General features: G+C 62.4%; 34 protein-coding genes, 1 pseudogene and 1 riboswitch (1 of these 36 only partly in view). Of the genes and pseudogenes, 18 read left to right on the top strand and 17 right to left on the bottom strand.

Annotation, left to right across the window (positions count from 1 at the left end; all coding sequences use genetic code 11):
• From DC522_RS35350 to chrA, 4 genes are all read left to right on the top strand, one after another.
• A partial coding sequence (locus DC522_RS35350; protein ID WP_205769475.1) for a hypothetical protein occupies positions 1-215 on the top strand: 215 nt, incomplete at its 5' end.
• Between the two features lie 460 nt (positions 216-675).
• Complete coding sequence (locus tag DC522_RS02795) at positions 676-1,440, top strand: TIGR00730 family Rossman fold protein (RefSeq protein WP_116527154.1); 765 nt, start codon at positions 676-678, stop codon at positions 1,438-1,440.
• Between the two features lie 143 nt (positions 1,441-1,583).
• Complete coding sequence (locus tag DC522_RS02790; protein ID WP_116527190.1) at positions 1,584-2,408, top strand: sulfurtransferase/chromate resistance protein; 825 nt, start codon at positions 1,584-1,586, stop codon at positions 2,406-2,408.
• Position 2,409: 1 nt separating this feature from the next.
• On the top strand, positions 2,410-3,810 hold the full coding sequence (gene chrA / locus DC522_RS02785; RefSeq protein WP_245443925.1) for a chromate efflux transporter: 1,401 nt from the start codon (positions 2,410-2,412) through the stop codon (positions 3,808-3,810).
• 43 nt (positions 3,811-3,853) lie between these two features.
• Here chrA and DC522_RS02780 read toward each other — a convergent pair whose 3' ends face one another.
• From DC522_RS02780 to DC522_RS02765, 5 genes and pseudogenes are all read right to left on the bottom strand, one after another.
• Positions 3,854-4,633, bottom strand: a complete 780-nt coding sequence (locus tag DC522_RS02780) for an SDR family oxidoreductase (RefSeq protein WP_116527153.1) — start codon at positions 4,631-4,633, stop codon at positions 3,854-3,856.
• Between the two features lie 17 nt (positions 4,634-4,650).
• Positions 4,651-5,577: a dihydrodipicolinate synthase family protein gene (locus tag DC522_RS02775; protein WP_116527152.1), complete on the bottom strand. Its 927-nt coding sequence runs from the start codon at positions 5,575-5,577 to the stop codon at positions 4,651-4,653.
• A gap of 139 nt (positions 5,578-5,716) precedes the next feature.
• Positions 5,717-5,884: pseudogene (locus tag DC522_RS34580) on the bottom strand (plasmid stabilization protein); the annotation flags it as partial.
• 112 nt (positions 5,885-5,996) lie between these two features.
• Entirely contained in the window at positions 5,997-8,783 is a 2,787-nt protein-coding gene (gene ppc / locus DC522_RS02770) for a phosphoenolpyruvate carboxylase (RefSeq protein ID WP_116527151.1), read from the bottom strand.
• A 74-nt stretch (positions 8,784-8,857) separates the two neighbouring features.
• A complete protein-coding gene (locus tag DC522_RS02765) occupies positions 8,858-10,174 on the bottom strand; it encodes an Hsp70 family protein (protein WP_116527150.1) in 1,317 nt (438 codons plus the stop codon).
• A 196-nt stretch (positions 10,175-10,370) separates the two neighbouring features.
• On the opposite strand from DC522_RS02765, the gene DC522_RS02760 reads away from it, so the two are divergent.
• Positions 10,371-12,725, top strand: coding sequence for a Tex family protein (locus DC522_RS02760; protein WP_116527149.1), 2,355 nt, complete (start codon positions 10,371-10,373; stop codon positions 12,723-12,725).
• Between the two features lie 121 nt (positions 12,726-12,846).
• Here DC522_RS02760 and solA read toward each other — a convergent pair whose 3' ends face one another.
• Positions 12,847-14,025 carry an N-methyl-L-tryptophan oxidase gene (gene solA, locus DC522_RS02755; protein ID WP_116527188.1) on the bottom strand — a complete coding sequence of 393 codons (1,179 nt, stop codon included), beginning with the start codon at positions 14,023-14,025 and terminating at the stop codon, positions 12,847-12,849.
• Positions 14,026-14,158: 133 nt separating this feature from the next.
• Positions 14,159-14,265: riboswitch (TPP riboswitch) on the top strand.
• 68 nt (positions 14,266-14,333) lie between these two features.
• On the opposite strand from solA, the gene thiB reads away from it, so the two are divergent.
• From thiB to nagA, 7 genes are all read left to right on the top strand, one after another.
• The gene (gene thiB / locus DC522_RS02750) at positions 14,334-15,338 is read left to right on the top strand and encodes a thiamine ABC transporter substrate binding subunit (protein WP_116527148.1); all 1,005 of its coding nucleotides are present in this window, start codon (positions 14,334-14,336) and stop codon (positions 15,336-15,338) included.
• Positions 15,339-15,347: 9 nt separating this feature from the next.
• Positions 15,348-16,922, top strand: coding sequence for an ABC transporter permease subunit (locus tag DC522_RS02745; protein WP_165820024.1), 1,575 nt, complete (start codon positions 15,348-15,350; stop codon positions 16,920-16,922).
• Positions 16,909-17,610 carry an ATP-binding cassette domain-containing protein gene (locus DC522_RS02740; RefSeq protein ID WP_116527146.1) on the top strand — a complete coding sequence of 234 codons (702 nt, stop codon included), beginning with the start codon at positions 16,909-16,911 and terminating at the stop codon, positions 17,608-17,610. The genes DC522_RS02745 and DC522_RS02740 overlap by 14 nt, the downstream gene beginning before the upstream one ends.
• A gap of 229 nt (positions 17,611-17,839) precedes the next feature.
• Entirely contained in the window at positions 17,840-18,721 is an 882-nt protein-coding gene (locus DC522_RS02735; protein WP_116527145.1) for a BadF/BadG/BcrA/BcrD ATPase family protein, read from the top strand.
• On the top strand, positions 18,718-19,500 hold the full coding sequence (locus DC522_RS02730) for a GntR family transcriptional regulator (RefSeq protein WP_116527144.1): 783 nt from the start codon (positions 18,718-18,720) through the stop codon (positions 19,498-19,500). The genes DC522_RS02735 and DC522_RS02730 overlap by 4 nt, the downstream gene beginning before the upstream one ends.
• Positions 19,487-20,536, top strand: a complete 1,050-nt coding sequence (locus DC522_RS02725) for an SIS domain-containing protein (RefSeq protein ID WP_116527143.1) — start codon at positions 19,487-19,489, stop codon at positions 20,534-20,536. The genes DC522_RS02730 and DC522_RS02725 overlap by 14 nt, the downstream gene beginning before the upstream one ends.
• A complete protein-coding gene (nagA, locus tag DC522_RS02720) occupies positions 20,536-21,672 on the top strand; it encodes an N-acetylglucosamine-6-phosphate deacetylase (RefSeq protein ID WP_116527142.1) in 1,137 nt (378 codons plus the stop codon). Before DC522_RS02725 ends, nagA begins: the two co-directional genes overlap by 1 nt.
• On the opposite strand, the gene DC522_RS02715 is transcribed toward nagA, so the two are convergent.
• From DC522_RS02715 to DC522_RS02700, 4 genes are all read right to left on the bottom strand, one after another.
• On the bottom strand, positions 21,669-22,067 hold the full coding sequence (locus DC522_RS02715) for a GNAT family N-acetyltransferase (protein WP_165820023.1): 399 nt from the start codon (positions 22,065-22,067) through the stop codon (positions 21,669-21,671). The two genes, nagA and DC522_RS02715, sit on opposite strands and share 4 nt — an antisense overlap.
• A 44-nt stretch (positions 22,068-22,111) precedes the next feature.
• Positions 22,112-22,936 (bottom strand): ABC transporter permease, encoded by an 825-nt coding sequence (locus DC522_RS02710; protein WP_205769474.1) that lies wholly within the window; start codon positions 22,934-22,936, stop codon positions 22,112-22,114.
• 3 nt (positions 22,937-22,939) lie between these two features.
• A complete protein-coding gene (locus DC522_RS02705) occupies positions 22,940-23,887 on the bottom strand; it encodes an ABC transporter permease (protein WP_116527140.1) in 948 nt (315 codons plus the stop codon).
• Between the two features lie 67 nt (positions 23,888-23,954).
• Positions 23,955-25,454 carry an ABC transporter substrate-binding protein gene (locus DC522_RS02700; RefSeq protein WP_116527139.1) on the bottom strand — a complete coding sequence of 500 codons (1,500 nt, stop codon included), beginning with the start codon at positions 25,452-25,454 and terminating at the stop codon, positions 23,955-23,957.
• Between the two features lie 141 nt (positions 25,455-25,595).
• Between DC522_RS02700 and DC522_RS02695 the strand changes: the two genes are divergently transcribed.
• The 6 genes from DC522_RS02695 (at position 25,596) to DC522_RS02670 (ending at position 32,470) form a co-directional block, all read left to right on the top strand.
• On the top strand, positions 25,596-26,693 hold the full coding sequence (locus tag DC522_RS02695; protein WP_116527138.1) for an anhydro-N-acetylmuramic acid kinase: 1,098 nt from the start codon (positions 25,596-25,598) through the stop codon (positions 26,691-26,693).
• Between the two features lie 3 nt (positions 26,694-26,696).
• Positions 26,697-27,722 (top strand): serine hydrolase, encoded by a 1,026-nt coding sequence (locus tag DC522_RS02690; RefSeq protein ID WP_116527137.1) that lies wholly within the window; start codon positions 26,697-26,699, stop codon positions 27,720-27,722.
• 102 nt (positions 27,723-27,824) lie between these two features.
• Positions 27,825-28,718, top strand: a complete 894-nt coding sequence (locus DC522_RS02685; protein WP_116527186.1) for an N-acetylmuramic acid 6-phosphate etherase — start codon at positions 27,825-27,827, stop codon at positions 28,716-28,718.
• Between the two features lie 44 nt (positions 28,719-28,762).
• Positions 28,763-29,671, top strand: a complete 909-nt coding sequence (locus DC522_RS02680; RefSeq protein WP_116527136.1) for an N-acetylglucosamine kinase — start codon at positions 28,763-28,765, stop codon at positions 29,669-29,671.
• A gap of 280 nt (positions 29,672-29,951) precedes the next feature.
• The gene (locus DC522_RS02675) at positions 29,952-30,854 is read left to right on the top strand and encodes a sugar kinase (RefSeq protein ID WP_116527135.1); all 903 of its coding nucleotides are present in this window, start codon (positions 29,952-29,954) and stop codon (positions 30,852-30,854) included.
• 146 nt (positions 30,855-31,000) lie between these two features.
• Complete coding sequence (locus DC522_RS02670; RefSeq protein ID WP_116527134.1) at positions 31,001-32,470, top strand: PAS domain-containing protein; 1,470 nt, start codon at positions 31,001-31,003, stop codon at positions 32,468-32,470.
• Between the two features lie 399 nt (positions 32,471-32,869).
• Here DC522_RS02670 and DC522_RS02665 read toward each other — a convergent pair whose 3' ends face one another.
• From DC522_RS02665 to DC522_RS02635, 7 genes are all read right to left on the bottom strand, one after another.
• Positions 32,870-34,453: a peptide chain release factor 3 gene (locus tag DC522_RS02665; protein ID WP_116527133.1), complete on the bottom strand. Its 1,584-nt coding sequence runs from the start codon at positions 34,451-34,453 to the stop codon at positions 32,870-32,872.
• A gap of 386 nt (positions 34,454-34,839) precedes the next feature.
• The gene (locus tag DC522_RS02660) at positions 34,840-35,955 is read right to left on the bottom strand and encodes a succinylglutamate desuccinylase/aspartoacylase family protein (protein WP_116527132.1); all 1,116 of its coding nucleotides are present in this window, start codon (positions 35,953-35,955) and stop codon (positions 34,840-34,842) included.
• 71 nt (positions 35,956-36,026) lie between these two features.
• Positions 36,027-36,959: an ROK family protein gene (locus tag DC522_RS02655; protein WP_371678729.1), complete on the bottom strand. Its 933-nt coding sequence runs from the start codon at positions 36,957-36,959 to the stop codon at positions 36,027-36,029.
• A gap of 107 nt (positions 36,960-37,066) precedes the next feature.
• Positions 37,067-38,878, bottom strand: coding sequence for a glycoside hydrolase family 15 protein (locus DC522_RS02650; RefSeq protein ID WP_116527185.1), 1,812 nt, complete (start codon positions 38,876-38,878; stop codon positions 37,067-37,069).
• A gap of 4 nt (positions 38,879-38,882) precedes the next feature.
• A complete protein-coding gene (gene otsB, locus DC522_RS02645; RefSeq protein ID WP_116527184.1) occupies positions 38,883-39,623 on the bottom strand; it encodes a trehalose-phosphatase in 741 nt (246 codons plus the stop codon).
• A gap of 22 nt (positions 39,624-39,645) precedes the next feature.
• On the bottom strand, positions 39,646-41,880 hold the full coding sequence (locus tag DC522_RS02640) for a trehalose-6-phosphate synthase (protein WP_116527130.1): 2,235 nt from the start codon (positions 41,878-41,880) through the stop codon (positions 39,646-39,648).
• Between the two features lie 342 nt (positions 41,881-42,222).
• Positions 42,223-42,241, bottom strand: partial view of an HlyD family type I secretion periplasmic adaptor subunit gene (locus DC522_RS02635; RefSeq protein WP_116527129.1) — the end only. 1,304 nt of this gene lie beyond the right edge of the window; 19 of the gene's 1,323 nt are visible here — the last part of the coding sequence; its start codon lies off the right edge, out of view; the stop codon is at positions 42,223-42,225.

The raw sequence follows: 42,241 nt of genomic DNA, 5'->3' as shown, positions 1-42,241 counted from the left end.
AATACTCCCTCCTCCCGAACAGCCACGACACACGGACCCAGGCCGGGGCGCCAAACACGACCCGCCAAGGCTCCCCGACAACCATCAACCGGCAGGACATCCGCGGCACTCATCGAAGACAGGTGTTTCACAGGCAGGCGCTCCCTCAGGTTCTCAAGGGCGCTATCGCCCTTCTTCGCCGTGAATATAGCGACCTTGACGATAGAGCCCAGTGATAAAAGAGCGGATGCTGCGCAATGGAATGCAACTCGGAACAAAGGCCGGTGATCCCCCGTTCCGAACCGGAGCATTTCCATGACCGGGGATCCGGTCATGTCCGACACACCCAACCCAACGCCGCAACCTGATGTGCCCAACCCGGCACCCCAGCCCATGCGTCGGACCCCGGCCCTCCTGGCTTTCCGAGCCCCAGTGAGCCCATCGGCCTCCCGCCCGAGACGGCGAGCGAGGCGCCCAGCCCCGGTGAACCTGTGGGAATTCCTCCATCCGGCCCCCAGGAGCTCCCGACCGGTCCGTTAGAGCAATTTTTCGGTGAAGTGGCTCCGGTTCACCGTCAAAAAATCCGGCCCGGCAAACAAGAGAGCTGATTCCATGTCAATGGAAACAGCTCTAGGCTCTTAACCGCCAGCTTAAGATATGCTTTTACGCAGGGCAGGATCACAGGAGCTCCTGCCCATGGACAACGAAAAGCCGTCGAACGCGGCGCAAATGGCCTCCCCCTCCTACCGCTTGGCCGCCTTTGACCAAGATTTCCTGCTGGGCGATTCCATGCGGGGCGTCCGCTTCCAACTGGAATACGCCAAGGCCGAGGAGGAGCTGCGCATCTGGGGCGTTCGCTCGACCATCGTCGTGTTCGGAAGCGCGCGCGTTCGCGAGGACGGTCCAGGGCGGCATCCTTACTGGTATGGAGAGGCCCGGGCCTTCGGAGCCATCGCCTCACAGCGCGGCGGCGCATTGACATCCAGCGGCGGGCTTCGTGACAACGTTATCGCAACGGGCGGCGGACCAGGCATCATGGAGGCCGCCAATCGCGGCGCTTTCGACGTTGGGGCACCTTCCATCGGTTTCAATATCACCCTGCCGCACGAACAGGAGCCCAACCCTTACTCGACGCCGGATCTGACCTTCCGCTTCCACTACTTCGCCATGCGCAAGATGCATCTCGCAATGCGCGCCAATGCGCTGGTGGTGTTCCCAGGCGGGTTCGGAACGCTCGACGAACTTTTCGAGATCCTCACCCTTCGCCAGACCGGCAAGCATCCGGCTCTTCCCATCGTCCTCTTCGACAAGGCCTATTGGCGATCCATCATCAAATTCGATGCTCTGCTGGAGCACGGCATGGTGAGCGAGCACGATCGCAAACTCGTTCATTTTGCAGAAAGCGCAGAGGAGACCTGGGCAACCCTGGTTGAGAACGGGCTCCTCGTTCCTGCTGGCTGAACCGATCCGGCTGGGCCCGTTCATCTATCCTGAATTGACAAAGCCTGCACGATTCGTATGTAATATGTCACATGGGGATTGCGATCTCCCCACGAGGCGACATGCCCAAGCATCGCATCCGCAACAAACCCAACGGATGCATTATGTCGTCAATCAACACCATTTCCATCGATAAGCTCGCTCGTCTGATCGGCACGCCCAAGTGCCCGGCCATCATCGACGTTCGAACCGACGATGATTACGAAACCAACCCCCGCCTGATCCCAGGATCGGTTCGCCGGCCTTATGCGGAGGTGACCGCTTGGGCGCAGGAATTCACAGGGCGAAATGCCATTGTGGTGTGCCAGAAGGGCCTCAAACTCGGCCAAGGCGTTGCCGCTTGGCTACGCCACTTTGGTATACCTACCGATTCGCTTGAGGGCGGCACCGTCGCATGGGCACAGGCCGGTTTGCCAATGGTCCCCGAAGCCAAGCTGCCGTCTCGAAATCCGCAGGGCCAAACCGTCTGGGTGACGCGGTCGCGACCCAAGATCGACCGGATCGCCTGTCCATGGCTGATCCGGCGCTTCGTCGATCCCCGGGCCGTTTTCCTGTTTGTCACGCCATCGGAAGTCGAGGGTGTTGCCAAGCACTTTGGAGCGGTTCCCTTCGATATCGAAGGCGAGGACGTTTTCTGGAGCCATCGTGGCGAACTCTGCACTTTTGACGTCATGGTCGAGGAGTTCGGGCTCGGGACGGAGCCCCTGAAACGGCTTGCACTGATTGTCAGAGGAGCCGACACGGCACGGCTCGATCTCGCACCGGAAGCTCCCGGCTTGCTCGCCGCTTCCCTTGGTCTTTCCCGCATGTATTCGGACGACTTGGCCCAACTCGAAGCAGGGCTCGCGCTCTACGACGCATTCTATCGCTGGTGCAGGGATGCGACGGACGAAACCCACAACTGGCCCTCAAAGAAGGCGGGAGCATGAGATGAACGAGGCCATGCAAACCTTGGACAGACGCGATATCCAGATCCGGCCCGGTCACGGCGTCTCCATAGGCGACGCCTTTCAGGTCTGGCTGCGCGTTGCAGCCCTCAGCTTCGGCGGGCCTGCGGGGCAGATCGCGGTGATGCACCGCATCCTCGTCGAGGAGAAACGCTGGATATCGGAGGAGCGCTTTCTGCACGCGCTCAATTATTGCATGCTTCTGCCCGGCCCCGAGGCGCAGCAGCTTGCGACCTATATCGGCTGGCTCATGCACCGCACCCTCGGCGGCCTGATGGCCGGCGGATTGTTCATCCTGCCGGGCATCATCGCCATTATGGGCCTCAGCTGGATCTACGCGCTTTATGGCAATGTCGGCTTCGTTGCGGCCCTGTTTTTCGGGTTGAAGGCGGCCGTTCTCGCCATTGTCCTGGAAGCCGTGATGCGCATCGGAAAGCGCGCGCTGAAGAACAGCATCATGATCGGGCTTGCCGCTGCGGCCTTTGTCGCGATCTTCTTTCTCGGCGTGCCCTTTCCGGTCATTATTCTCGCCGCTGCCCTCGTCGGATTTTTCGGCGCGAGAGCTGGTCTGCCCCAGTTCATAGCGGCCAACAATGGCGCAAGCAAAACAACCGAATCCGCTGATTTGCTCGGCGACGATCTCCCTGACCATGCGCGCCCGGACAACTGGCGAAGCCTGCGTGTATCCGCTCTATGGCTCGCGCTCTGGCTGGTGCCGGTCTTTGCGCTCCTGCTCACACTCGGCGCAGACAATGTCTTCAGCCAGATCGCCCTGTTCTTCTCAAAGATGGCGATGGTGACGTTCGGCGGCGCTTATGCGGTATTGGCTTATGTCGCTCAGCAGGCTGTCGAGACTTATGGCTGGCTGAAACCCGGTGAGATGCTCGATGGCCTCGGCATGGCTGAAACGACGCCCGGGCCGCTGATCATGGTGCTGCAATTCGTAGGCTTCGTGGCGGCGTTCCGCGATCCAGGCACACTCCATCCGCTCATCGCCGGAACGCTTGGCGGACTGCTCACCACCTGGGTGACCTTCACGCCCTGTTTCCTCTGGATCTTCCTCGGCGCGCCCTATATCGAGGTGCTGCGTGGCAACCGCGCTTTGAGCGGCGCACTCTCGGCCATCACGGCGGCGGTTGTCGGAGTCATCCTCAATCTTGCGATCTGGTTCGGCATCCACACGATCTTTCGTGAGGTTCATGCCTTTGCATGGGGTCCTGTCGCCCTTGATGTGCCAGTGTGGGAGAGCGTGAACATCTGGGCGCTCCTGCTCGCGGCAGCTGCAATCGTCGCCATGTTCCGCTTCAAGATCGGCATGCTGCCGACTCTGGCTGCCACATCTGCAGCCGGCATTGCTCTTTACGCAGCCGGAGCGATTTCCTGACGGCGAAGAGAGAGGCAGGATGCTGCCTCTCCCGTTAGACAAATTACGTCACCGACGAAATCTGTCCGCCATCGACGCGCAGGATTGATCCGGTGATGAACGAGGCCTTCTCACTGGCAAGGAACACGGCAGCCGCCGCAAACTCCTCGATCTCGCCATAGCGGCCCGCCGGAATACCAGCACGCGCGGCTGCAGCCACGTCCTCCACAGAGCGGCCCGTGCGTTCGGCATTCGCCGCATCGAGCTGCTTCAGGCGATCGGTTGTGATGCGACCCGGCGCGATGGCATTGACAGTCACGCCGGAGGCCGCAACTTCGCTCGACAGCGTCTTGCCCCAGCCCACGAGAGCCGGCCGGATAGCATTGGAGATGGCAAGGTTCGGGATCGGCTGAATGACGCCCGACGAGATCACCGAAATGATACGTCCGAACTTGCGCTCGATCATGCCCGGCAGCAATTGGTCCGCGATGCGCACGAGATTGACGAACATCGCATCGAACGACTGCCGCCATTGATCGGAGGACACGCCCTGCGCCTTGCCGGGGGGCGGACCACCACTGTTGAGCACGAGAATGTCGACGCCGCCGAAAGCAGCCGTAACATCCTTGGCAAGAGCATCGACCTGATCGACCTTGCCCGTGTCGCAAATGAAGGGCAGCACATCGCGGCCGATCTTGTCGGCGGCGGCCTTCGAGCCTTCCATGGTGCGGCTTGCGATGGCGACGCGCGCGCCCTCTTCCGCCAGCCCTTGAGCGATGCCGAAGCCTAGCCCCTTGCTCGCGCCGAGAACGAGCGCGCGCTTTCCGTCCAACCCTGTCTTCATGCTTTTCAGGCTCCTTGTCATTCCGAGCGCTCGATGCGCTGCATCAGCCAATCGATTTCCGAAATCGTCTCCGGGCTCAGCTTCGGCCCAGGCTTGCGCAGCGTGTCGTGCGCGATGATTCCGCGTTTCTTCAGGACGTATTTGCGAACGGCAAGACCCACACCGGGCTGCGTCTCATAGCGCACCAGCGGCAGGTGGCGATCGAAGAGGTCGTGCGCCTCCTTGCGCTTGCCCTGTTTGATCAGGTTGACGACGCCCACGAGCATCTCCGGATAGGCATAGCCCGTCATCGCGCCGTCGGCACCACGCTCCATCTCGAAGGGAAGGAACAGGCCGCCATTGCCGCAGAGAATCGAGACGCGGCGCACCTCACCCTTGTCGCTCGCGCGGCGCAGGGTCGTGATCTTATCGAGGCCCGGCCAATCCTCGTGCTTGAGCATGACGCAGGACGGGTTCTGCTCGATGATGCGCATGATCACCTTCGGCGTCATGACCACGTTCGTGGTGAGCGGGTAATCCTGGATCACGAAAGGCACATCGGCACCGATCGCCTCCACCGCATCGGCGTAATAGGTGACGATCTGATCGTCGGTCTTGAGCGTCGAAGGCGGCGCGATCATCACGCCTGCGGCCCCCGCATCCATGGCCTTGGCGGAGAGCGCCGACATGGCAGCAAAGCCTGCGGCCGACACCCCGACGATGACCGGAACGCGTCCAGCCACGGCTTTCATGACCTGACGAACGAAGGCCTGCGACTCGTCAGCCGCGAGCTTCGGCGCCTCGCCCATGATGCCGAGGATCGTGAGGCCCGTGGCGCCGGCCTTGAGATACGCCTCGACCATGCGGTCCGTGGAGGCCACATCCAGTCGCCCATCGCCCTCAAAAGGCGTGGGACAGATAACATAGACGCCGGCGGCAGAGCTCGTGAGCAAAGTTTCCTCCATGGAAGGGTTTTGTACCTGCCCTTTCCATACACGGCCCCGCCGCCGAATGCACCGGTCATATGGGCCAATTACCCTCATACCGGTGCATGGAAGGCATGTAGAGAATCTGGGGCCTCAGGCGCCGCCGACCCGCCTAGTGCCGTCCGGAGCCGCTCTTCTTGCCACCGCCCTCCTGTTTGTTGACGGTTGCCCAGGCACGCCGCTCGGCTTCCTTCTCCGAGACGCCACGGCTCTCGTAGGATTCCTCGATATGCTCGGCCTTGCGCTTCTGCTTGTCGGTGTAAGCCGACTTGTCACCACGGGGCATGGTTCTCTCCTATGGTTAGAACCGCCAAGCCTGAGCCCGCCTCCGAAAGGCTGGTCCAGGCTCATCCGATTTTCAACCAAAGGGGCCGGGCCGGGGTTCCGGCCTGCGCCCGTCAGCCGCTGTTGCGCAGGCCTGCTGCGATGCCGTTGATGGAAAGGTGAATGCCCTGAACCACCTGCTCGTCGGCATCACCGGAACGGTGACGCTTCAGCAGCTCGATCTGCAGATGGTTCAGCGGGTCGAGATAAGGGAAGCGGTTGCGGATGGAGCGTGCGAGCAGCGGGTTCCTGTCGAGCAGAGATTGCTGCTCCATGATGGCCAACAGCGTCTTGATTGAATCCTCCCACTCGCGTCTCACGCGCGGGAAGATGGCTTCGCGCAGGGCCTCATCCTCCACGAGCTTGGAATAGCGCGAGGCAATGGCGATGTTGCTCTTGGCGAGCACCATGTCCATGTTCGACAAGAGCGCCTGGAAGAAGGGCCACTCGCGATACATCTCCTGCAGCAGCGCAAGGCCTGTATCCGGGTGCTTCTCCAGGAAGGCATCGACGGCGGAGCCGAAGCCGTACCAGCCCGGCAGCATGAGGCGGCACTGCGCCCAGCCGAACACCCAGGGAATGGCGCGCAGGTCCTCAATGCGGCGTGAATTCGTACGAGAGGCCGGGCGACTGCCGATGTTGAGATGGGCGATCTCGCCGATCACCGTCGATTCCCAGAAGTAGCGCTCGAAGCCCTCTGTTTCGTAGACGAGGGCGCGATAGGCCTTGTAGGCGCTCTCGGAGAGTTCCTCCATCGCCTTGAGATACTCGTCGCGCGGCGCAAATTGACCTGAATGAAGCAGAGAGGCTTCCAGAGTCGCAGCCGCAAGGATTTCCAGATTGCGCCGTCCAAGATCGGGGTTCGAGTATTTGCCCGCGATCACCTCGCCCTGTTCGGTAATGCGGATCGCACCCTGCACGGCCCCACCCGGCTGCGCGAGTATCGCCTGATAGCTTGGGCCGCCGCCACGACCCACGGAGCCGCCGCGCCCGTGGAAGAGACGAAGTGCAACGCCGTGGCGCCTGAACACATCAACGAGTTCAGTCTCAGCCTTGTAGAGCTCCCAGCCAGACGTAAGATAGCCCCCATCCTTGTTGCTGTCGGAATAGCCGAGCATCACCTCCTGAGCCTGACCGCGGCTGCGCAGGAAGCGCATGTAGTCGGGCAGCGCGAAGAGATCGTCCATGACGCGGCTGCAGTTCCGCAGATCCGCGATGGTCTCGAAGAGCGGGATGATGTTGACAGCCATCTCCCCTTCGCGCGAACGCAGAAGACCTGCCTCCTTCAGAAGAAGCGCGACCTCCAGAATGTCGGACGGATCGCTCGCCTTGGAGATCACATAGTTTGGTACGGCCGCCTGCCCGTAGCGCCGATGCGCTTCAGCCGCCTCATGGACGATGGCGAGTTCCGAGGTCGTTTCCTGCGAGTATTCGAGATAAGGCGAGGTCAGGAGGCGTGGTGTCCTCAGTTCTTCGAGAAGCAGTGCAACACGCTTCTCTTCCGAGAGTGTCTCATAAGCTGTTCCCGGAACGGCTTTCGCGAACAGCTCCGCCACGACTCGCTGATGCACGTCGGAGTTCTGACGAAGATCGAGGCTTGCGAGATGGAAGCCGAAGACATCGACTGCGCGGCGCAAGCGGCGCAGGCGTCCACGCGCGAGTGATCCGGAGCCGTTTGAAAGCAGCGAACGGTGGATCACCGAGAGGTCGCCTAAAAACTCCTCCACGCCGCCATAGGCCGGAGCCTCGCCTACCGCGTGGCGTGCCACATCGCCATGACCGAAGCTGATGGCCGTTGCGGCAAGGCGCGCATACATGCCCGAGATCGCTCGGCGATAGGGCTCGTCCTGCCGGTGAGGTGAGATATCGGGCGAGGCTTTCGCCAGCTCCCGAACCTGCTCGGAGACGTTCACGTAGCGCTCATCGAGCGACAGCTCGCCACCAAGGCAGTGCAGCTCTTCCAGATAAAAGCCGAGGGCGTGCTTGCTCTGCAGGAGAAGCGCCTGCTTGAGCGCATCCGCCGTCACGAAGGGATTGCCGTCGCGGTCACCGCCGATCCAGCTGCCCATGCGCAGAAAGGAGGGGATCTCGACATTCTGCCAGACGGGGTCCGTGGCCGCGAGCTGATCCTCCAGCGAGGCATAGACCCGCGGCAGCTCCTTGAAGAAGGTATAGTCGTAGTAGGAGAGGCCGTTCACGACCTCGTCGATCACCTTCAGGCGGTTGCGACGCAGAATGCTGGTCTGCCACAGAGTCAGAACTGCCCGGCGAATGCCCTCCTCCGTAGCAGCCCTTTCCTCAGGCGTCAGCTCATGGCGGTCGCGCTGGGCAAGGATCTGGGAGATCTCCATCTCACGGTCGATGGTGCTCTTGCGGCGCACCTCGGTCGGATGCGCGGTCAGCACCGGCACGACCAGGGCCGATGCGAAGAAAGCCTGCATCGCGGCCTGGCTGACGCCGGCTTCCTGCGAGAGCTTCAGAGCCCGCGCGAGGGTGCCCTCGCGCGGCTCGGGTGCCGCCATGGCGTGCGCTCCCGCCATGGCATGGGCTCGGGACCGGCGCACATGGTGCTGGTCCTCGGCGATATTCGCCAGATGCGAGAAATAGCTGTAGGCGCGGATGATCTGGTTGGTGCGGCCGCGCGAGAGGCTGTTCAGGATCGTCTCGAGTTCCTTGCGGGCCGCCTCATCCTCATCCCGGTGGAAGCGGATCGAGGTCTGGCGGATGCGCTCCACGATCTCGTAGACCGCCTCGCCTTCCTGCTCGCGGATCGTATCGCCGAGAAGCCGGCCCAGGAGCCGGATATCGTCGCGTAGCGGAAGGTCCTTTTCAGGCGTGACATCGGGATTGATCAAGGACAAGGGACTGGCTCCCGCTCGGACAAATTGTGCGATGCGAGATAATGCCCGATCTCCCTCTGACGGCAAGCATCTTCTTAAATCTCACCTCCAACGGCCCAACGGCCCGGATCCGGGCTCTGGCCGATCAAAGCGAGGCCATAGGCGATGGACTCGAACTGGTCGGCCGAGGTCAGCCTCCCCTCCCCGAAGCGCTCTACGAAGAGGCGGCGGATGGCGGGGACGAAGGAGGTGCCGCCGGTGAGGAATACCTTGTCGATCTCAGAGGCCGAAACGCCGGAATTGGCGAGCGCCTCGTCCACGGTCCCGGCAATACGCCTGACATCCTCCGCTATCCAGCCTTCGAAATCGGCTCGGGTGATGCGCGCCTTGATATCGACGCTCTCTCCTTTGAAGCGGAACTCCGTCTCCTCGTGGCGCGACAGTGCCACCTTCGCGGCGGACACCGCACGGTAAAGGGCAAAGCCCAGATCGTATTCGATGATGTCGATGAACTTTTCCAGCGGCTCGGGCTCGAGCGCCACCTTGGCGAGCTCGCGCAATTCCTTCAAATCGCCGCTGCTCTTCATCATGGCGAGCTGATTCCAGCGCGCGAAATTGGCATAGTAGTGGTTGGGGATCGACAGCGTCTTTCCCATGGAGCGATAGAGCCCACCCTTCCCGAGCTGAGGCGAGACCACATGATCGACAATGCGGTAGTCGAAGGCATCGCCTGCGATGCCGATGCCCGAATGACCCAACGGCTCCGCGCGTAAAACGCCATCCTGGCGCGAGAAGCGCATGATCGAAAAGTCGCTGGTGCCGCCACCGAAATCCGCGACCAGAACGGTCGAGTCGTGATTGAGCTGGCGCGCATAGAAGAAGGCGGCCCCGACCGGCTCATAGACATAGCGCGCGTGATCGGCACCGAGTTTGCCGAAGGCGGCGCGATAGCGTTGCATGGCGAGATCGTCGTCGGGGTTGTAGCCCGCGAACTGCACCGGGCGACCGATGACCACATGGGGCACGCCCCAATCGACCCGCGCGCCGCCATGCCGCACGAGGGTGCGCAGGAACGTGCTCAGCAGATCCTCGAAGCGATACCGGTCGCGGAAGATGCGGGTCTCCTGAAACGTCGCGCTGGCAGCGAAGGTCTTGAAGGACTGGATGAAGCGGTGGGGGTCCAAGCCCTCAAGAAACTGCTCGATGGCCCACGGACCGCCCTCGACCTGCGTGCGCAGGCCATTGCCGTGGCGCTCGTCCCAGAAGCAGAGAGCCGTGACATAGACCTTGAGGCGCTCCCCGCCATGCTCGAAGGTCAGCGCCTCGACATGCCCGCGCGAATCAGCAACCGCGACCACCGTATTGCTGGTGCCGAAATCAATACCGATGGAAAGATCGTGCGAAGCGGACATGGGAGAACCTGGGGAGTTCTGGCTGAAGGGCCGGACGGTCTATACGCCTTGACCTGAAGAGCCAAGTGGTTTTTCAAGGAATCTTTGCCTCACCCCTTCCCATAGGGCAGTGCGACCCCGGGGCTGGGGATAGGCCGTTGACCCGAGGGGCTCGTCCACCGTAGAAGCCGCGCCTAAGCTTGTTGCGGAGAAGTCCATGCTTTCCATCGGTCAGCGCATTGCGAACGAACTCAATGTGCAGGAGTGGCAGGTCAAGGCGGCCGTCGAGTTGCTCGATGGTGGCGCGACCGTGCCCTTCATCGCGCGCTACCGCAAGGAAGTCACTGGAACCCTGGACGACACCCAGCTGCGCACTCTGGAGGAGCGCCTCCGCTACCTGCGCGAGCTGGAAGACCGCCGCAAGACGATTCTCGACAGCATCCGCGAGCAGGGCAAGCTCACCGACGAGCTGGCGCTGCAGATCAACAATGCCGACACGAAGGCGCGCCTCGAAGATCTTTATCTCCCCTACAAGCCCAAGCGCCGCACCAAGGCCCAGATCGCCAAGGAGGCGGGCCTCGAACCGCTCGCGGATCTCATTCTCGCTGAACCGCAGCGCGATCCGAAGGAAGCAGCCGTCGCTTTCGTGAATGCGGAGAAGGAGGTTGCCACACCTGAAGCGGCCCTTGAAGGCGCGCGCGCCATTCTCGTTGAGCGCTTCGCGGAAAACGCGGAGCTGCTGGGCGCGTTGCGCGAGATCTATTGGGAGCGCGGCAGCCTGACGTCCAAGGTCCGGGACGGCAAGCAGACGGACGGCGCGAAGTTCGCCGATTATTTCGATTTTTCGGAGCCTCTCACCAAGCTCCCCTCCCACCGTATTCTCGCGCTCTTCCGCGGAGAGAAGGAAGAGGTCCTCGATCTGCGGATGGAAGAGGACAAGGATGCGGCAGAGCCCGGCTATGTCAGCCGCTACGAGGGCCGTACGGCTCTTGCTTTCGGCATCGCCGATCAGGGCCGCCCCGGCGACAGGTGGCTTCTCGATACCGTGCGCTGGGCTTGGCGCACGAAGCTGCGCTTTTCCATCGAGCTCGACATGAAGATGAAGCTCTGGCAGATCGCCGAGGATGAAGCGGTGAAGGTCTTCGCCGGTAACCTGCGCGATCTTCTGCTCGCGGCTCCCGCCGGCACACGCCCGACGCTCGGGCTCGATCCAGGCTATCGCACGGGCGTGAAGGTCGCCGTGGTAGACGCTACGGGCAAAGTCGTTGCGACCGACACGATCTATCCGCACGAGCCGAGGCGCCAATGGGATGAATCCCTTGCGACGCTCGCGCGCCTGTGCCGCGTACACAAGGTGGAACTGATCGCCATCGGCAATGGCACCGCCTCGCGGGAGACCGACAAGCTGGCGGGCGAGCTGGTGACCAAGCACCCGGACCTGAAGCTCACCAAGATCATGGTTTCGGAAGCAGGCGCTTCCGTCTATTCGGCTTCCGCATATGCCAGCCAGGAACTGCCGGATCTCGATGTCTCCTTGCGCGGTGCAGTCTCCATCGCACGCCGCCTGCAGGATCCCCTGGCGGAGCTGGTGAAGATCGATCCCAAATCCATCGGCGTCGGCCAGTACCAGCACGATCTCGCCGAATACAAACTCTCGCGCTCTCTTGATGCCGTGGTGGAAGATTGCGTGAACGGGGTAGGCGTCGATCTCAACACCGCCTCCGCTCCGCTTCTCTCACGCGTCTCGGGTCTCGGCGAATGGGTGGCGAAGAACATCGTCGAGTACCGCAACGCCAAAGGCCCCTTCAAGACCCGTAAGGCGCTGAGCGATGTACCGGGCCTCGGCCCGAAGACCTTCGAGCAGGCAGCGGGCTTCCTCCGCATTCCGAATGGGGACGATCCGCTCGATGCCTCAGGCGTTCACCCGGAAGCCTATCCCGTCGTGCGTCGCATTCTCGAATCGACGAAGAGCGACATCAAGCTCCTGATCGGCAATGGCGGCGTGCTGAAGAAGCTCAAGCCTGAGAGCTTCACGGACGAGAAGTTCGGCGTGCCGACCGTGAAGGATATCCTCTCCGAGCTCGAAAAGCCGGGCCGCGATCCTCGTCCCGAGTTCAAGACCGCCACCTTCATGGAAGGTGTCGAGAAGATCAGCGATCTGAAGCCCGGCATGATGCTGGAAGGCGTCGTGACGAACGTCGCCGCTTTCGGCGCCTTCGTCGATATCGGCGTTCACCAGGACGGCCTCGTGCATATCTCCGCTCTGTCTGACACCTTCGTGAAAGATCCGCGCGACGTGGTGAAGCCCGGCGACATCGTAAAGGTGAAGGTGCTCGAGGTCGACATTCCGCGCAAGCGCATTTCGCTGACGATGCGCATGAGCGACCCTGCGAAGAAACGTCCGACCGGCCGCTCCGACGAGAACCGTGGCGCTTTCCAGAAGCATCGTTCTCAATCGGAGAAGAAACCGGCGACTTCGGCAGGTTTGGCAGCATCCGGAGGCGCCTTGGCGGATGCGCTGCGCCGTGCCGCACTGGGATCCTCGGGGAAGGACAAGAAGGCGCGGCGCTGATCGTCTCTCAGGAAGAGACGGCGAATATCGTTATCGCATGAGAGCGAGGCTTTCGCCTCTCATGCGAGCTTCGCCCGCGCTGCGTGGGAATCGACGGTTCCTGCGGAAGCCCTCTGGCTTATCAGGTTCCGAACCGTGCGAGACCAAAAGCGGAGATATCAATCGTACTTTTGCCATCGACGACGCATTGCGCAGCGACTTCGCCGATGGCCGCGGAATGCTTGAAGCCGTGTCCCGAACAGGGAGAGACCACGAGGATGCGATCACTTTCGGGATGTCGGTCGATTACGAAGTTGGAATCAGGGGTAACGGTATAAAGACAGGTCACGGCTCGCTGAGCATTGGGCCTCAAGCCCTGGACGCGGCCTGCCAGGTGCCCGCTGCGCATGGCCGCGGATTCTGCGGGAGTGACGGTCCGCTCGATCTCATCGGGATGAACGAACGCATCATATTGCTCACCGGCTGTCTTGATGGCGTTGCTGCCGCTCAAGGATGGGAAACCGTAGAAGAAATCATTGGGGCTTGGTCCATGCGACCAGATGAAGACCGGGCTCTTAGCCCAATGCTCCGCGTAATCGGGATCGACCTCGAACCAGTGCATGACCTGGCGGCTGGGAGCGAGCAACTGCGTGAAAGGGCCTCCCAGCAGCGAGGGCGCCCAGGATCCAGCGGAGATGATCGCCTGTGCGGCCAAAAGCTCACCCTGCTCCGTGACGACCCGCACGCCATCACCATCTGGTGCTACGGAGAGCACGCGCGTTCCAAGTTGCGTCAGGGCTCCGAGACCACGTGCGCGCTCCAACTGGACAGCGACGCAGCGTTCGGGATTGAGATAGCCTCCGCCTGGCTCGAAATAACCGATCTCGTCCTCGCGCGGCGTGAACTGCGGATACCGACGGCGGATCTCCGCCGCATCCAGCATCTCGTGAGGAATGTTGTAGGCTATCGCTGCTTTCTGCGTGCGCGCCAGGAATGCCGCGCGGATCGTGCCGTTGGAAACAGGGTTGGTCGTTTCCACGATCAGGCACCCGTTCTGCGTGAGAAGTCGCTCGCCGGTCTCAGTCTCCAACTCTCTCCAGATCTCATTGGAGCGTAGCGCAAGCGGCACATAGACCTCGCCTTCGCCGATGGCTTGGCGGGTGATCCGCGTCTCGCCATGGGTCGAACCCTGGTCATGAGGCGGAGCGAAGCGATCGATGCCGACAGCCCTCACGCCGCGCTTGGCCAATTGGTAGAGGGCGGCAGAGCCCATGGCACCGAGTCCGATGACGGCAACATCAAAAGATTGGGGGAGGCTCATCGTGCGCAACATCCATAAGGTCTTTCTAATCCAAACAGAATCGAATTCCTGCCGTAAGGGCAACGCGACACAGCCCCAGGTCGGACGACCCAGTCGTCATCTTGTGTCATGCGGCGAACTGCTCTAGAACCCATTTTGTCTCACGGGGAGCCTCATACGAGGCTGAGAGGTGGCTGGGCCGCCGACCCGTCGAACCTGATCCGGGTCATGCCGGCGGAGGGAATGAGCATGCGACATCGCAGAGAAAGCTGTGCCCCGTGCGAGTTGTGCCGCCAACCCGGCTTGCATCATGCATGGGAGCAACCTTGATGTTACGCCGACCTCTTCTCACACTTGCCTCGCTTTGCCTGGCGACAACTGTCGCTTTCGCGCAGAGCAAACCCGTTCTGACGGTCTACACCTACAGCTCGTTTGCCGGAAAGTACGGTCCGGGCAAGACGGTCAAGGAGCGCTTTGAGGCAACCTGCGGCTGCGAGCTCAACTGGGTAACGGCGGAAGACGCGGGCAGCCTTGTCGGACGCCTGCGCCTCGAAGGCAACGACACGAAGGCCGATGTGGTCGTCGGCCTCGACATGAACCTTGCGGCTGAAGCCAAGTCGCTCAACCTCTTTGCGCCGCATGGAGCGGATGTGAAGGACCTGTCCCTTCCGATCTCCTGGAGTGACGACACCTTCATCCCGTTCGACTGGGGCTATTACGCTTTCGTCTACGATGCCAACAAGTTGCCCAATCCGCCCAAGAGCCTGAAAGAGCTTGTCGAGGATCCCAACGGTCCGAAGGTGGTGCTGCAGGATCCGCGCACCAGTGCTCCGGGCCTCGGCTTGCTGCTCTGGGTGCAGAAGGTCTATGGCGACAAGGCAGGCGAGGCCTGGACGCAGTTGAAGCCGCGCATCGTGACCTTCACGAAGGGATGGTCGGAGGCCTATGGTCTGTTCCTGAAAGGCGAAGCGGATATGGTGATGTCCTACACCACGTCGCCGGCCTATCACATCTCCGCAGAGAAGAAGGACAACTACAAGGCGGCAGCCTTCGCCGAGGGACACTACCTGCACGTGGAGCTTGCCGGAATGACGCGCACGTCGAAGCAGCCGGAGCTTGCCAAGAAGTTCATGGCCTTTGTGTTGAGCGAGCCTTTCCAGTCCGCCATGCCCGAAGGCAACTGGATGATGCCGGCCAAGAATCCGGCATCGGGACTGCCGCCCTCCTTCAAAGACCTGGTGCAACCTCAGAAGGCCCTGCTGTTCACGCCTGAGGAAGTACAGCAGAATCGCCGTGCCTTCACCGACACATGGCTCAACGCCACCGCGCGCTGACGCATGATCATGACGGGAAAGCTGCCCCATCCTGGAAGCCTCGTGGCTTTTGCCATCGTGGCCCTGGTTGTGGGCGGCTTCCTTGCTCTTGCGACCGTCGGTGGAGAGAAGCCAGCGCTCTTCTCCATCGGTCCCTATTTGTGGCGCATCCTCGCTTTCTCCATCATCCAGGCCGCTCTTTCCACCATTCTCTCCCTCGCGCTTGGGACGGCCTTGGCGCTCGCGCTGGCACGCCGCCGCTTTCCGGCGCGAGACATGGTTCTGGCGCTCCTGGGCACCACGATGGTGATCCCCACCATCGTCGCCGTCTTTGCGGTCTTCGCCGTCTATGGGCGCAGCGGCTGGATTGCCGATATGTTGTCCTTTCTCGGATGGAAGGACAGCTTCAGCATCTTCGGTTATCCCGGCATCCTCATCGCACATGTTTTTCTGAATGCACCCTTCGTGGCCCGCATTCTTCTCGATTCGCTGAGCCTCGTGCCTGCGGAACATTGGCGTCTTGCGTCGGCTTTCGGGTTCACACCCACACAGATTTTTCGCCATCTCGACTGGCCCGTTCTGCGCGCAGAACTACCCGGTTTGGCAGGGCTCGTGTTCCTGCTGTGCTTCAAGAGCTTCGCCATCGTGCTGGCGCTCGGCGGAGGACCGAGCCGGTCCACTCTCGAGGTTGCCATCTATGAAGCGCTCAAGATCGACCTCGATTTCGGCCGTGCGGCCTGGCTCTCCCTGATCCAGCTGGTCATCTGCCTGACGCTGACCGGTCTTCTCACTTGGGCTCTGAAGAGGCCTCCCACGGCCCACACCATTCGGGGCCTGATCCAGCGTCCCGATGCACGAGACGGACGCCTGAAAATTCTCGATACTGTCGTGCTGTCGGCAGGAACGGTTTTCATCACCCCTCTGGCTCTGAGCCTGCTGAGTGGGCTGAGCCATATAACCGATGTCATCGACGCTGATCTTGTGCAGGCCTTCATGACGAGCATCGTGATTGCGGTCGTTGCTGCAGCGATTGCCTGTATTCTCGCGCTTGCGCTCGCGTCCGCCGCGCGGCGCTGGCGCGTCGTCCTGCGCTCTCCTCGCATCGCCGCTTTCTATGACTTTCTCCCCAATACACTGCTTGCCGTGCCACCTTTCGCGCTGACGGCGGGGCTGTTTCTCATGGCACGGCGCTTTGCCGATCCTTCCTCGATCGGGATCGTTCTTCTGCCGCTCGTCAATGGCCTAGCCGCCATTCCCTTCGCCTATCGCTCTCTCGCCCCTCGCCTTCTGACAGCGGAAGAACGCTACGGCCGCGTGGCGGCTTCGCTCGGCATCACGGGCCTCAATAAACTCACCATCATGGATTGGCCTTTGCTCAAGCGCCCCTTCGGGGCGGCCTTCGCATTGGCCATGGCGCTCTCCTTCGGCGATTTCGGTATTATTGCCCTGTTCGGCGGACAGGAACTCATCACCCTGCCCTATCTTCTGTTCGAGAATCTGGGGGCGTACCGGCTCGAAGAAGCATCGGCCATCGGCCTCTTGATCGTGCTCGTCGCCTTTCTCCTCGCTCATGTTTCAGGTCGCTTGTCCCATGCTGGTGATTGAAAACTGCCGCCTCACTTGGCCGGATTTCACGGCCGACTACACCATGAGCGTGAAGAGCGGCGCGCTCTGCGCCGTCATCGGCCCCTCGGGTGGCGGCAAGACGACCTTGCTGCACATGATCGCAGGCTTTGAGACGCCGGAGAGCGGCACGCTCACCTTCGATGGAGTGAACTTGCTGCCGCTCGAACCGGCGAAGCGGCCCGTCGCCATCGTGTTCCAGGATCACAATCTCTTCCCGCATCTGACAGCTGCGCAGAACGTCGCTCTGGGCATCCGCCCCTCGCTACGCATGTCCAACGATGAGCAAGCGCTCATCGAGGAGATGCTTGAAGCCGTGGGCTTGAAGGGCTTCGGCACGCGAAAGCCCGGCGAGATGTCGGGTGGGCAGCGGCAGCGCGTGGCGCTGGCGCGTGCGCTCGTGTCTGGCCGCCCGCTGATTCTGCTCGACGAACCCTTCAGCAGCCTCGATCCAGGTTTACGCCGAGACATGGTCCAGCTCGTCGGCGAGCTGCGCCGGAAACGCCCCGTCACCATCCTCATGACGATCCACACGCCCGAGGATGTGGCCGACTTGGCCGACCAGATGGTCTTCGTCGCCGATGGCAGGGTGATCGCCTCCGGCAAGCCCTCCGCCATTCTTCACGGCTCCCTCGCTCCAAGGATTGCCGCTGCGGTTTCCAATACCTGAAGCGCACCAGAGGTCTTTTGCTTCAAGTGACCTCATACTGGTATCGCCGGCAAACCAGCTAATATTCTGTGCCAGCATCGTGTTCGTGGTGATGGCGTCACTCCGCCAATCTGCTTAGGACATCGCTGATGAAAGCCTGGGTATGGGTTTGCCACGCCCCTTCACGAACTGGATATTAAGTGGCATTATAAAAGTTCGATAGCTTGCGACCCCGAGAACTCCTTTCCCCATGAGCAACCCTCTTTTCCTCGGCATCGATAGCGGCGGTACGAAATGCCGGGCGCGGCTTCGAGATGCCGATGGTGCCTTGCTGGGAGAAGGCACGGGTGGCCCGTCGAATATTCGCCTCGATCCCGATCTGGTCTGGAACTCCATTCTGACAGCCTGTCGTGAAGCGCTGGCCAAAGCCGGATTGCAGGAGGGCGACCTCAAGACAATACATGCCGGCATGGGGGCAGCCGGCGCAGGGCAAGCGACCGCTGTCGAGCGGCTTCTCTCCCGCCCCAATCCCTTCGCCTCTTTCGCCATCGATACGGATGCGCACACTGCCTGGCTCGGGGCCTTCAATGGGGGCGATGGCGCCATTTTGATCCTGGGCACGGGCTCGTGCGGCTATGGCGGCGTGAACGGGCAATGCCGCTATGTGGGCGGCTGGGGCTTCGAGATTTCCGACGAAGGCAGCGGAGCTTACATCGGACGGGAACTTCTGCGCCGCTGCGTCTGGGCGCATGATGGGCGTGCACCGTCCTCCCCGCTCTCGGATGCGCTGTTGGCCCAGTTCAACGATGATCTCGAGACGCTCGTCGATTGGGTCGGCAGCGCCCGCCCCGGCGATTACGCGCGCTATGCGCCGCTGGTTCTCGAATACGCCAACCGGCGCGATCCATTGGGCATGGCCCTGATGGAGGATGCAGCCGCCGACGCCACGCGCATCGCGACGCGCCTGCTCGAACTCGGCGCGCCGGCTCTGTGCCTGTTCGGCGGCTTGGCGGAGCCTTTAAGGCCCTGGTTGCCGCCGCCGGTTCAACAAACAATTGTGCCGCCTCAGGCGGATGCCCTGGATGGGGCCATTCTTCTGGGGCGGATTGCCTCGTCTCGGAGGCAGCCATGAGTGACCACGCCACTGCAGGTCTTGCTCTTCCGCTGGATGAGTCCAACCCCACACCGCTCTACCTCCAGCTTCAGCAATCCATCGAGGATGCTGTCCGCAAAGGTTCGCTGAAAGCAGACGATGCTCTTCCCGGCGAGCGCGATCTCGCCAAGCAACTCGGCATCTCGCGCGTGACCGTGCGCAAGGCCATTACGGGGCTGGTGAAGAAGGGTGTGCTCGTTCAGCGCTGGGGGTCGGGCACCTTCATTGCGCCGCAGATGCGTCTGGAGCAACCGCTCTCGCGCCTGTCGAGCTTTACGGACGATATGTCCGCGCGTGGCCTGCAATCTTCCGCCGTTCTGTTGAACCGCTCCACCGGTCAAGCCTCGCCTGATGAGCTGATGGCGCTGGGCCTCTCTCCCGGCGAGAGCGTGAGCCGCATCAATCGTTTGCGCATGGCCAACGACATTCCCATGGCCATCGAGCATGCGGTGATCCCGTCTCGCTTCCTGCCGGACCCCAGCCTGGTGAAGCAATCGCTTTACGCCGCGCTGCATGAACAAGGCTATATGCCGACCCGCGCCTTGCAGCGGCTTCATGCGGTGCTGCTGAACGAGGAACAGGCGACCCTGCTCCACGTTCCACCTCAGAGCCCTGCCCTTTACATCGAGCGCCGCTCGTTCACGGCCACGGGCGAAGTCGTCGAGTTCACCTCGTCCTATTACCGGGGCGATGCCTATGATTTCGTGGCCGAGCTGACCATCAGCCCGCCCGAGCGGATGTCGCATGATGATGCCTGATTCGAATTCTTCCATGACCGCCATGCTGAGCGAGGCTCGCGAGGCGCCGCAGGTGGTGGCGCACCTGCTCGCCAGCAACGCGACTCTATGTCGAGATCTCGGTGAGCGCCTTCGCAGATCACCTCCACCGTTCGCCGTCACCTGCGCTCGCGGGAGCTCGGACAATGCGGCAACCTTCGTCAAATACCTGCTCGAGATCCACTCCGGTCTCGTCACCGCTTCCGTCGGCCCCTCCGTGACATCGGTGTATGAGGCTCGCCCTCGCATGCGCGATGCGTTGTTCCTCGCCGTCTCGCAATCGGGCCGCAGCCCGGACATTCTCAACCTTGCACAAGCCGGCCGCGATGATGGTGCATTGACGGTGGCACTCGTCAACGACACGACGTCGCCGCTGGCCTCTACCTGCGAGGTCGTGCTGCCGCTCCATGCAGGGCCAGAAAAGAGTGTTGCGGCGACAAAATCGTTCATCGCAGCGCTCGCCGCAGGCTTTCAGCTGGTGGCGCACTGGTCGCAGGACCAGGACCTGCTTGCAGCCCTCGATACCCTGCCGGATGTCCTTGCCAGGGCTGCTGCCATCGACTGGTCTGCGGCGCTTCCCGAATTGTCTCAGGCGAATAATCTCTTCGTCGTCGGACGCGGCGTCGGCTTCGCTGTGGCACAGGAAGCAGCGCTCAAGCTGAAGGAAACCTCAGGTGTCCACGCGGAGGCCATGAGCGCAGCTGAATTGATGCATGGACCGTGGACCCTGGCGGGCGATCACTTCCCGATCCTTGTCTTGAGCCAGCGCGATGAGACCCTGAGCGGCGTGAATGATCTCGTCACCAAGCTCAACGAGCAGGGCATCCCTGTCGTCGTCGCCGGCGCAGCCGAAGGGCCCGCGACGGTCATGCTGCCCTCGGTCGAGGATGTGCATCCCTATCTTGCTCCGATCGCCATGATCCAGAGCTTCTATCCTCTCGTGAATGCCATTGCCCTGGCGCGCGGCCGCAACCCGGACAACCCGCCGCGCCTGCGCAAAGTGACGGAGACGGTTTGATGCCGATTGCCCTGACAGGTGCCCGCGTCTTCGACGGCACGCATATGCTCGAAGGCCGCGCCGTCGTCATCGAGAACGGCCGCATCATTGCCGTCCCGCAGGAGCGGGATCTTGGCGCAGGGATCCGCCGGCGTGCGGTGGCAGGACTGCTTGCGCCGGGCTTCATCGACGTGCAGGTGAATGGCGGCGGCGGTGTGCTGTTCAACGATATGCGCAATGCGGAGGGTCTCAAGACCATTGCCGCCGCGCATCGCAAATACGGTACCACGGGTCTTCTGCCCACCTTCATCACCGATACGCGCGAGAAGATGGCCGAGGCCGTCGAAGCCATGCGATCAGCGCTCTTCATGCGCATCCCGGGCGTGCTCGGCATTCACCTTGAAGGCCCCTTCATCAGCCCTGAGCGCAAGGGCGTTCACAACGCCAGCTTCATCCGGCCGATGGAGGAGGAAGACCTGGACATCCTGCGCGCTCTGAAGGAGGGCTGCACCCTTGTGACGCTGGCTCCTGAGCGCAACAGCATGGAGTCGATTGCGAAACTGGCTGCAGCCGGCGTCCTCGTCTGTGCAGGCCATACGGCAAGTGATTACGAGACCGTGATGGAAGCCTTCCATCACGGTCTCCGGGGCTTCACGCATCTTTACAATGCCATGCCGCCGCTCGCCGGGCGCGATCCCGGCCCGGTCGGCGCCGCCCTCGACAATCGCGACACTTGGTGCGGGCTCATCGTGGACGGGCACCATGTGAGCGATCCCGCCCTGCGTCTTGCCATCGCCGCCAAAGGCACAGAGCGGATGATGCTGGTGACGGATGCCATGTCAGTGACCGGAACGGACATGAGGAGCTTCGAGCTCCATGGCCGCACGATCTATCGCAAGGACGGCCGGCTCACAACGGAGGATGGAACTCTCGCGGGCTCTGACCTCGACATGGCGAGCGCCGTGCGAAACTCTGTGGAACGGCTTGGTCTCGGCCTGCCCGACGTGCTGCGCATGGCGTCTCTCGCGCCGGCAACCTTCCTGAGATTGGACCACGAACTCGGACGCATCGCTCCGGGCTTCCGCGCCGACCTCGTGCTGCTCGACGAAGGCCTCCATGTGCAGGAGACCTGGATCGGCGGGGAGAGCCTGTCTTAAGCCGCTGCCCCCTTCTCGTAAAAAACGAAACTGCGGTTGCGCCCTGCAAACTCGCGCTCGTAGGCGCGCGTGACACGCCAACCGTGGCGTTCATAGAAGCGGCGCGCTCCGTGATTGTCTCGGAAGCACTCCAGGCTTTTCGCGCCTCGTTTTTCGGCCGCTTCAAGAAGCCGTGCCCCGCCACCCTGCCCACTGACGGCAGGGTCCATGAAAAGCATGTCGATATGGCCATCCGCCATCAGCAGGAAGCCTGCGATTTTGCCATTCTCCTCTGCGAGCAACATACGCTCGCGCGATGAGCGGAAGCGCTCGGCGAAGAAGGCGGCATTGCGGGTTGCGAGCACCTCCGGCTCCAGGATCGTTGCGAAGGCTGCGCAGTAAGATCTCGCTGCCACCTCAGCCAGAGCCAAAATATCTTCAACTCTCGCTGGCCGCACGATCACGACTGCCCTCTCAGGCGCGGATCGAGGGTGTCACGCAACGCATCACCCAGAAGATTGAACCCGAAGGACAGGAAGAGGATGGCAAACCCAGCGAAGATCGCGCTCCAGGGCGAGAGCATGAGGAAGTTGCGACCTTCCGAGAGCATGAGCCCCAAGGACGGTGTCGGCGGCTGCGTGCCAAGGCCGAGGAAGGAGAGCGAGGCCTCGACCAGGATCGCGGCGGAGAGCAGGAGGCTCGTCTGCACGAGGATGACGGAGGCCAGGTTCGGCAGGATGTGCAGGAAGATGATGCGCGCATCCGATGCGCCGATGGCGCGCGCGCCCGCCACGAACTCGCTCTCGCAGAGGACGAGTGCCGGGCCGCGCAGGAGCCGTGCAAAGATAGGTGTATAAACCACCGCGATGGCGGCGGCCGCGCTGTAGGTATGGGGACCCAGCACGGCGATGATGCCAATGGCGAGCAGCATCACCGGAAAGGCAAACAGCACATCCATGATGCGCATGATGATACGGTCGAGCCAGCCGCGGTAGTAAGCGGCCATCAGGCCAAGCGTTCCGCCGGCGAGCAAGGCGATGCCGACGGCAAGCACGCAGGCAATGAGAGAGGTGCGATAGCCATAGAGGATCCGCGTCAGGACATCGCGTCCCAGCTGATCGGTGCCGAGCCAGTTGAGGTCGGTCGGGCCTCTCAGACGACGAGCAACGCTCTGCGCCATCGGATCGTAAGGCGCAAACAAGGGCGCACCAACGGCAAGAATGATCTGGAGCACCACCAGCAGCATGGCAAAGGTGAGGAGCTTGTTCTTGGCCAGATACTTCACGGCTCAGGCCCTCACGCGCGGATCGACGAGGATGTAGAGGAAGTCGACCAGGAAATTCACGATGACGAAGCCTGCGGTCACGACAAGGATCGTCGCCTGGATCAGCGGATAATTGCGTTCAGCGATAGCACCGAGGATCAGGCGCCCGAGACCCGGAATGGCAAACACCTGCTCTACCACGATGGCGCCGCCGAGCAGATAACCGGTCATGATGCCGACGCTCGTGAGAAAGGGGATGAGCGCATTGCGCAGAGCATGCTTGTAGACGACCCGCCGCTCCGGCAGCCCCTTGGCGCGGGCGGTACGGATGTAATCCTGCCCCAGGGCATCAAGCATGGCCGAGCGAACGAGGCGCGAGAGATTTGCGAGAATCGGGAGAGCAAGGGCAATCGATGGCAGGAGCATCCGCTGAAGATTGCCGACGGGATCTTCAGAGAACGGCACGTAGCCGAGCGATGCAAAATTCGGCGCCCAGGCCGAGAGCAGAAGGATCATGACGATTCCGAGCCAGAAGGATGGAATCGTAAGCCCCGCAATCGCTCCTATACGCATGGCGACATCAGCCGCGCCGCCGCGCGTCTGCGCCATAAGACAGCCGACGGGGACCGCGAGAACCGCCCCCATGACGAGCGCCAGGAAGGTGAGCTCGAGCGTCGGCCAAAGGTGAATCAGGATTTCGGTAGCGACCGGGCGACCGGTCCAGAGCGAGGTGCCGAAATCGCCGCGGAGTGCCGCTCCGGCCCAAAGCAGATATTGTTCGATGATCGGGCGGTCGAGACCGACGCGCCGGTTGAGTTCCGCCATGCGTTCCGGTGTGATCTCGGTATTCGCGCCGAGCATGATCGCGACCGCATCGCCGGGGATCAGGCGGATCATCAGGAACACGATGATCGAGACGCCGAAGAGAACGATAACGAGGTCGATGAGACGCGCGAGCAGAACTCGATTCATCAGGCCAGCTCTTTAAAAAAGGAAGCACCGGCGCATGCAGGAAAAGCCGCGCCGGTGCAGGTGATGATTAGTAGGAAGCGCTGCGCAGCATCATGAGCGAGCGGTTGGGCATCACGTCATAGCCCTTGAGCTTGTCGTTCATGGCCGAGAACAGCGTTCCGTAGGTCAGATGCGCGACAGGGCCCGAGCAGGCGAGCTTCTTCTGCACCTGATCATAGGCCTTCTTGCGCTCGGCCTGATCCGACAGGGTGCGCGCCTTGTCGAGCAGACTGTCGATCTCCGCATCCGAGTACTTGAACACGTTGGTCGAACCGCCCGTGCGGAAGGTACGGTAGAAGTACTCGTCCGGGTCGGGCTGGCCTGCATTGATCGAGGCGAACATGTCGAAGTTGCTGTTGCGCCAATCCTGGATGAACTGGCCCTGCTCCTGGTTGATCAGCTCAACCTTGAAGCCTGCCTTGTTCAGCTGCTCCTGAACGACCTGCGCGACGTCCTTGATGTCCTGGCGCGGCAGGACCTTCATGGACACGGCAACCGGACTCGTCACGCCCGCTTCCTTGAGGAGCGCCTGGGCTTTCGCCGGATCATGCGCATAGCAGCCGAACTCCTTCACATCGAGCGCCCAGGACTTGAGCGCCGGCGAGAGCGGGCCACCCGGTACGCCTGCGCCGAAGAGCGCCGCCTCCACGATCTCCTTGCGATTGATCGCGTAGTTCACCGCCTCGCGCACCTTCGGATTATCGAAAGGCGGTTTCGATACGTTCATGCCGATGAGCGTGTAGGCGAGATCCATGGTCTCCGCGAGCTTCACGTTCGGCCTGCCTTTGAGCTGAAGGGCGGTCGCTGCATCGATGTTCGGCAGAAGCGCATAGTGGCCGTTGGTCAGGCCCACTTGGCGGGTGGCCGATTCAGGCACGATGTTGAACTTGAGGCCTGAGAGCTTCGGCAGCCCCTTCTCCCAATAGACCTCGTTCCTGGTGAGCAGGATATAGCCGTTCGGCTGCCATTCCTGGAACTTGAACGGGCCTGTGCCAACAGGCGCCTTCTGGAGGGCGTCCTTGTTGGTCTCCATGGAGCGCGGCACGATGGCGATGGTGGCAAGCGAGCTGAGAAGCGCCGCGGACGGCTCCTTCAGCTTCAGCTCGACGGTTTGCGCATCGATGGCATTGGCGCTCTCGACCGCCGAGAGGCGGCTGGCGAGAGGCGAAGCGATGTCTTTGCTGAGCAGGCGCTTCACGGAGGCCACCACGTCCGCCGCCTCCATGGCTGAGCCGTCGTGGAATTTTATCCCTGAGCGCAGCTTGAAGGTATAGGTCTTGCCGTCGGCCGAGACGGTCCAGGATTCGGCAAGGCTCGGGATGATCTTCAGATCCTTGTCGATGGCAGTAAGGCCCTCATAGATGTTGCCGTTCACCACCATGAAGCTCGGAAAGGCGGTGATGAGGTGGGGGTCGAGGCCGGTGGGACCGAGATCCGCGCCGATTTCCAGAACCTGAGCCGAGGCGGTAGCCATCGCAGCCACCATGAAACCTGCGCTCAACGTGCTGCGCAGTGCTGACCTGAACATGCGTCTTGTCCTCCCTTGGAAGCCGCCAGGAATTTATAGACCAGCTGCCCGGACCTGTCATGGTCCAATCTCATACCACTCTAGACCACTTCGTTTGCTGTGCTATGGTCCGGCACCTAATCCCAATGCCCGGAGGAGCCGATGCCCCAACGCCCGACCGTCAAAGCCATCGGCGTGATCAGCGGAACGTCGATGGACGGCATCGACGTCTCCGTCGTCGAGACGGACGGCGAAGCCTTCGTCGAACCGGGGCCCGGGCGCACCTTCTCCTACCCTGCCGAGTTGAGAAAGACTCTCCAGGACCTGATCGCTGAGCCTGCCCGCGCGCAGAGCGAACCGCTGGAAGATCTCGAACGAGCGGTGACGAGCGCGCATATCGACGCCATTCGTCGCTTCATGGAAGAGACGGGCATTCCCTCGAAGGACGTAAGCCTCATCGGCTTCCACGGCCAGACGGTCTATCACCGGCCCGAGATCCGCTTCACGCGCCAGCTTGGCCTCGGCGCCATGGTCGCGCAAGAGCTTGGCGTCGACACGGTGGACCGCTTCCGCCATGCGGATGTGGCTTCGGGCGGAGAAGGGGCACCTTTCGTTCCGCTCTATCATCGCGCGCTTGCGAGCTCGCTGCCGCAGCCGATCATGATTCTCAATCTCGGCGGTGTTGGAAACGTCACCTATATCGACGGCGAGACGGTGATTGCCTTCGACACCGGACCGGCGAGCGCCCTGCTCGACGATTTCGTCCTGCGCCGCCGGGGCTTGAGCTTCGACGAGAACGGAAAGCTCGCGGCATCGGGCAAGGTGAATGAAAAGCTCGTGGCGGAATTCATGAGCAATCCGTTCTTCGAACGCCCTGCTCCCAAATCCCTCGACCGACAGGACTTTCATGCGCGCGCCAAGAGCGTCGAGGCTCTCTCGGACGAAGATGGCGCGGCAACGCTTGCAGCCTTCACCATCGAGTCCGTCGCCGCCGCGCTCCGCCACGTGCCGCGCGCGCCGCAGCGCTGGCTGGTCACCGGCGGCGGGCGACTGAATGCGCATTTCATGGAGCGTTTGCACGAGCGGCTCGGCGTTCCTGTCGATCCCGTGGAAGCCGTGGGATGGAACGGCGATTTCCTCGAGGCGCAGGCCTTCGGCTATCTCGCCGTCAGGTCGACGCTGGGGTTGCCGTTGAGTCTTCCGACCACCACGGGCGTGCCCTATCCCATGCCCGGCGGCGAACTGCACCGCGCTGCCTAAATCATGTCTCTCGACAACATCATCGATCAAGCCTTCTCTCCTGCTGCATCGTCCATCGACCGCGGAGATATCCCCGGCGCGGCACTTGGGATCGTGACCGCTGATGGGCAGCGCAGCGTGCGCTGGAAAGGCTATGCGCAGATCGAGCCGCACGAGGAAAACCTGTCACGCGAGACATGGTTCGATCTCGCATCGCTCACGAAGGTCATCTTCACCACCACGGCAATCTTACGTCTCGTGGAAGAAGGCCGCATCACGCTCGACGACCCGTTGATCAAGGTCATTCCGGATCTGCGCCAATACGACATGAATGCGACTGAGCGGCGTCTCACGTTCCGGCAATGCCTGGCGCATCAAACCCATCTGCCTGCGGTCGAACCGCTGTACACCTACGGACAGGATCCGAATACATTGCGGGCCTTCATTCTCCAGCGTGTCTGGCAAAGTGGGCCGCCGGTCTATTCCGACATCAACTTCATGCTGCTCGGCATCGCGATCGAACGCATCACGGGAAAACCGCTGATCGACCAACCACTCCCTCAAAACTTTTCCTTCCGCCCGGACCCTCGCCTCTGTGCAGCCACCGAGCGCTGCACATGGCGCGGACGCGTGATCCGCGGCGAGGTGCATGACGAGAATGCTTTCGCACTCGGTGGCGCATCCGGTCACGCAGGTCTCTTCGGTCCTATCGACGGCGTTCTGGATTTTGCGCATGGCCTTCTCGATGGCTCGATGCTCTCAGCCGATTCGCTCAAGGCGATCCGCACCCGCGAATCGGAAAAGCGCACCGTCGGCTGGGAAGGTTTTTATCCGGGCTGGCATGGGGGCGATACCTGCTCCACGACGGCCATCGGCCATACGGGCTTTACCGGCACAGGACTCTGGCTCGATTTTGAGCGAGGTCTCGCCTGGTCCCTCCTGACCAACCGGGTGCACCCCTCCCGCCACAGGGACAGCGGAATCTTAGGCCTTCGCCGTGCAACGGGCGAGCAGGTCATCGCGTTGTTCGACGGCCAGACCGGGTTTTAAGGATGCCTGCAAAAAGGTGGTGACGTGGACCTTCAGGGGGCCGGCCATCGATTGCTGGAGCCGCCAACTGGTCCTATATTGGTCTGGAAGAAAGTTGGCATGATGGCGACAGAACATTTCAGTACCCGCTTCCAGGACCTCGACACCTGGTCCAGCCTCGATGTCCTTACGGCCTTCTATGAGGGGCAGCTCTCGGCCGTGGCGGCCGTCAGGTCCTCCCTCCCGGCTATTGCCGCTGCGGCGGAAGAGGCTGTGGCGCGCCTGCGCCGGGGCGGTCGCCTCGTCTATGTGGGCGCCGGAACCTCCGGCCGCATCGGCGTCCAGGACGGCACGGAACTGCCGCCCACCTTCAACTGGCCCGACGACAAGCTCGTTTATCTCATTGCCGGCGGCGAGCGCGCCATCATGAAGGCGGTGGAGAATGCCGAGGACTCGGTCGAGGAAGGCGTTGCCGGAATCCGCAACAACAAGATCGGCCCGGACGACGTGGTGATCGGTGTTGCTGCGAGCGGCAGAACGCCTTTCACCATCGCCGCGCTGAAGGAGGCCGCCGCACGCGGCGCCCAGACCATCGGCATTTCCAACAATGCGGATGCGCCCATTCTTGAAGCCTGCTCTCACCCGATTCTCGCCGACACGGGCGAGGAGGTGATTGCAGGATCCACCCGGATGAAGGCGGGCACGGCGCAGAAGGTGATTTTGAACCTTCTCTCCTCACTCATCATGGTGCGCATGGGCCGCGTCTATCGCGGGCTCATGGTGAACATGCGCGCAACCAATGCGAAGCTGCGTCGACGCAGCGAAGTCATGGTGATGCAGGTCACCGATTGCGACGAGGCGACGGCGACGGATGCGATCCTCCAGGCCGGCGGGGACCTGAAGACCGCCGTTCTGATCGCCATGGGCGCCAGCCCACCGCAAGCCAAGGGAGCGCTCGAGCGCAGCGATGGTAATTTGCGCGAAGCCCTGACAGACTTTTTCAAGACAAAGAAGTAAGACGCTCGCTTAAGACGAGCGGCAGAAGGGGCGAGATAAGCGTCATGGCATTGGGGCTTGGCATCGACGCAGGCGGAACGGCGACCCGGTGGCGCCTGGCTGATGATCAGGGCCAATGCGTTGCGCAAGGCAAATCCGAGCCCCTGACAGGCCATCTGTTCTCAGCTGCTGCAGAAGAGAGAGCCCGCCAGATCATCCTCGACATGGCGCAAGCGGTGATGCGCCAGGGCAAGCCGCTCAGCATCATCGCCGGCATCACGGGCCTCACCCGCGAAACGCCGGCAGAGGTAAAGATGCGCTCCCTATTCGCGGAGATCTTCGAACTGCCGCAGGACAAGGTCTTCGTCGCGGAGGATATGTGGATTGCTTATCTCTCCTACTTTGCACTGGGTGAAGGCATTCTCGTCTATAGCGGCACGGGCTCCATCGGCTATTACCTCTCTGAAGCCAAGGAGGTGATCCGTGTCGGCGGGCGCGGCAACCTGATCGACGACGGCGGTTCGGGCTTCTGGATCGCCCGCGAAGCCCTGAAGACGGTTCTGCGGAAGGAAGAGGAAAGCCCGGGCAAAGGATGGGCCACGATTCTGGGCCAGTGTCTCGCCAAGGCTCTCGGCGGCACCGATTGGAACATCGTGCGCTCTTATGTCTATGGCGGCGATCGAGGCAAGATCGGCTCCCTCGCACAGGCTGTCGGCGAGGCGGCGAAGGCCGATGACAGGACCGCCCTGCGGATCTTGCGCGAAGCAGGCGAGGAGCTGGCGCGTCTGGCCAATTGCCTGACCAAGCGCGTGGGGCCCCGCCCCGTGGCCCTGGCAGGCGGCAGCTCGCGGCTCCATCCTATCGTGGCGAACGCCTTCCGCCAGGATCTCATCGCCCCGGTCGAGTTCATCACGACGGATCTGGACGCCGCCATGACGGCGGCGAGGCTCGCCGCCACGTTAAACAAGGCTTAGAGCTGATCCACGCGAGCGGAAACAGCTCTAAGCCTTGTTACGACGCAGGCACGCCCCGGAATGACTCGCTCGACGTCATCACCGACCTCGTGCCGGTGATCCCGATCCGTAGAGCACCGCACTCTTCAAATCGAGATGCCGGGACAGGCCCGGCCATGACCAGGAGGGGGCGGCTCTGCCCGCCAGAAAGGCACCTGCCAAGCCTATGGCGAGGCTTGCCTATTGCCCCGGTCTCGTCCAAGACTTCGTCTCCAGTCGGACTGAGACGATTGTTCAAGCCATGCAAGCTCTTTTCGTAGGCCAGACCTATATAGACGTCACCTTCCTGGCGGATGAGCTCCCCACGGGAGACGAGAAAACCGTCGCACGGGATTACGCCATTTCCTTCGGCGGCAACGCGGTGACCGCCGCCTTCGCCTGCGCCAAGCTCGGCATCGCCCCGGACCTTCTGACCTCGATCGCCGATGACTGGCTGGGCCGCATGTTCATCGACATGGCTGCGAAATACGGCATCTCTGTCCATCACCGGAAGGTGAAGGAATCCTCGCTCTCCTTCATCATGCCGCGCGGCGGACAGCGCGCCATCGTGCGCTGCCGCGACGACCATTACCTGCACCCCGTGCCGCCGCTGAACCTGCAGGGTTGCCGTGCGCTTCATCTCGACGGCCACCAGGCCGATGCGGCGATGCACTACGCCAAGGCATGCCGCGATGCGGGCATCCTCACTTCCCTCGACGGCGGCGGTCTGCGCTCCAACACGCATGAGCTTCTCGAGTTCATCGATGTCGCCGTCGTGGCCGAGCGTCTCTGCGAGCAGATGAACCTGAGCCCGAGTGAGATGCTCACCTATCTGAAGGGCCGCGGCTGCAGGATCGGCGGCGTCACCATGGGCGAGCGCGGCATGCTCTGGTACGACGAGAACGGCACGGACAACGTTCTGCCGGCGCTCGACATTCCCGCCTCGCTCGTGGTGGACACCAACGGCGCGGGCGACATCTTCCATGGCTCCTATGTCTATTCCGCCATGGCGCGCTCCGGGCTTCCCTGGCGCGAGCATTTCATCTTCGCCCGCGCGGCGTCCGCCCATGCCATTCAGCATCTCGGCAACGAGGCGAGCCTGCCGAGCCTTAAGGATGTCGAGGAGACGCAAGCTCAATTCTCGGAACGTAAACTTGCCGCATGACGGCCGGATTTCAGGAGGTCGCGAAACGCGCGGCTTCCTGATCCGGTGATGAGGCGCAACAAATATAGTTACAAAATAACATTGGCCGGTTACAATCGAGCCCAGGTCGCTGCATACCGCAGCTGATGGGTTCATAGGATACCGGCGTGAGTTCCTTCCGAACCTGGACGCAGAGCCTCGACGAGATCCGTTTCGATCCCGAAGCGGAAGGTCCCAGCCGTGAATTCCTGTCGAGCCTTCTGGAGAACGTGCCGCTTGCCATTTGCGTGACCCTCGGACCCGAGCATCGCTACGCGTTTGCCAATAAGATTTTTCGATCCGCCCTTGCGCTTTCGGGCAATCTCGTCGGCAAGACTCTTCGGGAAGCTCTGGGAGAGAGATATACGGAGCAGACACAGGCTCCCCGACAACTTGTCCTTGAAACCGGCCGGCCCACCCTGCTCACAAGCGTGCTTTGCAGCCCCGGCTCAACTCAAGAGACGACGTTCTGGGACATCACCTTTCTTCCCGTGCGAGATGCGGATGATCGCGTCAGCGGAGTCTTGACACTCGGCATCGACGTCACCCTCCGGGTGAGCGCCACGCTCGAAGCAGACCGGCAGGCCCAAGAAGGGCTCATCAACAGCAAGCGGCTTGCTCTTGCCGTCGAGGCGACGGAGCTGGGTCTATGGGAATGGATCGCCGAAACCGGCGCCATCTACTGGTCGGATCGCCAGAGGGAAATCTTTGGCGTCTTAGCGGATGAACCCCTCACCCACGAACTCTGGGTTTCGTCCATTCATCCCGACGACCGGGACTGGGTTGTCGACAAGGTCAGCTCTCTCATGGATCCCGCCTCGATGGGCAAGCTGCAGATCGAATACCGGATTGTTCGCCCCAATGGAGATATTCGCTGGATCAGCAGCCGAGGCCGCATGCTCTATGAGAGCGTGAACGGCAAGCTGCAAGCTGCACGCCTGCTCGGCACGATTCTCGACATCACGGAACGCCGCACGAATGAGGAGGTGCGCCGCCTTCTTGCGAAAGAGCTCGACCACCGGATGAAGAATCTCTTCGCCATGGCCAGTGCCATGGTGAGCATGACCGCGAGAGCGGCCACATCACCCTCAGAGATGGCCGCATCCTTGCATGGTCGTCTGCAGGCGCTCGCCAGGGCCCATGAACTCATTCATCCCGCGCTTGCCGAGGACATCCCGCGTCAGCGCGAAACATCGGTCGCTGCGATTGTCGAAACCATCCTGGCTCCGCATAAGGATATCGGCCCTCCGGGTCGAATTCTGATCGATTGCGCGCCCATTTCAGCCGGCGAAAAATCTGCCACGAGCCTGACGCTCGTTCTGCACGAGCTCGCAACCAATGCTTCGAAATACGGTGCCCTCTCCACGGCGAGCGGACATCTCACGATCACCTGCTGGCGCGATGGAGAGACCGTGTTTCTGTCCTGGCGGGAAAGAGATGGCCCTGCGATCGAGAGCCCGCCGAGCACGAGAGGTTTCGGATCTCATTTGGCTTGCAAGAGCGTGACGGATCAGCTTGGAGGCGAGATCGCTTATGACTGGCAAAGGGATGGTTTGCACGTCGAGCTGCGCATTCCGCTTGCGCATCTGCTCCGATGAACGCGCGAATGAAAAGACGGGTGATCGATGAAACCAGCCCGCTCTCCGTCATCACCGGCCTTGTGCCGGTGATCCCGATACGATGACGCGCTGCGCCTGTCTGATCGGGATGGCCGGGACACGCCCGGCCATGACGTCGTATGGATGTCGCGCTTGCCCGATTAAGTGCACCGCTCCGACTTTCCGACCCCCACCCTCAATCCCTCCCCGCCGCAAGGTGAAGAGCAGATCTCAGGAACACCCGAGATCTGTGGGGGAGGGAAGCGCGCTCCTCGCGGTTTTGTTTGGGACTCTAGAACATCGGACGTGAAAAGTGGACTTGCACTTTTGGGCTCATCCGATGCTCAATCCCTAGAGGAGCGCATCGTTGGGCGCGGAACCGGAGGTCCGCACGATGCGCTAGGCCGCCTTCTTCTGGTAGTCCTTCACATCCGAGAACCGGATCGATTTATAGCGATCCATCTCATATTGCAGGTTGAAGGCGTTCGCCGCCATGAACACGGGCGCCTCGTCGAGGTCGCGCGCCATGGACGACAGGTGGCTCTCGATGAACTTGTCGAGCTCCCGCGGATCGTCCGCCGTGATCCAGCGGCAGATCGAGAAACGCGTCGGCTCGTAGTCGATCGGCAGGCCGTATTCGGCGCTCAGACGCTCCTTGAGCACATCGAGCTGCAGCGCACCGACGACGCCGACGATGGCGCCGGAACCGTCCTGCGGAATGAAGAGCTGGACGACGCCCTCCTCCGCCATCTGCTGCAGCGCCTCGCGCAGCTTCTTCGCCTTCATCGCATCCTGCAGCTTGATGCGGCGCAGGATTTCCGGCGCGAAGCTCGGCACGCCACGGAACACGATGTCCTCGCCTTCGGTCAGCGTATCACCGATGCGCAGCGTGCCGTGGTTCGGAATGCCGACCACGTCGCCGGCCCAGGCCTCGTCCGCGATCGCGCGGTCCTGCGCAAAGAAGAATTGCGGCGTGTTGAGGCTCATGGGCTTGCCCGTGCGCACGAGCTTCGCCTTCATGCCGCGCTGGAGCTTGCCCGAGCAGATGCGCATGAACGCGATGCGGTCGCGGTGGTTCGGATCCATGTTGGCCTGGATCTTGAACACGAAACCGGTCATGCGGCTCTCACCCGCTTGCACGAGGCGCTTATCGGCCTCCTGGCCGCGCGGCGGCGGCGCATGCTCGGCCAACGCATCGATGAGATCGCGCACGCCGAAATTGCGCAGCGCCGAGCCGAAGAACACGGGCGTGAGATGGCCTTCGCGGAAGGCTGCCAGATCGAACGGCTTGCAGGCTTCCTGCGCCAGCATCACCTCCTCCTGCCAGGCATCCGCCTCTTGCGGGGGCAGCAGGCTCAAGAGCTTCGGATCATCGGGTCCGATGACAGGCATCAACTCTTCATCCGTGTCGATGCGACGCACAAGGCTGCGGCGCAGATCGAACGTGCCGGCGAAGCTCCTGCCCTGGCTGATCGGCCAGGTGATCGGCGCGGTGTCGAGGGCCAGCGTCTTCTCGATCTCGTCGAGCAGGTCGAAGGGGCTGCGCGCCTCGCGGTCCATCTTGTTGATGAAGGTCACGATGGGAATGTCGCGCATGCGGCACACTTCGAAGAGCTTGCGCGTACGCGCCTCGATACCCTTCGCGGCGTCGATCACCATGATGGCCGAGTCCACCGCCGTCAGCGTGCGGTAGGTATCCTCCGAGAAGTCCTCGTGGCCGGGCGTGTCGAGCAGGTTGAAGACGCAGCCGCCGTATTCGAAGGTCATCACCGAGGTTACGACCGAGATGCCGCGCTCCTTCTCGATCCCCATCCAGTCGGAGCGGGTGGAGACGCGGTTCTTCTTGGCCTTCACCTCACCGGCGAGCTGGATCGCGCCTCCGAAAAGCAGCAGCTTCTCGGTGAGCGTGGTCTTACCCGCGTCGGGGTGGGAGATGATGGCAAAGGTTCGGCGGCGGCCCACAGGGGCCGGAAGATCGGTCATGGCTCTCAAATTCTTGGTCGACGCAGTGGGGGACAGAACGCCGCAGCGCCCCGCTCTTTCGTTGGCTTCTTCTGACCCCATATGGGGCTTTCCCGTCAACAACGAAAGGAGGTGATCCAGTGTCTCATTGTCATACCCTACGGTCCCCGGTTGCCGCGACCTGGATCTTGGCCTCTGCCGAGATCGGTGCGTAACGCACGGCGCATCGTGCGGAAAAGTGGAATCCGGTTTTCCGTACGAACGATGCACCCCTAAAGAAGGGAGCATCGAATGGATCCCAAAAGTGGTGTCCACTTTTGGGTCCGATGCCCAAGGCCGGCTTTTTAGCGGGCCGTGGAACCGACAATGGAAAGGCCGCCTCTCAAGGGCGGCCTTTCTTTTTGGTCTTAGGCGCTGAGCAGCTTGCCCGTTCGCTTGGCCGTGGTGCCGGCCACCTTGGCGAGACGCGTGCCCTGGGTGGCGAAACGAAGGGCGATCCGGGCGAAGACCGTCCCGTCACAGGGGGCCTGGGCCTGGGTGACGGTGCCGCTATGCGGGTCCACGATATCGGCGATGACGTCGCCCGCTTTCACCCGATCCCCGACCTGAGCCTGGAAGACCACGATCCCGGTCGCCGGCGAGGGAACCGGCTCGGAGGCCGCGAGCGGGGTCGGCTGGCAGCGGGGCGACGGGATCTGAGGGACCTCCCCGGCAATGACGCCGCGCATGATCATGTAGGCGATGAGCGCCGCCGCATCGCGACGGGCCAGGTCATGGCTCACATCCCGCTCGCCGCGGAATTCGAGGGTCGTGGAGTGGCAGCCGAAGGGGATCGGATGATCCTTGAAGCGGGCGGCCAGCTCGCCCCAGGGGCGGCTGCAGGCCTCATCGAACGGGTCGTCTCCCGATTCATCCGCCAGCAGATAGGCATGCGCGCCGATGAGCGCAGAGAGCGGCGCGAACTCATCCTCCGAGCCGGTATGGGTGTAGAGGTGCTCCACGGCCTCCGCGTCGCAATGCAGGTCGAGCACGATGTCGGCCTCGATGGCGAGGTTAAGCAGCGCCTTCTTCATCGCTTCCGCCGGATTGCTCGTCTCCCAGGCTTCGACCTCGGCACGCAAGGCTTCGCGGATCAGACGCACATTGGTGTCTGCGTCAGCCGTGAGCTTTCCCTCGATCCGCTCCGCCACCTTCGGCACGAGATAAGGATAATCGCGGTTGAAGTTGATGCCGTCGGCGAGGTTGAAGCGACCGATGTGATCGCCGAGAACGCGCTGTGCGAGGCCGATGGGATTGGCGCTCGGCACGAGGATGACCTCGCCCCTGATCTTGCCTTCGGCTTCAAGTGCGACAAGCCGCTCGCCCAGATGATGGGCCGCAATCATGCCGGGGATCTCGTCCGCATGGAGCGCGGCCTGCACATAGACGCGCGGGCGCGCGCCTTCCTGGCCGAAGCGATGGACCGTCAGCGACAGGCTGGCACCGGGGGCAAGCGGCGGAAGGGCGATCTGTTCTGTTTTCATGATGAGCGAAGGACGTCGTCAGCCTTGAGGCGGTTTTCTTGAACCGTGCTCAAGACAAGAGGGCCGACGTCTCAGGCTGCCCATTCTTGCGACTTGAACACGAAGCGCGCCGGATTCGTAACGAGTGCGGCCAACCCCTGCAAGGCCGGTTCGGCATTGACGATCACGAAGGCCGGCACCTTGCGCGCCCAGGCACCATGCGGCGCCTTGTTGTCGAACGCTTCCCGGAAGCCACCGCTCTGGAGAATGTCCACCATGCGCGGCGCGATGCCGCCGGCGATGAAGACGCCGCCGGATGATTCGAAGGTCAGCGCCATATCGCCCGCATAGCGTCCGAGCCAGCGGGCGAAGAGATCGAGCGCCGCCTGTGCCAGCTCGTCACCCTCACGGGCCGCAGCCAGAACATCGTTGGGCTTGGCATAGGGGCAGTTGACGCAGCGGTGGGCTGCAATGGCTTTCGCAATGCGGAAGAGGCCAGGGCCCGACAGAACCACCTCTGCCGAGACGCGACCACCAACACGCTCCAGATGCGGCCAGAGGGCTGCCTCCTGCTCTGTCGACGGCCCGAACTCAATGTGCCCTGCCTCGGTCGCCACGATCGCCAATCGGTCTTCCACCGGAACAAGGGCGCCGACGCCAAGACCGGTGCCCGGGCCGAGCACCACCCGGGCGCCGGGTCCCGGGTGTCCGCTGCCGATCGGGGCGAGATCCCCCTTCTCCTCGCTCAGCACCGCCACGGAGGCCGCAACCGGCGTATAGTCGTTGACGAGCGTCACGCGCTCGAGGCCCAGCGCCTTGCCGATGGCCTCGGCATCGATCACCCAGCTGGCATTGGTGAGCCGGATGGCAGTTGCATCCACACGGGTTGCGACCGCAATCATGGCGGACCGGGGCGCCGCGCCTTCATAACCCTGGAGGGCGATCTTGATCGCGCCGACGGGATCGGGCGTGTCGGCCGTCAGGGTTCGGGGCAAGAGGTGAACGGGCTCTCCGGGGGCGGGCAGGACGGCGAAGCGCGCATTCGTGCCGCCGATATCCCCAAGCAGAACAGGAAATGCAAACATCGAATGAGCCTTATCGTCCTTGTTTCACCCCGCCCGAGCAGTCACCGTCAGAACGCGTCTTCCCAGCTCCGGCTCAAGCGCACGGCGGAGTTGATGAGACCCACCATGGAGTAGGTCTGGGGAAAGTTGCCCCACAACTCGCCGGTCGTGTAGTCGGCGTCCTCGGAAAAGAGGCCGAAGGAATTGCGCAAACTCAAGATCTGCTCGAACAGTTCCCTGGCCTCATCCTTGCGCCCGATGGCGCTCAACGCATCCACGTACCAGAAGCCGCAGATCATGAAAGCCGTGTGCATGCGTCCGAAATCGTCTTCCACATCATAACGCAGGAGGAGATCCCCGCGCCGCAGGGCCTTGCCCACCGCATCCACGGTGGCGACGAAGCGCGGGTCGTCGGGCTTGACGAAATTCAGTTCGGACAGGAGAAGCAGGGTCGCATCCAGGTGCTCTCCGCCGAAAGACGAGACGAAGGTGCCCGTCTGAGGGTTGAAGGCCCGCTCGTCGATGATGCGGTGCATCCGGTCCGCATTCTCCCGCCAGAAGGCTGCGCGGTCCTCGCGGCCCATGGCGACGGCGATCTTCGTCAGTCGGTCGCAGGCGGCCCAGCACATGACGCTCGGGAAGGTGTGCACGGCAGCCTTCGTGCGCAGCTCCCAGGGACCCGCATCGGGCTGGTCGAAAACCTCGATGGCCCGGTGTCCCAGTTTCTCGAGATGCGAGAACAGGGCCCGGTTGCCGGTCGCGCGGATCAGGCGCTTGTCGAGGAAGGCGTGGACCGACGCCAGCACGACGCTGCCATAGGCATCGTTCTGGATCTGCGTATAGGCCGCATTCCCCACGCGAACCGGCCCCATGCCGCGATAGCCCGCCAGAGCCGTCGCCTCGCGCTCCTCGAGATCGGGCGAGCGCGTGATGCTGAACAGCGGCGGCATGTCCTTCTGGTTCGGAATGGCTTCCATGTCGTCGACGATGTTGGTGATGTAGGTGAGGTATTCCTCCATCGTCTTCGTCGTGCCGAGCCGGTTCAGCGCCTGGATGACGAAATAGGCGTCACGCAGCCAGCAATAGCGATAATCCCAATTGCGCTGCGTATGGGGTGCTTCCGGCACCGAGGTGGTCAGCGCCGCAACGATGGCGCCCGTCTCCTCGAAGTTGCAGAGCTTGAGGGTGATCGCGGCTCGGATCACCGCCTCCTGCCAGTCGAAGGGTATGGAGAGCGAGCGAACCCAGTCGCGCCAGAAGTCGATCGTGCTGTCGAGAAACTCGCGCGCGGTGGTGTCGGTTTCGGAGCGCATCGGCTCGTCCTCTCCGAAGAAGAAGGACATCGGCCGCTCCACCACGAAGGGCCGCTCCTCATGGACATAGGATACGGACGCATCGGTGGTGAGCCTCAAGGAATAGCGCGGCCCGACGAAGCGCAGGTGATTGCTGCCACGGGTTGTATTCGGCGTAATGCCGCCCCATTCATAGTGCGGCCGCAGCCGCACGCGGATGCGCGGACGGCCCTTGATGGGTGTGACGCGGCGGATCAGCATCGGCGGGCGGAACGTACGGTCGTAATGCTTGAAGCGTGGTGCGAAATCCGTGATCTCGAGGATGTTGCCGAATGAATCCGTCATGCGCGAGACGAGGACGGCGGTGTTCTGGAGATAACTCTGCTCGCAGCTGACCATGCCCACCATGTCGATGGCGAACACGCCCTTCTGCTCCGCATCCGTCTGCCCTTCAGGGGAATCGAGCAGCGCGGAGAAAACCGGATCACCATCGAACCGGGGAAAGCAGCTCCACACGATTTGTGCCCGGCGATCCACCAGGGCCGCAATCATGCAATTGCCGATGACGGCGAGGTCCAGTGAGCTCATCTCATCAATCATCCACGTTGAAAGGAAAGGCGCCCTTCGACGCCCATTCGGACAGGCAATGTCGCAGATCCGCAGGCGTTCCCAGACGAAACCTGGCAATGGTTTCACCTGCACCGATGCGGACGGACAAGCCGCCACGGGCATTCACCGTCTTGAATCCGTTCTCGTCGGTCAAGTCATCGCCGACGAAAATCGGCCTGCGCCCTCTATACGGCGAAGCGTGAAGGAATCTCTCGATCACCTTTCCCTTGCCAGCCGCGGAAGGAAGAATTTCCGCAACGGCCTTGCCGTGCTGAAGGCGATACTCGCTCCCCAAGGCCTCCACGGCGGCATGAGCCGTCGTCAGAGCAAACTCCTTCTCCTGCGGCGCAAGCCGCCAATGAATCGCAACGGAGCAGCCCTTGTCCTCGATCAGCACGCCAGGCTTGCCGGAGACCGCCTCGTTCAAGCGCCCGATCATCCGGCGCAGCTGGGGATGCTCCTCCGGATCGCAGAGTTGAAGCTCACCGGCAATGCGCTCTTCGAGACCATGGAGGCCTGCCATGTCGAATCGATAGGGCGGGAAATGTTGATCGAGAAAGGCGACCGGTCTCCCGCTGACGATGGCGAGCGCCCCGCCCAGGCGCGCCTGAAGACAGCTGAGAATGCCGGGCAGGGACGGGTCCACTACGACAGCATCAGGCCGCTCGACGATATCCACGAGCGTTCCATCGAAATCGAGAAAGAGCGCGTAGGCTCCATCCATGGCGGATTCTTGAACCGGCGCATCATGCATTGGCGGGAGCCCGCTTTCTGCCGGAGGCGATGAGGCGGCGAATCCTCTGCCGCTTGCGCAAGCGCGAGGCGGCAAGCAGCATCTGCCCGGCCCAGCGATAGACGTTCCGTTCCTTGACCTGGTCGCGCATCAAGCGCATGCGCTCCCGCTGCTCGTTCTGTGACATGGTCAGCGCACGGTTGATGGCCTGTCCCATGGCGTGAGCATTGTAAGGATTCACGATCAAGGCCTCCGACAACTCACGCGAGGCACCTGCGAAAGCCGAGAGGATGAGAACGCCCTCCTCGTCGTCGCGCGCCGCCACGAATTCCTTGGCCACGAGATTCATGCCGTCATGCAGGCTCGAAACGATGCAGAGATCGGCGGCTCTGAACAGCTCGAACACCTCGTCGGGCTCGTGATGCCGGATCAGGAGCTTGATCGGCTCAAATCCAGCGCCGCCATGCCGCTCATTGATCTCACGTGCCAGGGCTTCGGCCTCTTCCTGAAGCTGCCGGTAATTTGCGAGCTTGCTGCGCGTGGGAGCGGCGACTTGGACAAAGGCGAAATTGCCCTTCCATTCAGGATGCTCGTTGAGCAGTGCATCGATGGCCTGCATGCGGTCGAGAATGCCCTTGGTGTAATCGAACCGCTCGATGCCGACGCCCATGCGCATGTCCAAAGGAAGACCGAGGCGCTCGCGCACGACGCGGCGGCACTCCTCGACAGGCTTCTGGCCTTCCAGTGCCGTCGGGGGCCACTCGATGGAAATAGGATAAGGACGGATCAGGGTTTCTTCACCACCGAAGGTGACCGAGTCCTGCTCCCGGTCGATACGGCTCTCGACGTAAGCATCCACGGCATCCATGAAATTGTTGCAATGAGCCTGCGTATGGAAGCCGAGGATCGAGGAGCCGAGCAGGCCGTCGATGATTTCCTCGCGCCAAGGGCAGATGCCGAAGGTCTCGGCATTCGGCCAGGGGATGTGCCAGAAAGTCACGATGGTGGCCTGAGGCAATCTGTTGCGGATCATGCGCGGCAGAAGCGCGAAGTGATAATCCTGCACCAGGATGATGGGATCCTCGCGCTTGGCTTCGGCCACCACCGCGTCCGCGAATTTTTCGTTCACGGCGCGGTAGAGCTGCCAGTCCTGCTCGCGGAAGATCGGCCGCACGAAGGCGATGTGGCAGAGGGGCCAGAGCCCTTCGTTGGCCGCGCCGTAATAATACCCGTCCTGCTCCTCGTCCGTCAGCCAGACCCGGCGCAGCGTGTAGGAGGGATGAGCCGGCGGCACCGGCACCCGGTCACTGGCATCCACCGTCTCGCGATCCGCCGTGCCGCTGCCATGGGCCACCCAGGTTCCGCCACAGGCGCGCACGACCGGCTCGAGAGCCGAGACGAGGCCGCTTGCCGGGATCTGCAGGGAAATCCCGCCATTCTGCGCCCGGTTGTGGATGTAGGGCTCGCGATTCGAGACCACGATCACCTCCGATCCGGACAATTCGTTGGCCAAAGCGGCCCGAAGCGTGTCGGGGCTCCAATCGGTATGCGCCGCGTCGATCGTCCGGCGCGAGGCCTCCAGTTCCTGGAGCACGTCGCGGATCTCCTGGCCGAGAGGAATCATGTTCTCCCGCTCAGGAGCCCCCGCAGCTCCCGCGCGGGCGTTCTCCAGAGCTTGGCGAATGGAGGCGAGCCAGCGCCTCATGATCAGTGCCGCGATCATGGCCGCGAGCGCTGCCGCACCGAAGGCGACACCCGCAAGGGCCAGGAAGAGATAGTTCCGCGCCTCCCCTCCCCGCTTGTCGGCATAGCTGAGGTCATGCAGAACAACGAGGTGGCCCTCCTGCCCGGCCACGGCCAGCGGGAACGAGCTGACCAGAATGTTGCGACCCTCAGCGGCAATGGTGGAGAAGCTCTGCGTATCGGATCTTGCCGCCTGCGCGCAGGTGAAAGTTGACGGCATGTTGCGGGTCGGAGAGCGCAACTCATCCCCGTCGCAATAGCCGATCGCGAGAACCCGCTCGTCGGAGGCGATCCGCTCAAACAGGCCGGCGAGCCGCCCGACGTCATTACGGGTCAAAAGGCTGACGACCTGATCGCGGGCCGAATTGAACACGAGCTGGGACCGCAGCTCCACATCGCGCCGGGTCCACTGCTCTACGAAGGATGTGGCAAACGGAAGAACGGCCAGAATGACAATGGCCGCGACAAGCAACGCAATACCGCCGAAGCGAAAGATAATTCTCAAACCTCTGCTTCCCAGAACATTTCAGACGTTTCGAAGGCTGAAGCCTAAAACTCGGGAAAACCTCGACGTTTAGCCTCTCGCCCGAGCGCCGCACCCGAGGGGCGCCCGTCCCTGTTATGGGCTTCTGTTCTGAACTTTCTAGAGCATCGGACCCAAAAGTGGATTTGCACTTTTGGGATCGATCCGATGCTCAGCCTTGAGAGGAGCGCATCGTTGAGAGCGGAAAACCGGAGGTCCGCACGATGCTCTAGGTTTTGGGCTCCTGCCGGGAGCTCGTCAGGCAATAAAAAACCGCAGCCGACACGGGATCGGCTGCGGTCTGAAGGGTAAACTCCGAAGGACTTAGTGCTCGCGGAAGGCG

This window comes from Microvirga sp. KLBC 81 (genome assembly GCF_003075415.1).
GTDB lineage: Bacteria > Pseudomonadota > Alphaproteobacteria > Rhizobiales > Beijerinckiaceae > Microvirga.
Note: the sequence above shows the minus strand (reverse complement) of the source record. Positions and strands in the feature narration are given on the sequence as shown.

Coding starts and splice junctions, on each gene's coding strand:
- DC522_RS02795 (WP_116527154.1), top strand. CDS start 676: ATGGACAACGAAAAGCCGTCGAACGCGGCGCAAATGGCCTCCCCCTCC.
- DC522_RS02790 (WP_116527190.1), top strand. CDS start 1,584: ATGTCGTCAATCAACACCATTTCCATCGATAAGCTCGCTCGTCTGATC.
- chrA (WP_245443925.1), top strand. CDS start 2,410: ATGAACGAGGCCATGCAAACCTTGGACAGACGCGATATCCAGATCCGG.
- DC522_RS02780 (WP_116527153.1), bottom strand. CDS start 4,633: ATGAAGACAGGGTTGGACGGAAAGCGCGCGCTCGTTCTCGGCGCGAGC.
- DC522_RS02775 (WP_116527152.1), bottom strand. CDS start 5,577: ATGGAGGAAACTTTGCTCACGAGCTCTGCCGCCGGCGTCTATGTTATC.
- DC522_RS02765 (WP_116527150.1), bottom strand. CDS start 10,174: ATGTCCGCTTCGCACGATCTTTCCATCGGTATTGATTTCGGCACCAGC.
- DC522_RS02760 (WP_116527149.1), top strand. CDS start 10,371: ATGCTTTCCATCGGTCAGCGCATTGCGAACGAACTCAATGTGCAGGAG.
- solA (WP_116527188.1), bottom strand. CDS start 14,025: ATGAGCCTCCCCCAATCTTTTGATGTTGCCGTCATCGGACTCGGTGCC.
- thiB (WP_116527148.1), top strand. CDS start 14,334: ATGTTACGCCGACCTCTTCTCACACTTGCCTCGCTTTGCCTGGCGACA.
- DC522_RS02745 (WP_165820024.1), top strand. CDS start 15,348: ATGACGGGAAAGCTGCCCCATCCTGGAAGCCTCGTGGCTTTTGCCATC.
- DC522_RS02740 (WP_116527146.1), top strand. CDS start 16,909: ATGCTGGTGATTGAAAACTGCCGCCTCACTTGGCCGGATTTCACGGCC.
- DC522_RS02735 (WP_116527145.1), top strand. CDS start 17,840: ATGAGCAACCCTCTTTTCCTCGGCATCGATAGCGGCGGTACGAAATGC.
- DC522_RS02730 (WP_116527144.1), top strand. CDS start 18,718: ATGAGTGACCACGCCACTGCAGGTCTTGCTCTTCCGCTGGATGAGTCC.
- DC522_RS02725 (WP_116527143.1), top strand. CDS start 19,487: ATGATGATGCCTGATTCGAATTCTTCCATGACCGCCATGCTGAGCGAG.
- nagA (WP_116527142.1), top strand. CDS start 20,536: ATGCCGATTGCCCTGACAGGTGCCCGCGTCTTCGACGGCACGCATATG.
- DC522_RS02705 (WP_116527140.1), bottom strand. CDS start 23,887: ATGAATCGAGTTCTGCTCGCGCGTCTCATCGACCTCGTTATCGTTCTC.
- DC522_RS02700 (WP_116527139.1), bottom strand. CDS start 25,454: ATGTTCAGGTCAGCACTGCGCAGCACGTTGAGCGCAGGTTTCATGGTG.
- DC522_RS02695 (WP_116527138.1), top strand. CDS start 25,596: ATGCCCCAACGCCCGACCGTCAAAGCCATCGGCGTGATCAGCGGAACG.
- DC522_RS02690 (WP_116527137.1), top strand. CDS start 26,697: ATGTCTCTCGACAACATCATCGATCAAGCCTTCTCTCCTGCTGCATCG.
- DC522_RS02685 (WP_116527186.1), top strand. CDS start 27,825: ATGGCGACAGAACATTTCAGTACCCGCTTCCAGGACCTCGACACCTGG.
- DC522_RS02680 (WP_116527136.1), top strand. CDS start 28,763: ATGGCATTGGGGCTTGGCATCGACGCAGGCGGAACGGCGACCCGGTGG.
- DC522_RS02675 (WP_116527135.1), top strand. CDS start 29,952: ATGCAAGCTCTTTTCGTAGGCCAGACCTATATAGACGTCACCTTCCTG.
- DC522_RS02665 (WP_116527133.1), bottom strand. CDS start 34,453: ATGACCGATCTTCCGGCCCCTGTGGGCCGCCGCCGAACCTTTGCCATC.
- DC522_RS02660 (WP_116527132.1), bottom strand. CDS start 35,955: ATGAAAACAGAACAGATCGCCCTTCCGCCGCTTGCCCCCGGTGCCAGC.
- DC522_RS02650 (WP_116527185.1), bottom strand. CDS start 38,878: ATGAGCTCACTGGACCTCGCCGTCATCGGCAATTGCATGATTGCGGCC.
- otsB (WP_116527184.1), bottom strand. CDS start 39,623: ATGGATGGAGCCTACGCGCTCTTTCTCGATTTCGATGGAACGCTCGTG.